The organism is Mesorhizobium sp. M7A.F.Ca.US.010.02.1.1 (assembly GCF_004023085.1).
GTDB lineage: Bacteria > Pseudomonadota > Alphaproteobacteria > Rhizobiales > Rhizobiaceae > Mesorhizobium.
The window spans coordinates 56,546-114,216 of sequence record NZ_RZRV01000015.1 but is presented as its reverse complement, the minus strand read 5'-3'; the positions used below and the strand labels follow the sequence as shown (position 1 = coordinate 114,216).

Annotated in this window: 49 protein-coding genes (1 of these 49 cut by a window edge); 21 read left to right on the top strand and 28 right to left on the bottom strand. The window is 62.9% G+C overall.

What is annotated here, in order from left to right; genetic code table 11:
* Nucleotides 1–32: 32 nt before the first annotated feature.
* The 3 genes from EOA19_RS17970 to EOA19_RS17960 form a co-directional block, all read right to left on the bottom strand.
* Complete coding sequence (locus EOA19_RS17970; protein WP_013533649.1) at nt 33–782, bottom strand: enoyl-CoA hydratase-related protein; 750 nt, start codon at nt 780–782, stop codon at nt 33–35.
* Nucleotides 783–796: 14 nt separating this feature from the next.
* Nucleotides 797–1,435, bottom strand: coding sequence for an acyl-homoserine-lactone synthase (locus EOA19_RS17965; protein WP_128304362.1), 639 nt, complete (start codon nt 1,433–1,435; stop codon nt 797–799).
* 96 nt (nt 1,436–1,531) lie between these two features.
* Nucleotides 1,532–2,263: a LuxR family transcriptional regulator gene (locus EOA19_RS17960; RefSeq protein ID WP_128304361.1), complete on the bottom strand. Its 732-nt coding sequence runs from the start codon at nt 2,261–2,263 to the stop codon at nt 1,532–1,534.
* Nucleotides 2,264–2,511: 248 nt separating this feature from the next.
* On the opposite strand from EOA19_RS17960, the gene EOA19_RS17955 reads away from it, so the two are divergent.
* Nucleotides 2,512–3,360, top strand: coding sequence for a transporter substrate-binding domain-containing protein (locus EOA19_RS17955; protein ID WP_128304360.1), 849 nt, complete (start codon nt 2,512–2,514; stop codon nt 3,358–3,360).
* A 61-nt stretch (nt 3,361–3,421) separates the two neighbouring features.
* On the opposite strand, the gene EOA19_RS17950 is transcribed toward EOA19_RS17955, so the two are convergent.
* Entirely contained in the window at nt 3,422–3,829 is a 408-nt protein-coding gene (locus EOA19_RS17950; RefSeq protein ID WP_281040482.1) for a tellurite resistance TerB family protein, read from the bottom strand.
* A gap of 165 nt (nt 3,830–3,994) precedes the next feature.
* On the opposite strand from EOA19_RS17950, the gene EOA19_RS17945 reads away from it, so the two are divergent.
* Entirely contained in the window at nt 3,995–5,641 is a 1,647-nt protein-coding gene (locus EOA19_RS17945) for a lysine--tRNA ligase (protein WP_128304358.1), read from the top strand.
* On the opposite strand, the gene EOA19_RS17940 is transcribed toward EOA19_RS17945, so the two are convergent.
* From EOA19_RS17940 to EOA19_RS17905, 8 genes are all read right to left on the bottom strand, one after another.
* The gene (locus tag EOA19_RS17940) at nt 5,607–6,458 is read right to left on the bottom strand and encodes a thermonuclease family protein (protein WP_348629843.1); all 852 of its coding nucleotides are present in this window, start codon (nt 6,456–6,458) and stop codon (nt 5,607–5,609) included. The two genes, EOA19_RS17945 and EOA19_RS17940, sit on opposite strands and share 35 nt — an antisense overlap.
* A gap of 9 nt (nt 6,459–6,467) precedes the next feature.
* Nucleotides 6,468–7,136, bottom strand: a complete 669-nt coding sequence (locus tag EOA19_RS17935) for a helix-turn-helix transcriptional regulator (protein WP_128304357.1) — start codon at nt 7,134–7,136, stop codon at nt 6,468–6,470.
* A 115-nt stretch (nt 7,137–7,251) separates the two neighbouring features.
* Nucleotides 7,252–7,806 (bottom strand): thioesterase family protein, encoded by a 555-nt coding sequence (locus tag EOA19_RS17930; protein WP_023811352.1) that lies wholly within the window; start codon nt 7,804–7,806, stop codon nt 7,252–7,254.
* A 65-nt stretch (nt 7,807–7,871) separates the two neighbouring features.
* The gene (locus EOA19_RS17925) at nt 7,872–10,091 is read right to left on the bottom strand and encodes a 3-hydroxyacyl-CoA dehydrogenase NAD-binding domain-containing protein (RefSeq protein ID WP_128304356.1); all 2,220 of its coding nucleotides are present in this window, start codon (nt 10,089–10,091) and stop codon (nt 7,872–7,874) included.
* 14 nt (nt 10,092–10,105) lie between these two features.
* Nucleotides 10,106–11,314, bottom strand: a complete 1,209-nt coding sequence (locus EOA19_RS17920; RefSeq protein ID WP_127295300.1) for an acetyl-CoA C-acetyltransferase — start codon at nt 11,312–11,314, stop codon at nt 10,106–10,108.
* A gap of 32 nt (nt 11,315–11,346) precedes the next feature.
* Nucleotides 11,347–12,516: an acyl-CoA dehydrogenase family protein gene (locus EOA19_RS17915; protein ID WP_128304355.1), complete on the bottom strand. Its 1,170-nt coding sequence runs from the start codon at nt 12,514–12,516 to the stop codon at nt 11,347–11,349.
* A 121-nt stretch (nt 12,517–12,637) separates the two neighbouring features.
* Nucleotides 12,638–14,449, bottom strand: coding sequence for an acyl-CoA dehydrogenase (locus EOA19_RS17910; RefSeq protein ID WP_128304354.1), 1,812 nt, complete (start codon nt 14,447–14,449; stop codon nt 12,638–12,640).
* A gap of 270 nt (nt 14,450–14,719) precedes the next feature.
* A complete protein-coding gene (locus EOA19_RS17905; protein WP_128304373.1) occupies nt 14,720–15,178 on the bottom strand; it encodes a MerR family DNA-binding transcriptional regulator in 459 nt (152 codons plus the stop codon).
* Nucleotides 15,179–15,632: 454 nt separating this feature from the next.
* On the opposite strand from EOA19_RS17905, the gene EOA19_RS17900 reads away from it, so the two are divergent.
* From EOA19_RS17900 to EOA19_RS17885, 4 genes are all read left to right on the top strand, one after another.
* Complete coding sequence (locus tag EOA19_RS17900; protein WP_128304353.1) at nt 15,633–19,694, top strand: peptidoglycan-binding protein; 4,062 nt, start codon at nt 15,633–15,635, stop codon at nt 19,692–19,694.
* 191 nt (nt 19,695–19,885) lie between these two features.
* Nucleotides 19,886–20,809, top strand: coding sequence for a sulfite exporter TauE/SafE family protein (locus tag EOA19_RS17895; RefSeq protein WP_023811359.1), 924 nt, complete (start codon nt 19,886–19,888; stop codon nt 20,807–20,809).
* Nucleotides 20,809–21,600, top strand: coding sequence for a TIGR02186 family protein (locus tag EOA19_RS17890; protein WP_027161734.1), 792 nt, complete (start codon nt 20,809–20,811; stop codon nt 21,598–21,600). Before EOA19_RS17895 ends, EOA19_RS17890 begins: the two co-directional genes overlap by 1 nt.
* 270 nt (nt 21,601–21,870) lie before the next feature.
* Nucleotides 21,871–23,127 (top strand): Hsp70 family protein, encoded by a 1,257-nt coding sequence (locus tag EOA19_RS17885; RefSeq protein ID WP_128304352.1) that lies wholly within the window; start codon nt 21,871–21,873, stop codon nt 23,125–23,127.
* Between the two features lie 144 nt (nt 23,128–23,271).
* Here the strand turns inward: EOA19_RS17885 and EOA19_RS17880 are convergent, their stop codons facing one another.
* Complete coding sequence (locus EOA19_RS17880; RefSeq protein ID WP_128304351.1) at nt 23,272–24,174, bottom strand: LysR family transcriptional regulator; 903 nt, start codon at nt 24,172–24,174, stop codon at nt 23,272–23,274.
* A 278-nt stretch (nt 24,175–24,452) separates the two neighbouring features.
* Here EOA19_RS17880 and EOA19_RS17875 point away from each other — a divergent pair, with 278 nt between their 5' ends.
* The 3 genes from EOA19_RS17875 to EOA19_RS17865 are packed head-to-tail and all read left to right on the top strand — an operon-like array spanning nt 24,453 to nt 29,053.
* Nucleotides 24,453–27,383, top strand: coding sequence for a molybdopterin oxidoreductase family protein (locus EOA19_RS17875; protein ID WP_164892953.1), 2,931 nt, complete (start codon nt 24,453–24,455; stop codon nt 27,381–27,383).
* Nucleotides 27,380–28,114, top strand: coding sequence for a 4Fe-4S dicluster domain-containing protein (locus EOA19_RS17870; RefSeq protein ID WP_023811364.1), 735 nt, complete (start codon nt 27,380–27,382; stop codon nt 28,112–28,114). The genes EOA19_RS17875 and EOA19_RS17870 overlap by 4 nt, the downstream gene beginning before the upstream one ends.
* A gap of 3 nt (nt 28,115–28,117) precedes the next feature.
* On the top strand, nt 28,118–29,053 hold the full coding sequence (locus tag EOA19_RS17865) for a DmsC/YnfH family molybdoenzyme membrane anchor subunit (RefSeq protein WP_128304350.1): 936 nt from the start codon (nt 28,118–28,120) through the stop codon (nt 29,051–29,053).
* Nucleotides 29,054–29,059: 6 nt separating this feature from the next.
* Here the strand turns inward: EOA19_RS17865 and pdeM are convergent, their stop codons facing one another.
* From pdeM to EOA19_RS17840, 5 genes are all read right to left on the bottom strand, one after another.
* Complete coding sequence (pdeM, locus tag EOA19_RS17860) at nt 29,060–29,776, bottom strand: ligase-associated DNA damage response endonuclease PdeM (RefSeq protein WP_128304349.1); 717 nt, start codon at nt 29,774–29,776, stop codon at nt 29,060–29,062.
* Complete coding sequence (locus tag EOA19_RS17855; RefSeq protein ID WP_128304348.1) at nt 29,773–32,322, bottom strand: ligase-associated DNA damage response DEXH box helicase; 2,550 nt, start codon at nt 32,320–32,322, stop codon at nt 29,773–29,775. Before EOA19_RS17855 ends, pdeM begins: the two co-directional genes overlap by 4 nt.
* A 67-nt stretch (nt 32,323–32,389) precedes the next feature.
* The gene (locus EOA19_RS17850; protein ID WP_128304347.1) at nt 32,390–33,250 is read right to left on the bottom strand and encodes an NlpC/P60 family protein; all 861 of its coding nucleotides are present in this window, start codon (nt 33,248–33,250) and stop codon (nt 32,390–32,392) included.
* A 31-nt stretch (nt 33,251–33,281) separates the two neighbouring features.
* The gene (locus EOA19_RS17845; protein WP_013533675.1) at nt 33,282–33,632 is read right to left on the bottom strand and encodes a MarR family winged helix-turn-helix transcriptional regulator; all 351 of its coding nucleotides are present in this window, start codon (nt 33,630–33,632) and stop codon (nt 33,282–33,284) included.
* A gap of 72 nt (nt 33,633–33,704) precedes the next feature.
* Complete coding sequence (locus EOA19_RS17840; protein WP_128304346.1) at nt 33,705–35,069, bottom strand: M17 family metallopeptidase; 1,365 nt, start codon at nt 35,067–35,069, stop codon at nt 33,705–33,707.
* Between the two features lie 116 nt (nt 35,070–35,185).
* Between EOA19_RS17840 and EOA19_RS17835 the strand changes: the two genes are divergently transcribed.
* Nucleotides 35,186–36,007 (top strand): tetratricopeptide repeat protein, encoded by an 822-nt coding sequence (locus EOA19_RS17835; RefSeq protein WP_128304371.1) that lies wholly within the window; start codon nt 35,186–35,188, stop codon nt 36,005–36,007.
* 84 nt (nt 36,008–36,091) lie between these two features.
* Here EOA19_RS17835 and EOA19_RS17830 read toward each other — a convergent pair whose 3' ends face one another.
* The 9 genes from EOA19_RS17830 to EOA19_RS17790 form a co-directional block, all read right to left on the bottom strand.
* Nucleotides 36,092–37,114 (bottom strand): type II secretion system F family protein, encoded by a 1,023-nt coding sequence (locus EOA19_RS17830; protein ID WP_023811371.1) that lies wholly within the window; start codon nt 37,112–37,114, stop codon nt 36,092–36,094.
* Between the two features lie 9 nt (nt 37,115–37,123).
* Nucleotides 37,124–38,137, bottom strand: coding sequence for a type II secretion system F family protein (locus tag EOA19_RS17825; protein WP_128304345.1), 1,014 nt, complete (start codon nt 38,135–38,137; stop codon nt 37,124–37,126).
* A 29-nt stretch (nt 38,138–38,166) separates the two neighbouring features.
* Nucleotides 38,167–39,669, bottom strand: coding sequence for a CpaF family protein (locus tag EOA19_RS17820; RefSeq protein ID WP_128304344.1), 1,503 nt, complete (start codon nt 39,667–39,669; stop codon nt 38,167–38,169).
* A 29-nt stretch (nt 39,670–39,698) separates the two neighbouring features.
* Entirely contained in the window at nt 39,699–40,988 is a 1,290-nt protein-coding gene (locus EOA19_RS17815; RefSeq protein ID WP_032909185.1) for a CpaE family protein, read from the bottom strand.
* A gap of 38 nt (nt 40,989–41,026) precedes the next feature.
* Nucleotides 41,027–41,764, bottom strand: coding sequence for a CpaD family pilus assembly protein (locus EOA19_RS17810; RefSeq protein WP_128304343.1), 738 nt, complete (start codon nt 41,762–41,764; stop codon nt 41,027–41,029).
* Nucleotides 41,765–41,778: 14 nt separating this feature from the next.
* Complete coding sequence (locus EOA19_RS17805) at nt 41,779–43,311, bottom strand: type II and III secretion system protein family protein (RefSeq protein WP_128304342.1); 1,533 nt, start codon at nt 43,309–43,311, stop codon at nt 41,779–41,781.
* A complete protein-coding gene (cpaB, locus tag EOA19_RS17800; RefSeq protein ID WP_128304341.1) occupies nt 43,308–44,120 on the bottom strand; it encodes a Flp pilus assembly protein CpaB in 813 nt (270 codons plus the stop codon). Before cpaB ends, EOA19_RS17805 begins: the two co-directional genes overlap by 4 nt.
* A 214-nt stretch (nt 44,121–44,334) precedes the next feature.
* Entirely contained in the window at nt 44,335–44,853 is a 519-nt protein-coding gene (locus EOA19_RS17795) for a prepilin peptidase (RefSeq protein WP_127327694.1), read from the bottom strand.
* 170 nt (nt 44,854–45,023) lie between these two features.
* On the bottom strand, nt 45,024–45,200 hold the full coding sequence (locus tag EOA19_RS17790; RefSeq protein ID WP_127327695.1) for a Flp family type IVb pilin: 177 nt from the start codon (nt 45,198–45,200) through the stop codon (nt 45,024–45,026).
* A 323-nt stretch (nt 45,201–45,523) separates the two neighbouring features.
* Here EOA19_RS17790 and EOA19_RS17785 point away from each other — a divergent pair, with 323 nt between their 5' ends.
* The 3 genes from EOA19_RS17785 (at nt 45,524) to EOA19_RS17775 (ending at nt 47,320) form a co-directional block, all read left to right on the top strand.
* Nucleotides 45,524–45,946, top strand: a complete 423-nt coding sequence (locus EOA19_RS17785) for a pilus assembly protein N-terminal domain-containing protein (protein ID WP_013533687.1) — start codon at nt 45,524–45,526, stop codon at nt 45,944–45,946.
* A 137-nt stretch (nt 45,947–46,083) separates the two neighbouring features.
* On the top strand, nt 46,084–46,665 hold the full coding sequence (locus EOA19_RS17780; protein WP_127295250.1) for a TadE/TadG family type IV pilus assembly protein: 582 nt from the start codon (nt 46,084–46,086) through the stop codon (nt 46,663–46,665).
* A 37-nt stretch (nt 46,666–46,702) separates the two neighbouring features.
* Entirely contained in the window at nt 46,703–47,320 is a 618-nt protein-coding gene (locus EOA19_RS17775) for a TadE/TadG family type IV pilus assembly protein (RefSeq protein WP_023811381.1), read from the top strand.
* 30 nt (nt 47,321–47,350) lie between these two features.
* On the opposite strand, the gene EOA19_RS17770 is transcribed toward EOA19_RS17775, so the two are convergent.
* Nucleotides 47,351–48,280: a PhnD/SsuA/transferrin family substrate-binding protein gene (locus tag EOA19_RS17770; protein ID WP_023811382.1), complete on the bottom strand. Its 930-nt coding sequence runs from the start codon at nt 48,278–48,280 to the stop codon at nt 47,351–47,353.
* A 232-nt stretch (nt 48,281–48,512) separates the two neighbouring features.
* Here EOA19_RS17770 and EOA19_RS17765 point away from each other — a divergent pair, with 232 nt between their 5' ends.
* The 8 genes from EOA19_RS17765 to EOA19_RS17730 all read left to right on the top strand — a co-directional run.
* Nucleotides 48,513–49,754, top strand: coding sequence for a phosphopentomutase (locus EOA19_RS17765; protein WP_023811383.1), 1,242 nt, complete (start codon nt 48,513–48,515; stop codon nt 49,752–49,754).
* A complete protein-coding gene (gene mutM, locus EOA19_RS17760) occupies nt 49,747–50,637 on the top strand; it encodes a bifunctional DNA-formamidopyrimidine glycosylase/DNA-(apurinic or apyrimidinic site) lyase (RefSeq protein ID WP_023811384.1) in 891 nt (296 codons plus the stop codon). Before EOA19_RS17765 ends, mutM begins: the two co-directional genes overlap by 8 nt.
* 134 nt (nt 50,638–50,771) lie before the next feature.
* Nucleotides 50,772–51,545, top strand: a complete 774-nt coding sequence (locus EOA19_RS17755) for an enoyl-CoA hydratase (RefSeq protein ID WP_023811385.1) — start codon at nt 50,772–50,774, stop codon at nt 51,543–51,545.
* Nucleotides 51,546–51,727: 182 nt separating this feature from the next.
* Nucleotides 51,728–51,994, top strand: a complete 267-nt coding sequence (gene rpsT / locus EOA19_RS17750) for a 30S ribosomal protein S20 (RefSeq protein WP_013533694.1) — start codon at nt 51,728–51,730, stop codon at nt 51,992–51,994.
* Between the two features lie 924 nt (nt 51,995–52,918).
* Nucleotides 52,919–54,394 (top strand): chromosomal replication initiator protein DnaA, encoded by a 1,476-nt coding sequence (gene dnaA, locus EOA19_RS17745; protein ID WP_023811386.1) that lies wholly within the window; start codon nt 52,919–52,921, stop codon nt 54,392–54,394.
* A 304-nt stretch (nt 54,395–54,698) separates the two neighbouring features.
* Nucleotides 54,699–55,817 (top strand): DNA polymerase III subunit beta, encoded by a 1,119-nt coding sequence (gene dnaN, locus EOA19_RS17740; protein ID WP_023811387.1) that lies wholly within the window; start codon nt 54,699–54,701, stop codon nt 55,815–55,817.
* Between the two features lie 184 nt (nt 55,818–56,001).
* Nucleotides 56,002–57,147 carry a DNA replication/repair protein RecF gene (gene recF / locus EOA19_RS17735; RefSeq protein ID WP_128304340.1) on the top strand — a complete coding sequence of 382 codons (1,146 nt, stop codon included), beginning with the start codon at nt 56,002–56,004 and terminating at the stop codon, nt 57,145–57,147.
* A 31-nt stretch (nt 57,148–57,178) separates the two neighbouring features.
* Nucleotides 57,179–57,671: the 5' portion of a molybdopterin-synthase adenylyltransferase MoeB gene (locus EOA19_RS17730; protein ID WP_128304339.1), read on the top strand. Its footprint extends 263 nt past the window's final position; 493 of the gene's 756 nt are visible here — the first part of the coding sequence; the start codon lies at nt 57,179–57,181; the stop codon falls past the right edge of the window.

Genomic DNA, 57,671 nt, shown 5'->3' with positions numbered 1-57,671 from the left:
TGGCCGCGCGGCGCGTTCCTTGATGCTTTCGCTCAGGCCGCGAGCCGGGCGATGCGCTGCAATCGCCGCAGCGTGGTGTCGTCCTGCAGCGCCTGCTGGAAAAGCGAAATCTCCTGATCGATGCGGTCGCAGAGGGCCTCGGTGTTCCCCTTCAGCAGGCCGCGCGTCTGCAGCAAGGCGGCGACCGGCTTCTTGACGAGTTGTCTTGCCCGGCCGAGAGCCGCCTCCTCGACGGTGCCTCCCGGCACGATCTCCGCGACAAGGCCGAGCGCCCTGGCATCTTCGGCGCGAAGCGTGTCGCCGAGGCAGAAGAAGCGGAAGGCACCGGCATAGCCGAGCTTCTGCGGCGCCAGGATGCTGGTCGCCGCATCCGGCACCAGGCCGAAATCGACGAACGGCACCCTGAACGTGCTCTCATCGGACGCGATCACCATGTCGCAATGGAACAGGATGGTGCAGCCGACACCGACGGCATCGCCATCGACGCAGGCAAGGATGGGCTTGGGAAACGTCGCCAGCGTGCGGAACAGGTCGGTGACGGCGGCAATCAGTTTCTGGTGCTTGGTGGCGTCGAGGAATTCGGAGAAGTCGCCGCCCAGGCAGAAACAGCCTGCCAGGCCGCGCAGCACGACGACGCGAACCTCCTCATTATCGGCGGCTTCATGGAAGGTCCTTGCCAGGCTTTCATAGGCCCTCCTGTCCAGCACCGGCCGGCCGTCACTCGACGACACGGTGACGACCAGCGTGTGGTTGCGAAGTTCAGGTTGCGGATGTGTGCTCATGGCTGTCTCCGATCTCATGACGCACGCCTTTGCCCGAGCATGTCAGGATATCCCCTGGCCAGCACGGGAGCAAAATGATTGCGGCGCGACCGCACCACATCGAGGGTGTGTTCGTTGAAGGTCAGCAAAGTGGCGACGACCTGCTGGTTGCCATAGGTGCGCTGATAGCCCAGCGGGGTCGCCAGGAAATGCAGTTGCAAGGCGCGCAGCACCCACATCGGCTCGAACTCGATGATCACCTTGTCAACGCCGCGCTTCAGCCCCCACTCGACGAAACCGGCAATCAGTTCGGTGCCGACGGTCGAAACGCCGCGACGGCCGTCACGAAAACCGGGAGCCACCGCGTAGCGGGTCAATTCCCAGATGTTTGGACCCGATGGCGGCGTTCCTTCGGAAAGATCGGTCAAGACCTCGGTCAGCAGATGTGGCCGCGTCGTCGGCAACATCCTCTGATAACCTGCCACTTCACCGCCCCTGATGACGATCTGATGGACCGCCTCGTCGTGATCGAACTGGTCGAGTTCGAGCCCGTCGGGGCGCCTGAGGTCATCCCACCCCATCTCTTCGACGAATATCTTGTAGCGCAACCGATGGACGGCCTCCCAAAGGTCGGGACGTTCCATCAATTCATGGGTTGTAAGGGAAAAAAGCATTCCGCCGTCTCCTGCGTTCAGAGGAAGATACGGCCGTGCTTTGATGAGAAAATTGCGTGATCGCGTAGGCAAAAATTCCAGGTCGGCACGGCCGACCTAACTAATGTAGCCGCGCCGTATCGCTTCCGCGACGGCCTGCACCCTGTTGACGGCACCTAGTTTGCTTTTGGCGTTAAGAAGATGTTTCTCCGAGGTGTGTTCGGAAATGCCGAGGATTTGCGAAATCTCCCATTCGGACTTGCCGACGGCGGCCCATTGCAGGCATTCGCGCTCGCGCGGCGTTAGCACGATATGATCGATGGTGTTGTTCGCCATGGTGTGGAGTTGCATGGCGCGGCCAACCGCGTAGGTCGAGACCAGCGACACCTGGCCGAATTCAGCGACGGACAATTCCACGGCCTCGCCGCCGAGCGACACCATGACGATCTGGCCGTCGAGCGTGATCAACGGAAAGGCCAATCCATCACGCAGTTTGAAGGCGCCGGCATCGCCCATCACTTCGCCGCTGCTCTTGTCGATGCGAATGCCTTGCGACGCCTCGTGCCATTGGAAGGGCGCCTGCAACTGTTTCATATGGCTGACGACGGGGTCATGATCGACATAGTTGCGCGCGACATAGCGTTCCAGCCACTCTCCCGGCCAATCGCAGAGAAGCACATGCTGCTTTTGCTGGCCAGCCGGCGTGCCTGGCTGCGGTACGGTTCCCGCCATCAACGCGGTGAGCCCGAAATCCGATGTTATGCCCAGCAGCCTTTCACAGACCGCCGCCGCCGTTGCGGCGTGCTGCAGTTGGTCTATGTATTCCAGCGTGCGATCGAACTGACCCATCGCAACATCAACCCCATGTTGCCTCGTGCATTGCGGCCAATGATGCGTGCCTGATTTACACTTCGCCACCGACCACGGATTGCAAATCGCATACTTATTTTGTGGCTTCCCTCACCGAGGCGGCCGGAGCTGATTTGCAAACCGGCTGAATCATATCCTGAAATCGGCGGGTTGAAATCAAAAACCATTGTGCCTGTACCATTTTCGTACCAAAACCGGTGCGAGCACGACTGTGGCGGAGTTTTATCTTGGCGTTCCGGTGGAGATCCTTCGCCTTTGCGATGCTGATCGGTTTGCTGTCGTTCGCCGACGGCGCGCGCGCCGCGGCGCCTCAGGTTCCGATGCTGTGGGATGCCAAGGAGCGGCTGCCCAAACCAGACCTTTCGACGCTGCCCCGGCTGAGGTTCCTGACCACCACGGACTTCCCGCCCTTCAACTTCCTCGACGGTGCGGGAAAGCTGTCCGGCTTCCATATCGATCTGGCACGTGCCATCTGCGCCGAGCTTGGCATCGTCGAAAAATGCCAGATCCAGGCCCTGCCCTGGGCCGAGTTGGAAGGCGCACTGCGGAAAGACGAAGGCGAGGCGATCATCGCCGGCATCGCCGCAACACCGCAATCGCGCACGACCTACGCCTTCTCGCGCTCCTATCTGCAGTTTCCGGCGCGCTTCATCATGCCGAAGAGCAAGGCACTGACCGAGCCCGTCTTTGACAAATTGCACGGCAAGCGTGTCGGCGTGATATCAGGCTCGGCGCATGAGCGCATGCTGCGCGACTATTTCAGCACGGTTCAGGTCATCCCTTTCGACAGGCCGGAAGACCTCTATGCCGATCTCAAGGCCGGCAAGGTCGACGCCACCTTCGGCGACGGCATGCGCCTGGCTTTCTGGCTGGGCGGCTCGGACGCGGCGGGCTGCTGCCGCTTTGCCGGCGGGCCCTATCTGGCGCCCGAATATTTGGGCACCGGCATGGCCATCGCCACCAAAGCGGACAATCCGGCGCTGGCCGCCGCGATCGATTACGCGCTGCAGGAAATTTCGATGAAAGGCACGTTCGCCGAATTTTATCTGCGCTATTTTCCGGTGAGCTTTTTCTGAACCGGTTCCGGTCAGCTTTGCCGGCCAGAGCCGAATCTCAACAACGCCCGGCCAAGGACTTTCAGGTCAGCGTGCGCAGCCGCGCCTTGGCCGCGCGGCCGATGGCAGCAACCGTCAGCGTGTCGAGGTCGAGCTGCCGCCGGATCAGCTGCAGCACCCGCACCTCTTCCATGCGCATTTCGAGGTCGACGGCGGCAACCTCGAAGGCGGCGGCATAGGCGGTGTCGCGCAGCCGCTCAGGCAAGACCTCGGCGACTTCAGCCAGCACGCCCTCCAGCCCATGCTTTTCGTGCAGGCGCTTCTGGCAGTCCTGGGCGACGCCGACAAGCCTGTCGTGGTTGAAGTCCTCGAACACCGGCCAGGAGCGGACGACCTCGCCGATCCGCGCCAGTTCGACATCGGTCATGTCGCGGTCGGAGGCCGAGGTGATGACCATCAGATAGATCAGGGCTTCATGAGGTGTCGGCAATTTTTTCTCCTTGAACCGGGCCTCGAAGTTAGGAACGCCCGTTCTGCACCGCAAGGAAAAAGCGCCGCACGCGTTGACGCTCCGGCGCTGCACGCCTAGAGACCGGATGAAAAACCCTTGCTGCGGCCCGCCTTCGGGCCGGCAAATGATTTGGAAAATTGTGACATGGCGGGATCAAACATCATCGATCTCAACCCCGAGCTGCTGGCGGCCGCGACCGAAAGCAAGGCATGGCCGTTCGAAGAAGCCAAAAAGATCATCGAGCGCTACAAAGGCGCCGACTTCCCGCAAACAATCCTGTTCGAGACCGGCTACGGGCCGTCCGGCCTGCCGCATATCGGCACGTTCGGCGAGGTGGCGCGCACCTCGATGGTGCGCCATGCCTTCCGCGTCCTGACGCAGGACAAGGTCGCGACCAAGCTGCTGTGCTTTTCCGACGATATGGACGGCATGCGCAAGATACCCGACAGCGTGCCGGATCGCGCCGCACTCGAGCCGCATCTGCACAAGCCGCTGTCGTCGGTCCCCAACCCCTTCGGCGGCGACTATGCGAGCTTCGCCGACCACAACAACGCGATGCTTTGCCGCTTCCTCGACACGTTCGGCTTCGACTACGAGTTCGCCAGCGCGACGCAATACTACAAGGCCGGCCGTTTCGACGCGATGCTGCTGCGCGCCGCCGAACGCTATGAGCAGATCATGGCGGTGATGCTGCCGACGCTCGGGCCCGAGCGGCAGGCGACCTACAGCCCGTTCCTGCCGATCTCGCCGAAGAGCGGCCGGGTGCTTTACGTGCCGATGAAGCATGTCGACGCCAAGGCCGGCACCATCACCTTCGACGACGAGGGCACCGAGACCACGCTTTCGATCACCGGCGGCCGCGTGAAGCTGCAGTGGAAGCCGGATTTCGGCATGCGCTGGGCAGCGCTTGGCGTCGATTTCGAAATGTTCGGCAAGGACCACCAGACCAATGCGGTGGTCTACGACCGCATCTGCAACATTCTGGGCGGACGGGCGCCGGAGCATTTCGTCTACGAACTGTTCCTCGACGAGAACGGCCAGAAGATCTCGAAGTCGAAAGGTAACGGGCTGACCATCGACGAGTGGCTGACCTATGCGCCGACCGAAAGCCTCGGGCTCTACATGTACCAGCGGCCGCGGCAGGCCAAGAAGCTGTATTTCGACGTCATCCCGCGGGCCGTGGACGAATACTATACGTTCCTCGCCGCCTATCCCCGCCAGGACTGGAAGGAACGGCTGGGCAATCCGGTCTGGCATATGCATGACGGCAACCCGCCCGCGATCGACATGCCGGTGCCGTTCTCGCTGCTGCTCAATCTGGTCAGCGCCTCCAACGCGCAGAACAAGGATGTGCTGTGGGGGTTCATCTTGCGCCATACGGTGGGGGTGACACCGAAGACGCATCCCGAGCTCGACCGGCTGGTCGGCCATGCGATCCGCTATTTCGACGATTTCGTGAAGCCTACGAAAACCTTCCGGCCCGCCGACGAGGTCGAGCGCGAGGCGCTGGCAGCCCTCGACGAAGCGCTTGGGGCGCTGCCGGCCGACGCCAGCGGCGAAGCGATCCAGAACGCCTCGCTCAATGTCGCACGCAGGATCGAGCGCTATCAGGATCATTCCAAGCAGAGCCCGGAAGGCGGCCCCGGCGTATCGGGCGCCTTCTTCCAGATGATCTACCAGGTGCTGATCGGCCAGGAGCGCGGCCCGCGCTTCGGCTCGTTCGCAGCACTCTATGGCGTTGCCGAGACACGTGCGCTCATTGAGCGGGCGCTGGCTGGTCAGCTGGCTTGAGCACGCCGTCGGCCTCTTCCAGGATCGAACTCGGCGCCTGAGGCGCCGGGCTCGGTGCGGCCGGCATCGCCGGCAGGCCGGAAAGGTTCGGCGCCGACCCAAAAATGCCCTTCTTCGCCGTGCGTGCCTTGTCGCCGGCCTCGACATAGGGCCCACCCTTGGCGGCGCGCGCCCAGCCATTTTCGACCAGCCACTGACCGACATCCTGCTTGCCGATCCGGCACTCGGCTGCGATCAGGTCGCGGCCACCCTGCGGCGGCACCGTGCAGACCACCGCGCGGCCGCGCAGGAAGGCGCGGAACGCCGTCCGCGCCCGGACGCCGCACGGCCAGGGCTTGCCGTCCTCGCTGCAGGTCTCGTCCTGCCTGACGATATCGATGCCGGAAACCGCGACCGAGTAACCCTTTGCCTCGATCAGGCCGGCGGCCGGCGCAACCGGCTGGAACAGCTTTGTGCCGTTCCAATCGTCAGGCATTTTCGGCTTGGGTGGCACAGCCAGCGCGAGCTTGCTCAACGGCTCGCGCGGCTCGACCCGTTCAAGCCCGTCGGCGGGCAGTTCCGGCGGCGCGACGATTTCGGGATCGATTGCCCTTGAATGCGGCCCCGGCTTCGGCGGCTGTGGAGCTGCGATGGCTGAGGTGGCCGGCTCCTGCGGCACCGTCCCGGCAGCCTGCTGCGCCATCGTATCGGCGCCCGGATCAAGCTGGTCCACGGCAATGACGCTTTCACTTCCTTTCAACGTGCGACCGCCGGTGACGACCATGGCCGCCATCACAGGGACCATCAGAACCGCCAGCGCATGATGGAGAAGCCGCACCAGCTTGACCTATTGGCTTGCCCAGACAATCCGCGCCACCCACTCGACATCGCGCATGGGAATGTCGCGGTCGGGATGATCGGGATTGAGCGAGACCAGCGCAATCGACTTGACGCTCTGGCGCTCGAGCACCTTGGCCATCACCTCGCCTGATGTGGTCTTGACAACGACGCGATCGCCCTTGCGGGTGACGGCGCCCGGTTCGACGATGAGGACGTCGCCATTGCGGTAGAGCGGCAGCATGGAATCGCCCTGCACCTGCAGCGCGTAGGAGCTCTCGGTCGATTGCGCCGGCAGTTCGACCAGATCCCAACCCTGCCCGACTGGAAAGCCGGCATCGTCGAAGAAGCCGCCTGCGCCGGCTTGGGCAAAGCCGAGCAACGGCACGGAGCTTCTGCGGGCGACCGAAGCGGCATTGCTGGTCGAGGCACCATTGCTGATCCCGGGCCGGCCTTCGATCAGACTGGTGAATTCGTCGAGTGAGGCGCCCGTCGCCTCGATGATCTTGGCCAGTGATTCGGTCGAGGGCCAGCGCGGCCGGCCATCCGACGACAAACGCTTCGACTTGTTGAAGGTAGTGGAATCGAGCCCCGCACGCTTGGCCAAACCCGAGGCCGAAAGCGAATAGCGCTTGGCAAGAGCATCGATGGCAGCCCAGACTCGGTCGTGCGAGAGCATGCTCGCTCTCCTTCGGTGCAGGAAAAAATACCTTTCCCTTCTAGTCTTGGAATGTCGTTTTGTCCACCGGTCGTGGAGTGGTTGCAAACGTTCCCGTCGATCGCGGAAAGTCCGATTACCGGGATCGATCGACGCCCTTGGCCAAGCTGCGCAGACCCTGGTGCGATGTCATGAAAATCCGCTCCGTTTGCGTCGGTGGCCGCGGGTTCACGGCACGACCAAGTGCCGCAACGACCTCGTCAATCTCAAGAAAGTTGCGAGCCTTGCGATCGTAGACGCCGGCTGTCGTCAGGATCAACGCGGCCGTCTCGCCATTGTCGAGGACGAAGCGGTGCTTGCCGACAACCTGGGTGCCTTCCCAGGTCTCGATCGAGGACACCACTTCGAAGCGGCGCCACAGCCTGATCTCGCGTGCATAGACCGCCTGCAGTCCGCCCATCATCGGCGCCCAGCCATTCTTCCTTGCCAGCGTGATGAGGCCTGCACGAACAAACAGGTCGATGCGGCCGAGATCGGCCAGCATCATGTATCGCGCATTGTTGAGATGGATGTTGAAATCGATGTCGGTCGGCAGGCAGCGGAAAGCCAGCCGGCCTTCGCCGCCCATCACGTAGGGGCCACGGCTGCGTGCCGTGGCCATCATGCGCACCATGCGCGCCCAGACATACATTACAGCGCCCCGTGTCCTCTTGGACGCGCAAAGGTCGCTGCAAGACGCTTGATTTTGCTCATGCGTCAGGCTGCCTGCTTCACGTCGCCTTTCGCATAGGGATCGAAACGCTGGTAGAAGCTCTCGCCCTTCTCGGCCATGTCGAGCAGCAGCTTGGGCGCCTTGAACTCGGCGCCGTATTTCTTCTGCAGGTTCTTGGCGATCTTGACGAACGCCTTGGCGCCGATGCCGTCGATGTAGGACAGCGCACCGCCGGTGTAGGGAGCGAAGCCGAAAGCGAGGATCGAGCCGACATCGGCCTCGCGCGGGTCGGTGACGATGCCTTCTTCCATCACCCGCGCCGCTTCCAGCGCGATGGTGACCAGCAGCCGCTGCTGCAGTTCCCCATAATCGACCTTCTCGGGTGCAAGCTGCGGATAGAGATCCCTAAGGCCCGGCCACAGCTTCTTCTTGGCGGGCTTTGCCGGGTAATCGTAAAAACCCTTGCCGTTCTTGCGGCCGAAGCGGCCGTGATCGTCGACCATGGTGTTGATCAGCGCCATCTGCTTGGGATCGACCGCCTTGTCGCCCAAATCCCTGATGGTCTGCTTCATGATCTTCTGGGCAAGGTCGATGGCGGTCTCGTCGGTCAGCGCCAGGGGGCCGACCGGCATGCCGGCTGCCTTCGCCGCGTTCTCGATCATCGGCGCGGGAACGCCTTCGATCAGCATCTTGTAGGCTTCCGACATGTAGCGCAGCACGCAGCGATTGACGTAGAAGCCGCGCGTGTCGTTGACGACGATCGGCGTCTTCTTGATGGCGCGAACGAAGTCGATCGCGGTGGCCAGCGCCTTGTCGCCGGTCTTCTTGCCCAAAATAATCTCGACCAGCATCATCTTGTCGACCGGCGAGAAGAAATGGATGCCGATGAAATTCTTCGGCCGCGCCGAATTCTTGGCCAGCGACGAGATCGGGATGGTGGAGGTGTTCGACGCGAAGATCGCCGATGGCTTCAGCACGGCTTCCGCCTGTTCGGTGGCGCTCTTCTTCACGCTCGAATCCTCGAAAACGGCCTCGACCACCAGATCGCAGCCGGCAAGGTCGGCATAGTCCGCCGTCGGCGTGATCAGCGACAGCAGTTTGTCCTTGTCCTCCGGCTTGGCGCGGCCCTTCTTAACCTGATCCGAGATCAGGCCGTCGGAATGCGCTTTGCCCTTGGTAGCCGACTCCAGATCACGGTCGAGCAGCACCACCGGGATGCCGGCCTTGGCGGTGACATAGGCGATGCCCGCGCCCATGAAGCCGGCCCCGAGAATGCCGACCTTCTTGAACTTGGTTTCGGGCACGCCGGCTGGGCGGCGGGCGCCCTTGTTCAGTTCCTGCAGCGACACAAACAACGAGCGGATCATCGCCGCCGCTTCCCTGGTCTGCATGATCTCGGTGAAATAGCGCTGCTCGATGCGCAAGGCGGTGTCGAACGGCACCAGCAGGCCTTCATAGACGCATTTGAGGATCGCGGCGGCGGCGGGATAGTTGCCGTAGGTCTCGCGACGCAGGATGGCGATGGCCGGTGGCCACAGATTGGCGCCCGCCACCGAGTAGATCGGGCCGCCGGGCAGCTTGAAACCCTTCTCGTCCCAAGGAGCGACCGGCTTCAGGCCGTTCCTGATCATCGCCTTGGCGGTCTCGACCAATCTGACCGGCTCGGCGATCTCATGGATCAGGCCCATAGACTTGGCCTTCTGCGGCGACAGTGTCTGGCCGGAGGTCAGCATCTGCAGCGCCTGCTGCTGATCGGTCAGCCGCGGCACGCGCTGGGTGCCGCCGGCGCCCGGGAAGATGCCGATCTTCACCTCCGGAAGCGCCATCTTCACCTTGTCGCTGTCGGCGGCGACACGGCCGTGGCAGGCGAGCGACAATTCGAAGGCGCCGCCCATGCAGGTGCCGTTGATCGCCGACACCCACGGCTTTCCGCAAGTTTCCAGCTTGCGAAACAGGCCGGTCATCATGCCGGCATTGTCGAACAGCGCCTTGGTCGCCTTTTCGGCGTCCTTGCCCTTTTCCGCGGCGAAGGTCGTCAGCATCTTCTGCAGCAGGGTGATGTCGGCACCGCCGGAGAAGGTGTCCTTGCCGGAGGTGATCACCGCACCCTTGATGGCGGCGTCACCAGCCACCTTGTCGACGATGGCGTTCAATTCCCGCATCGCTTCCTCGGTGAAGACGTTCATCGAACGGCCAGGCATGTCCCAGGTAACCAGCGCAATGCCGTCGGCGTCGATGTCGAGGGTGAAATTGGTGTAGCTCATCGTTTCTCTCCCCGTCAGACGCGTTCGATGATGGTTGCGGTTCCCATGCCGGCGCCGATGCACAGCGTCACCAGAGCGGTGTTGAGATCGCGGCGCTCGAGTTCGTCCAGCACCGTGCCGAAGATCATCGCGCCGGTGGCGCCGAGCGGATGACCCATAGCGATAGCGCCGCCATTGACGTTGATCTTGTCGTGATCGATGTCGAACGCCTGCATGTAGCGCAGCACCACCGAAGCGAAGGCTTCGTTGAGCTCGAACAGGTCGATGTCCGAGAGCTTCATCTTGGCGCGCTTCAACAGCTTCTCGGTGACGTCGACCGGGCCGGTCAGCATCAGCACCGGCTCGGAGCCGATGTTGGCGAAGGTACGAATGCGCGCGCGCGGCTTCAGCCCCATCGCCTTGCCCGCCTTCTTCGAACCGAGCAGCACGGCGGCGGCGCCGTCGACGATGCCGGACGAATTGCCGGCATGGTGGACGTGATTGACCTCTTCCACCTCGGGATGCTTCTGCACGGCGACGGCATCGAAGCCGCCCATTTCGCCTGGCATGACGAAGGACGGGTTGAGCGAGGCCAGCGACTGCATGTCGGTGGACGGGCGCATATGTTCGTCATGGTCGAGGATGGTCAGGCCGTTCTGGTCCTTGATCGGGACGACGGAATTCTTGAAGCGGCCATCGGCCCAGGATTTGGCGGCGCGCTTCTGGCTCTCGACCGCATAGGCGTCGACGTCGTCTCTGCTGAAGCCGTATTTGGTGGCGATCAGGTCGGCCGAGATGCCTTGCGGCACGAACCAGCCGGGCAGGCCGACCGAAGGATCCATGAACCAGGCGCCGCCCGAGGCGCCCATGCCGACACGCGACATCGATTCCACGCCGCCGGCAATGACGATCTCATCGGCGCCCTGCGCGATCTTGGCGGCGCCGAAATTGATGGCGTCGAGCCCGGAAGCGCAGAAGCGTGAGATCTGCATGCCGGGCGCCTTGGTGTCGTAGCCGGCCTCGAAGGCGGCGGCGCGCGGAATGACCGAGCCGGCTTCGCCGACCGGATCGACGCAGCCGAAGATGATGTCATCGACATTGCCGGTGTCGAGCCCATTGCGGTCGCGCAGCGCCTCGAGCGTCTTGGCGGCAAGCCGCACCGCCGGCACCTCGTGCAGCGATCCGTCCTTCTTGCCCTTGCCGCGCGGTGTGCGCACAGCGTCATAGACATAAGCTTCAGCCATTGCTTGCTCCTTGGGTTTGCCGGTCGTTGCCCTCAGAGAGAGCGGCCGATCAGCAATTTCATGATCTCATTGGTGCCGCCGTAGATGCGCTGGACGCGAGCGTCGCGGAACATGCGGGCGATCGGATATTCATTCATGTAGCCATAGCCGCCATGCAGTTGAAGGCATTCGTCGACGACTTTTCCCTGCAGGTCGCTGAGCCAGTACTTGGCCATCGACGCGGTCACAGGATCGAGGCCGCCGGCGATGTGGCGGGTGACGCAATCATTGTAGAAGACGCGGCCGATGGTGGCCTCGGTCTTGAGTTCGGCCAGCTTGAACTGGGTGTTCTGGAAATCGATGATCGCCTTGCCGAACGCCTTGCGCTCCTTGACGTAACGAATAGTCAGTGCCAGCGCCCGCTCGATCATCGCAATGGCGCCGGTGCCGATCTGCAGTCGCTCCTGCGGCAGTTGCTGCATCAACTGTACGAAGCCCTGCCCTTCCTCGTGGCCGAGCAGGTTGGAGGTCGGCACGCGCATGTCGTTGAAGAACAGCTCCGACGTGTCGTTGGCCTTGAGCCCGATCTTGTCGAGGTTACGGCCGCGCTGAAAACCTTCGACCTCGTCGGTCTCGACGACGATCAGCGAGGTGCCCTTGGCGCCCTTCTCCGGATCGGTCTTGGTGACGACGATGATGAAGTTCGCAAGCTGCCCATTGGTGATGAAGGTCTTGGAACCGTTGATCTTGTATTGATTGCCATCCTTCTGCGCCCGCGTCTGGACGCCCTGCAGGTCGGAGCCGGCGCCGGGCTCGGTCATGGCGATGGCGCCGATCAGCTCGCCGGTCGCCAGTTTCGGCAGCCATTTCTTTTTCTGCTCCTCGGAGCCGTAGTGGAGGATATAAGGGGCGACGATCGAATTGTGCAGGCCGATGCCGAACCCGTCGACACCGACATGGCCGATGGCCTCGATGATAGCGCTCTCATGCGCGAATGTGCCGCCGGAACCGCCATATTCCTCCGGCATCGAGGCGCAGAGCAGGCCGGCGGAACCTGCCTTCAGCCAGCTTTCGCGATCGACCATCTCGTTCTTTTCGAACTCGTCGTAACGCGGCGCGATCTCCTCCGACATGAAGCGGTGCGCCATGTCGTAGAGCATGCCGACTTCGTCCGCCGCCCAGGCGGGCTTCGGAAGGCCAAGGATTTCAGCTGGGTTGGTCATGCTGGTATGATACTCCTCCCGAGATGCATCATCGAAACTGAAGTCGGCGCACTGCCGCAACGACCCCTCCCGGCTCTTCGGGCCACCCTCCCCTCGAGGGGGAGGGGGACGCGGATCATCTTTAGAACGCTTCCGCCGGCAGTGCCATCAATGTGTCGGCGCCGCTCGAAATGCGGGCGAGATGCGCCGACGTCTCCGGCATGATCCGTTCCATGAAGAAGCGCCCCGTCACGACCTTGTTGTCGTAGAAAGCCACGTTGTTTTCATAAGAGGATTGAGCGCCATTGGCGTCAGTCTTGCCAAGCGCCACCTTGGCCATCTGCGCCCACATATAGCCCAGAGCGACCAGGCCGAAGAGATGCATGTAGTCGGTCGAGGCCGCACCGGCATTGTCGGGCCTGGCCATACCGTTCTGCACCAGCCACATGGTCGCCGCCTGCAAATCGTTGAGACCTTTCTTCAACGCCTTGGTGAACGGCGCCATCTTCTCGTTAGCGCGGTTCTCCTCGCAGAATTCGCCGACCTCCTTGAAGAAGGCCTGCACGGCGCGGCCGCCATTCAGGCCGAGCTTGCGGCCGACGAGGTCGAGCGCCTGGATACCGTTGGCGCCTTCATAGATCATGGCGATGCGGGCATCGCGCACGAACTGGCTCATGCCATGCTCTTCTATGTAGCCGTGACCGCCGAACACCTGCTGCGCCATGACGGCGTGGTCGAACCCTTTGTCCGTGAGCACGCCCTTGACCACCGGTGTCATCAGGCCGGTGTAATCGTCAGCGGCCTGGCGGTCCTTGTCGTCGCCGGAGCGGTGGGCAATATCGGACTTGATCGCCGTCCACAGCGCCAGCGCGCGGCCGGCCTCGTTGAAGGCTTTCATGGTCATCAGGCTGCGGCGGATGTCGGGATGGACGATGATCGGGTCGGCCTTCTTGTCCGGCGCCTTCGGCCCCGACAACGAGCGGCCCTGCAGGCGGTCCTTGGCGTAGGCAACTGCGTTCTGATAGGCGATCTCCGACAGCGACAGCCCCTGCAGGCCCACACCAAGGCGCGCCTCGTTCATCATCGTGAACATCGCCTTCAGGCCGCCATTGGCCTCGCCGAGCAGCGTGCCCTCAGCCTCGTCATAGTTCATGACGCAGGTCGAATTGCCATGGATGCCCATCTTCTCCTCGATGGAGCCGCAGGAGACGGTGTTCCTGGTGCCCGGATTGCCCGACGGGTCGAGCTTGAGCTTCGGCACGATGAACAGCGAGATGCCCTTGACGCCTTCCGGCGCGCCCTCGATGCGGGCCAGAACCAGATGGACGATGTTGTCCGACATGTCGTGTTCGCCGGCCGAGATGAAGATCTTCTGGCCTGAAATTTTATAGGTGCCATCGCCGTTCGGCACCGCCTTTGTCCGCAACAGGCCGAGATCCGTGCCACAATGCGGCTCTGTCAGGTTCATGGTGCCGGTCCAGGCACCCTCGATCATCCTCGGCAACCATGTCGCCTTCTGCTCGTCGGTGCCGTGGGTGATGATCGCGGCGATCGCACCCTGCGTCAGGCCCGGATACATCATCAAGGACATATTGGCCGAGACCATATATTCGGCGACAGCGGTGTGCACGGCATAGGGCAGGCCCTGGCCGCCGAACTCGACGGGTGCGGCCAATCCCATCCAGCCGCCCTCACGATACTGGTCGAAGGCCTCCTTGAAGCCTTTCGGCGTGGTCACCGAGCCATCGTCGTGACGCACACAGCCTTCCATGTCGCCGACACGGTTCAGCGGATGCATGACGTTTTCGGCGAGCTTGGCGCCTTCGGCGAGGATCGCCTCGAGCACATCGGGCGTGGCATCGGCAAATCCGGGAAGGTTCGAATAACGCTGATAACCCAGAACCTCGTTGAGCACGAACAGCGTATCCTGGACCGGAGCCCTGTATGTCGGCATGCTTTTCTCCACCCTGCAAACCCGGTCCGAATACCCCCAAGACAGGCCAGGGCGGCATGCGGACCCATATTGGGAGCGGATAGCAAAAATTGACGTGTGCGTAAACGTCAATTTTTTCGATGCGACAAGATTCCCCGCCCACTGGAGCAATGAGCGTAGCGGCGCGACGTTGCGCAAGCCAGCGCCGAAAGGCCATAAGAGTGGGCCAGGACAACGAAAAGCCGCGTGGCAGGCCACGCGGCTTTGATCGTCAGACAATTGGCGGAGGACTTAGCTGGCGGCGCTCGCCTGCGGTGCCGAACGCTCGCTCAGCATCTGTCGCACCGCCGACATCGAGCCGCTCAGCTCGTTGATGGCGTCGTCGATCAGCGCCTTTTGCTTCTGCAGGCGGGCAAGCTGCTTTTCCGACTTGTCCAGCGCAAGCTTGAGCTGCTTGGTGTTTGAACCGGTCGGATCGTAGAGATCCATCATCTGCTTGACGTCGCGCAACGAGAACCCGACCTTGCGGCCAAGCAGGATCAGCTTGAGGCGGGCCTTGTCGCGGCGCGTGTAGAGACGGGTCGAACCGTCGCGCTGCGGGTTGAGCAGGCCTTTGTCTTCGTAGAAACGCAGCGTGCGCAGCGTCACTCCATATTTCTTCGCCATCTCGCCGATGCGGACGAGGTCCTCGCCGGCTTCGGCAGACATATTGGTATTGGCCGCGGTCTCGCCGGCCGAGATAAGCTTCATGGTCACTGGCTTCCCCGTCTGGTGGCGTCGCGGTCCCGGACCGTGCGTCGCCTGACTGGAAGCGGGGGCCTGCTTCCAGTCGTGGTTTCAACAAACAAATCGCAAACATGCGCTCAATGCGCCTTTTACGTTTACGTCAATTCTATACCGATTGCCGCATGATGACGCAAGGGCGTTCTGCGCGCCGCCCTTTATGCCGCACCGTCAGGCCAGCAGCCGACATCCTTTCAATTTCTTAAGTTTGGTTAACGCGTTGTTTACCACGTTGGGGGAAATGTGGGCGCGTCGGCTACCCGTGTTTATCCTGTATCGAATTTTTCACGGTTTTTCGGAGCGCGGGCGAGAGCCCGGGAAGCTCGTCTTCCGCCGCGGCATCGCCGCCGGTCGCCTTCGTTCCGATAGGGACCTGGGGGAACTGGCCGCGAGCCAGCCATTCTGAAAGACGGACGCACCGATGAACAGCAAGCGGTCCTATCTCGATACACTCAATGCCGGCAGGCAGCGCAGGCCGCAGACCACGCTCGAGCAGTTGAACCAGTCGCTGGAGACGCTGGAGCAGCGGCTGGAGCGGACGCGCGAGGATCCGATGGCACGTCCCGATCCCCGCCAACCAGATCTGCGCCAAACCGATCCCCGCCAATATGCTGCCGACGCGCGCTATCCCGCCGCCCGGCCCTCTGGCCAGCAGCGCTGGTATGAGGACCCGCAGCCCGCGCCGCGTCCGAAGAGCCCGCTGCAGGGAGCCGCCGCTTTCGAGCAGAATTACCAGGCCATTGCCCGCGATATCGATCGCGTGCGCGGCCAGGAGGATGGCGTTGCCATGGTCGGCAAGATCGCCGGCGAATTGCGCGGCATGCGCGAGGAACTGCGCCACCAGATGACCGCAGGTCTGCAGCGGGAATTCGAAGCGCTGCGCAAGGACATCGAGCGGGCTTTCCAGTCAGGCGCAAGGCCCGGTGCTTTGGCCAAGGGCAGTGCTGAACTCGGCCTTGAGTTCGAGCGGCTTTCGGGCGCCATCCAGACCCTGGCCGAGAAGAGCGACGACAGAAGCGTCAACATGCTGCGGCTCGAACTCGAACAGGTCAAAGCCGCACTCGACACGCTGGCACGCGAAGAGAGCGTGCAGAAGGTCGACCGCCGCTGGGACGATTTCGATCGCCGCTGGACGGCGTTCGAAGACCGCGTCGACGCCGACCAGCGCAAGCGCTCGGACGACCCGGGCCTGTCTGCTCTGACGGCCCGGCTGGAGCAAATCAGCAATGCCGTCAACAATTTGCCGGAATCGTTGTCGCTGCGCTCGCTGGAGGAGAAGGTGCGCACGCTTGCCGGCGCTGTCGACCATTTCGCCAGCCAGCAGGACAATCGCGGCAGCGACACACTTGGCATGATCGACGAGCGGCTGGACGAGATCTCCCGCGCCATCGTCGCATCCACGGTCGCGGCGCAAGCCAATTCATTCGACCACGAGGCTTTCGAGCGCATCGAGAGGCGGATCGACTCGCTTGCCAGCCAGATCGAGGAAGTGGCGCAGGATCGTCCAGGCAACGCGGTCATGGACCGGCTGAGCACGCTGTCCGGTCGGGTCGACGAGCTCGGCGGTCGCGCCAATCTGCCCGAGCAGGCGATGGAGCGCCTGGCCAAGCAGATCGCACTCATCGCCGACAAGATCGACCAGGCGCCCGCCATGCCTGACGCCGACTACATCTTCCATGGGCTGGAGCAGCGCTTCGACGTGCTGTCGAGCATGATGGAACGCCGCCAGGGTGACGCCATCGAACAGGGCAACATGCTGTTCCGCGATCTCGAGCGCAGACTGGACGAGGTTGCCGACAGGCTCGACCAGCGCATGCCGCAGGTCGACAGCGCCGGCATCATGGAAGCCATCGATGCCCGCTTTACGGCGCTCGCCAAGCGTATGGAAACGCGTGTGCCCGATCCCGCGGGCGAAGCCGCGATCCGCGGCCTGGAGAGCCGGCTCGAAGACATTTCAAGCCGGCTGGACGCCTCGGCCGCACAAGTCGCCGGCATCGATCCGGCGCTGATCCGCAGCCTGGAAGCACAGGTTGCCGGCCTGTCCGCTCATCTTTCCAAGCCCAGCACCCCGCTGCCGGAATTCGAGGACATCAGCCCGCGTCTCAACGAAATTGAAAAGTCGCTCGCAGGAACCCGCGATTCCATCCTTGGCGCGGCGCGCGAAGCGGCCGAGAACGCAGTGCAATCGCTGGCCGGTTCGAGCGCCAATACGACCGCGGTTTCCGGCCTCGCCCAGGATTTGAAGACGCTTGAAACGCTGACGCGGCGCTCCGACGAGCGCAATTCGAGAACGTTCGAAGCCATTCATGACACGTTGCTCAAGATCGTCGACCGGCTGGGTTCGCTCGAACCCGGCGAGCCGGTCGAGGCGATGAGCGAATTGCTGGATGCGGCACCGGCCGAGCCGAGCAACTGGCGCGGCGCACGGCGGCCCAAAATGGCCGTCGACGCGCCGTCGATGGACATCGATCAGCCCCTGCCGCTGACTGGGGACATGGCCGATCTCGATGGCCGCGCCGCCGCCATCCTGCGCAACGAGCCGGGTGCGCGTGGCGACCTGGGTACGCGTGGCGACCTGGGTACGCGTGGCGACCTGGGTATTGGTATCGGCACGCGCACGCCGGCCGAGGCTGCCGCAGCGGCGGCCATGGCCGCGCTCGGTTCGGACACGATCGCCGAGAAAGGCGAACAGGCCGGCGGCCGCAAGTCGTTGTTCGGCGGCCTGGCCCGCGCCTTCAAGGGCAAGAAAGAGGCGGACATGCCGCCACTGGCCGGCTCGGCGCCGAGTGCCCCGATCCCGAGCGTCGATCTCGACGAGCCGCTCGATCCGAAAATGGCCAACCGGCCGCTGGAGCCCGGCTCCGGCGCACCTGACCTCAATGCCATCATGAAGCGCGTGCGTGACGAGCGCGGCCAGCCGGCCAAGCCCAGCGACACCGACGCCGCGAAATCGGATTTCATCGCCGCGGCCCGGCGCGCGGCGCAGGCCGCGGCCGCCGAGGCCGATGCGCTGAAGCGCCAGTCGACGGTGACCGGACCGGTGAAGGCGCTGCGGATCGGCGACCTGCTCAAGGCACGGCGCAAGCCAATCCTGATGGGGACAACCGCGATCCTGCTGGCGCTGGGCGCTCTGCAACTGGGCAAGGCCTTCTTCGCCGATCCGGCCCAGGTGGCGAGCAACGATGTCGCGCCGATCGTCGCCTCGCAGCCGGTGCAGACCGCCTCGCTCGATGCCGCGAGCCAGCCAAAGACGGACGCGCAGCCCGCGGCAGTGGAAAGCGCGCCGGACCATGCCGTCAGACAGGCCGAGCCGTCCGCACCGGCAACCAAGGACGACATGGCCGCGCAAAGCATGATTGCCACGCCGTCAGGCGCCGAGCCGTCGATGGGTGCCGCGCCGACCGCCGAGCCGGTTCCGGCGCCCGTCGCCTTGGCCACATCGGCCGATGCGAACCCAGCGGTGTCCGAGACAACAGCCCCGGCTGCGCCGCCCTCGACCGTTCCGGTCGCCCCGGAAGCTGCCGATACCGACACCGGCATCCAGCCTATGGCGGCAGAGCCGACCATCGCCAAGGACACCACGGGCGCGGTTCCGCCGGTGGACGCTTCGCCGGCGACGACGGCAAAGTTCGACATTCCCGCTGACGCCGGCCCGCCCGCCTTGCGTGATGCCGCCGCCGGCGGCGACGCCAAGGCGCTGTTCGAAATCGGCTCGCGCTATGCCGAGTCGCGCGGCGTCAAGGAAGACATGGCGGCAGCGGCCAAGTGGTACGAGAAATCGGCGGAACTCGGCTTCGCGCCGGCCGAATACCGCATCGGAAATTTCTACGAAAAGGGCGTCGGCGTCGCGCGCGACATCAAGAAGGCGAAGACCTGGTACCAGCTTGCCGCAGCACAGGGCAACGCCAGCGGCATGCACAATCTAGCCGTCCTGTTCGCCATGGCGGCAGACGGCGTGACCGACAATGAATCGGCCGCGCACTGGTTCCAGGCGGCGGCCGATGTCGGCGTCAAGGACAGCCAGTTCAACCTCGGCATCCTCGCCGCTAAGGGCGTCGGCATGAAACAGAACCTCGAGGAATCCTACAAATGGTTCGCGCTTGTCGCCAAGACCGGCGACAAGGATGCGGCGGCCAAGCGTGACGAGATCGCCAATGCGCTGCGGCCCGAGCAGCTCGAACGCGCCCGCGCCGCGACTGAGCTGTGGAAGGCCAAGCCGTTGGATGCGGCGGCCAATTCGGCCGACATTCCTGAATCCTGGCAGGACGGCACACCGCAGACGACAGCCAGCATCGACATGAAGAAGGCCGTCCAGAACATCCAGCGCATTCTCAACAAGAACGGCTACGACGCCGGCGGCGCCGACGGCAAGATGGGCCAGAAGACGAAGACCGCGATCATGGCTTTCCAGACCGACAACAAGATGCCGGCGACCGGCGAAGTCGATGAAAAACTGGTCAAGGCGCTGCTGGCGCGCAAATAACGGCGGAGGCGTCGTTTCCACGACGCCTCTGCCACACATTCGCCTGTTAACTGATTGAGATGTTTTTTGTTTCGGCGGCGTAGCGCGGTTTGACTTCGCAGCACCTCCGGCGCAAGAACGAATTGGCTTGTCGGTCCAAGATGCCCGCAACGGTTGCATTCGCCGACGGCAGAACTGATCGAGACTGACGGGTGGGCATCTATCTCCCGATCGCGGAAATTTCCGTCAATATCTTCGTCCTGCTGGCCATGGGCGCGGCGGTGGGTTTCCTGTCGGGCATGTTCGGCGTCGGCGGCGGCTTCCTCATCACGCCGCTGTTGATCTTCTACAACATACCCCCGGCGATCGCTGTCGCCACCGGCGCCAACCAGGTCATCGCCTCCTCCGTCTCCGGCGTCCTTTCGCACATGAAGCGGGGTACGCTCGATTTCAAGCTCGGCGGGGTGTTGCTGGCCGGCGGCATTGTCGGCTCCACCGGCGGCATCTACGTCTTCGCCTTCCTGCGCCGCCTCGGCCAGCTCGACCTGTTCATCTCGCTGCTCTACGTCGTGCTGCTCGGCACCGTCGGCGGGCTGATGTTGGTCGAAAGCGTCAATGCGCTGCGCGCCACGCGCAGCGGTGCGGCGCCGGTGCTGAAGAAATCCGGCCAGCACAACTGGATCCACCGCTTGCCGCTGAAGATGCGGTTCAGGGCGTCAAAACTGTTCGTCAGCGTCATCCCCGTACTTGGCCTTGGCGCCGGTATCGGCTTCCTGTCGTCGATCATGGGCGTCGGCGGCGGCTTCATCATGGTGCCGGCACTGATCTATCTGCTGAAAGTGCCGACCAACGTCGTCATCGGCACCTCGCTGTTCCAGATCATCTTCACCTCCGCCTATACGACGCTGGTCCACGCCACCACCAACCAGACGGTCGATGTCGTGCTGGCCTTCCTGCTGATGGCGGGCGGCGTCGCCGGTGCGCAGTACGGCGCCAAGGCCGGCCAGAGGCTGCGCGGCGAGCAGCTCAGGGCGTTGCTGGCGCTGCTCGTGCTGGCGGTGGCGATACGATTGGCGATCGATCTGTTCGTCACCCCGCCCAACCTCTATTCGCTGTCTGCCGCGGGCCTCAACTGATGAGGGCTCGCAACACATTCGCAACCGCCATTGTCCTGTCGCTGCTTGCGGCCGCCGTGCCGGCGAAGGCACAGGTCCCGCTGACCGAAGGCATCCAGATCGGGCTCTCCACCGACAACGTCTCGATCACCGCCGGCTTTTCCGGGGCCGACCTGACCATCTTCGGTTCGCTGGAAAACCCGGATCCACTCGTCGCGCGCCAAGGCCGTTACGACGTCATCGTCGTGCTCGAAGGTCCGCCCAAGCCGGTGGTGGTGCGCCGCAAGGACAGGGTGCTCGGCGTCTGGGTCAATCTGGACTCCGAGACCTTCGAAAACGTGCCCGTCTCCTATTCGGTGGCGACGACGCGGCCGCTGCAGGACATCACCGAACCCAACAGCTACAAGCAGCTGTCGCTCGGCGCCTCCAACCTCTATATGCAGCCCGCCGATGCCGGCGACAGCCCGGCGACGATCGAGGAGTTCACGGCGGCACTGCGGGAGCGCAAGTCGGCGACCGGCCTCTACAGCGAGAATGTCGGCGGCGTGCAATTTTTGTCGCAGAACCTTTTCCGCGCCACCGTCAGGCTGGCACCGAATGTGCCAGTTGGAACCCATAAAGCCCGCGCGTTCCTGTTCAAGAGCGGCCTGTTCATCAAGGAAAGCTCGGCCCAGCTCGAAATCCGCAAATCCGGTTTCGAGCAGTCGATCTTCCGTGTCGCGCACAATTATTCGTTCCTCTATGGCGTCTTCGCGATATCGCTGGCCATGCTGACTGGCTGGCTTGGAAGGCTGATCTTCCGGCGGGACTAATGCATGTCGCCCAAAAGTGGCCCCGGTTTTGGGAGAACGACATGCATCGAATCAAGACCTGAAGTGCGTCGCGTGAATCCGCTCAAACGCGACGCACTTCAGAACTTTCCCGAAAAGTGGTTTCCCTTTGCCGAGGCATGCGGTAGACCGCGCTCCCCGGCCAAATGGCACACACAAACAATTCGGTTTGGCAGAGCAGCCCGTCCCCGGACAGCGCGCGATTTCTCATGGCGCCTCTTGGCTCGCCGACGACAAATACAGGAACTTGTCATGCGACCAGCCTTCGGCGGCATCGACTTCGGGACTTCGAACTCCACCGTTGGCGTGGTCCGCAACGGGCAGCCGCGGCTCGTCGTGCTTGAGGACGGCCAGGTGACGCTACCCAGTGCCGTATTCTTCAACTTCGAGGACAACCGCACCTGCTTTGGCCGCCACGCCATCGCCAACTACACCGACAGCGTCGAAGGCCGGCTGATGCGTTCTCTGAAGAGCGTGCTCGGCAGTTCGCTGGCCCATGAAAAGACCCGCATCAAATCGCGGTCGATCGGCTTCATGGAGATCGTCGGCATGTTCCTCGGCCATCTCAAGAAGAGGCTGGAAGCAGATGCCGGCGATACGGTCGAGACCGTCGTGCTTGGCCGGCCGGTGCAATTCGTCGATGACGATGCCGAGGCCGACGCGAAGGCGCAAAGCGAACTCGAGAACGCCGCGTGTGCCCAGGGCTTCAAGCACATCGCTTTCCAGTTCGAGCCGATCGCGGCGGCGCTCGACTACGAGCAGAAGGTGACGCGCGAGGAACTGGCGCTGATCATCGATATGGGCGGCGGCACGTCGGACTTCTCGATCGTGCGCGTTTCACCGCAGCGCTCCCGGTCGCTCGACCGCAAGGACGACATCCTGGCCAGCCGGGGCGTCCACATCGGCGGCACGGATTTCGATCGGCAGCTGAGCATCGCCCATGTGATGCCGCAGCTCGGCTATTTGACGCCAACCAAGGACGGCAAGCGCAATCTGCCGGCAAGCTACTTCATCGATCTGGCGACATGGCAGCGCATCAATCTGGTCTACACCGCCAGGGCGATGACGCATCTGCGCCAGATCCGCTACGAGGCCGAGCGCGCCGACCTGGTCGGCCGTTTCATCCACATCGTCGAACACCGCTATGGACACGCGCTGGCGGCACTCGTCGAGAAGGCCAAGATACAGCTGACCGACAGATCGTCCGCAGATGTCGTGGTGAAGCTGCCGGGTGCGGAGTTCGCCGCCGAAATCACGCGCAACGGGCTGGATGCCACGATCGCCAGGGATATCGAGCGTGTCACAGCAACGGTGGCGCAGACCATCCGTGACGCCCAGGTGAAGCCATCCGACATCACCGCGGTGTTCCTGACTGGCGGATCGACCGCGATCCCGCTGGCCAGACGAGAAATCCTGTCGCTGGTGCCGCAGGCGTCCGTCATCGAAGGCGACATGTTCGGCTCGGTCGGACTTGGGCTGGCGCTAGATGCCCAACGGAAGTTCGGCTGATCAGGGTCCATTGATATTCAGGTGATGCCGGCCTGCAAATGGCTGGTACCTGCGCTTCCGGTGCTCACGTACTTTAAGTACGCTCCGCTCCGGTTCTCGGCGTCAGCCATTTTCGACTCGGCCTGACCTGAATCTCAACGGACCCTATCTTGGCGCGGACCCGTTCATCTCCGTACCCAGATGTGCCTTGAGCGCCATCTGGGCCAGGCTTGCCTGGCGATCGCGATGAGTGATCATGGCGAAGTCGCGTTTCGGCAGTTCGAGCGGCACCGATCTCAGACCGCCTTCGGCCACGGCGCGGGCCACGACAAGCTCCGAAATGATGGTGGCGCCGGCTCCTGCCTCGACCGCCTGGCGGATAGCCTCATTACTCGGCAGCACCAGGAATATCTGGAGGTCGGCGAGCGAAATCCCTTCGTGGCGCGCCAGATCCTCCAGCACCTCGCGCGTACCCGAACCACCCTCGCGGATGATCCAGCGCAGGCCCTTGATGTCAGGGCGGCCGGGCGCGACTTCGGGGATCTCCGGATGCGCGCTGGCAACCACCAGCATCAGCCTGTCGACGTCGACCTTGGCGCGGCGCAATATGTCGGACTCGGTGCGGCCTTCGACCAGGCCGAGATCCGCGGCGCCATCGAGGACATTGGCCTCGACCTGCCTGGTGTTGCCGATGGAGACGCTTAGCCTGACGGCCGGATAGGCTTCGTGGAAGGAAGCCAGCCGGCGCGGCAGCCAATAGCTGGCGATGGTCTGGCTGGCGGCGATCGAGAGGCTGCCGGTGACGGTCTGTGAGACATGCTCCAGCACATTGCGCGCGGCGGCGGCCCGCTCGAGCACGGCCTTGGCCTCCGGCAGGAACCGGTGGCCGGTCTGGGCAAGCTCGATGTTGCGGCCGACGCGGTTGAACAGATGGACGCCGTGCTGTTCTTCAAGCGCCCGGATGGCGGCCGATGCGGCCGACTGCGAAATGCCCAGCAGTTCCGCCGCCTTGGTCATATGGCCGCGCTCTGCGACGGCGACGAAAATCCGCAACTGGTCCAGGGTCATGTCTGCATTAAGAACCAATATCGATCGAATTTACAAGAACAACTGATTAGACGGATCGATAGCTTTATTCTAAGTTTTTGGGTGAAGTTAGAAAAAATTCGCCGAGAGATCGCAGAGAGCAGAATGGTCGGGCGGTTCAGATCCCTGCTTGCGCATTGGACCCGCGGCATAAGACGGCGGCTGGCCGGCGATCGCTACCACCCGGAAGAGCATTACATGCGCGGCCCCGGACCGAAGACGCGGGCCAAATCCATGGGCCGTACAGGCGCCACCGGATCATGATGCAGGGACCGCCGCGCGGCGCGAATTCGGCACCATCGCAACGCCCGCTTGCCGACACGCGAGCGCCTGACGAAGGCGACGGCGTCGACACCTCGCCTGATGTTTCCGACAGCATCGCCAAGACGACCTGCTACATGTGCGCCTGCCGCTGCGGCATCGATGTGCACATCAAGGATGGCAAGGTCCGCTACATCAACGGCAACAAGGACCACCCGGTCAATCGCGGCGTGATCTGCGGCAAGGGCAGCTCCGGCATCATGCAGCACTACAGTCCGGCAAGGCTGAAGAAGCCGCTGCTGCGCACCGGCCTGCGCGGCTCTGGCGAGTTCCGCGAGATCGAATGGGAAGAGGCGTTTTCGATCGCCACCGAACGGCTCTCGGCGATCCGCCGGACCGACCCCAAGAAACTGGCCTTCTTCACCGGCCGCGATCAGTCGCAGTCGCTGACCGGCTGGTGGGCGAGCCAGTTCGGCACGCCGAACTTTGCCGCCCATGGCGGCTTCTGCTCGGTCAACATGGCGGCCGGCGGTCTCTACACGATCGGCGGTTCGTTCTGGGAATTCGGTGAGCCCGACTGGGACAACACCCGGTATTTCATGCTGTTCGGCGTCGCCGAGGATCACGATTCCAACCCGATCAAGATCGGCCTCGGCAAACTCAAGGCGCGCGGCGCCAAGGTCGTCTCGATCAACCCGTGCCGCACCGGCTACAATGCCATCGCAGACGACTGGATCGGCATTCGGCCCGGCACCGATGGGCTGTTCGTATTCGCCCTCATCCACGAATTGCTCAAGGCGGGCCGCGTCGATCTCGATTATCTGCTGCGCTACACCAATGCCCATGTTCTCGTCGTGCAGGAGTCGGGTGCCGCCGATGACGGGCTGTTCGTGCGCGACGCCGACGGAAATCCCCTGGCGTGGGACAGGGTTGCGAAGACGCCTGTCGGCGCCACTGATGCCAGTGCGAAGCCGGCACTGACGGGCAGCTTCACGATCGGCGGGCGCCACTGCGTCCCGGTGTTTCAGCTCATCGCCGACCGCTACCTCGATGAGAGCTATGCGCCGGACGCGGTCGCCGAGCGTTGCGGCATTGCCGCCGATACGATCCGCAGGATCGCCGCCGAACTTGCGCATGTCGCCTTCGAACAGACGATCGAACTGCCGATCGCCTGGACCGACTGGGCCGGGCGCCGGCACGAGACCATCAAAGGGCGGCCTGTCTCGATGCACGCCATGCGCGGCATCTCGGCCCATTCGAACGGCTTTCACACCTGCCGCGCCATCCATCTCCTCCAAGTGTTGCTGGGCACGGTGGATGTTCCCGGCGGTTTCCGTTTCAAGCCGCCCTACCCCCGCTCCGCTCCGCCAGGACCGAAGCCGGCCGGCAAAACCGTCAAGCCGATGACGCCGCTTGACGGCATGCCACTCGGTTTCGTCTGCGGGCCGGACGATTTGCTTGTCGATGAGGCCGGCACACCGCTTCGTATCGACAAGGCTTATTCCTGGGACGCGCCGCTGGCCGCGCACGGCCTGATGCACACCGTCATCCGCAATGCCTGGGCCGGCGACCCGTACCCGATCGATACGCTGATGATGTATATGTCGAACATGGCGTGGAATTCCTCGATGAACACCGTTGAGACCATTGCCATGCTGACCGACAGCGACGAAGCGGGCAACTACAAGATTCCCTTCATCATCTATTCCGATGCCTATTATTCCGAGACCGTGCCGTTCGCCGACCTGGTGCTGCCGGATACCACCTATCTCGAGCGGCATGATTGCATCAGCCTGCTCGACCGGCCCATCAGCCATGCCGACGGACCGGGCGACGCCATCCGCTATCCCGTCGTCGAGCCGGACCGCGACGTCAGGCCGTTCCAGTCGGTGCTGATCGAACTCGGCGCCCGGCTCGGCATGCCCGGTTTCGTCGATGAGGACGGCACGGCCAAATACCGCGACTACGCCGACTACATCGTCAATCATGAGCGCACGCCCGGCATCGGCCCGCTCGCCGGCTGGCGCGGCAAGGATGGGACCTCGACCGGCAGGGGCGAGGCCAACCCGGATCAGTTGCAGCGCTACATCGACAATGGCGGCTTCTGGCATCACGATTTCGCCGACGACCAGCGCTACTATAAGATGGCCAACCGCTCCTATCTCGACTTCGCGGTGCAGATGGGCTTCATCCCCAAGGCGGAGCCAATCGTCTTCCAGCTCTATTGCGAGCCGATGCAGCGCTTCCGCCTCGCCGCGCGTGGGTATGGCCCCGTATTGCCGCCAAAGGGCGATCGCCAGCGCATCGAGACCTACATGGACCCGCTGCCCTTCTGGTACATGCCCTTCGAGGAAGCGGTCGTCGACCTCGAAAAATATCCGCTGCATGCGCTGACGCAGAGGCCCATGCACATGTACCATTCCTGGGGATCGCAGAATGCGTGGCTGCGGCAGATCACCAGCCAGAACCGGCTGTTCGTGCATCACCGGACGGCAGCCGGCCTTGGCCTTGTCGATGACGACTGGGTGTGGATCGAAAGCATCAACGGCAGGGTGAAGGGGCAGATCAAGCTGATCGACGGGGTCAACGAAAGCACGGTCTGGACCTGGAACGCCATCGGCAAGCGGCGCGGCAGCTGGGGGCTGAAGGACGACGCGGCCGAGAGCAACCGTGGCTTCCTGCTCAACCATATCATCGGCGACCAGACCTCGGCCGATGCACAGGGCAAACGCTATTCGAATTCCGATCCGGTCACAGGCCAGGCCGCATGGTTCGACCTGCGCGTGCGCATCGTCAAATGCGCTGTCGAGGAAGCCGGCTTCACCGAGCCGCAATTCGAGCGTTTCCGGCAGCCGCCGCATTTCGAACCCTCACCCGACATCCTTCGCTTCGGTGCCGAATTCCGCAGGGCAAGAGAGGCGACCGAATGACCTGTCTGCCAAGCCAAAGCGGCAAGAAGCTCGGCCTCGTCATCGATCTCGACACCTGCGTCGGCTGCCAGGCCTGCGTCACCGCCTGCAAGGAATGGAACACCGGCGGCCACATGGCACCGCTGACCGACATCGACCCCTATGGCGGCCATGTCGACGGCGTCTGGTTCAACCGCGTGCACGCTTACGAGCACACGACCGAGATGGGCGGGCGCACCGTCAATTTTCCGCGTTCCTGCCTGCATTGCGAGACACCGGCCTGCGTCACCGTCTGCCCGACCGGCGCCTCCTACAAGCGGGCCTCGGACGGCATCGTGCTGATCGACGAGGACAAGTGCATCGGCTGCAAATTGTGCAGCTGGGCCTGTCCCTATGGCGCGCGAGAATTCGATACGGACGTCGGGGTGATGAAGAAGTGCACGCTGTGCGTCGACCGCATCTACAATGACAATCTGGCCGAAGAGGACCGCGTACCGGCCTGCGTCGCCGCCTGCCCGACCAGCGCCCGGCATTTCGGCGATCTCGGCGATCCCCTATCGGCGGTTTCGCAACTGGTGGCGGAGCGTGGCGGCGTCGACCTGATGCCTGAGCTCGGCTATCGCCCGACCAACAAATACCTGCCGCCGCGCGCCCACACCACGCGCGCCGCATCGGTGGCAGCACCCGCACTCGAACCGGTGCGGGCCGAAGGCGGTTTCCTCGGCTGGGTCGACCGCATGCTTTCGAACTGACCCATGCATCCAGCCTTCTCCGTCGTCTTCTTCACCACCGCCACCGGGGCGGGCTACGGCCTGCTCGCGCTGCTGGGCGTGCTCGGAGGATTCCAGATCATCCCACCCGATTTCTGGCTGGGCTTCATCGGCATGGGGCTGGCGCTCGGCCTGATCGTAGCCGGACTGTTGTCCTCGACTGGCCACCTCGGCAGACCCGAACGCGCCTGGCGGGCGTTCTCGCAATGGCGCAGTTCATGGCTGTCGCGCGAAGGCGTCGCCTCGGTCATCACCTTCATTCCGGCGGGACTGTTTGGCATCGGTTGGGTATTTTTTGGCCGCACCAGTGGCTGGGTGGCCATTGCCGGATTGCTGGCGGCCTGCGGCGCGATCGTCACCGTCTGCACCACAGGCATGATCTATGCGTCGCTGAAGCCGATCGCCCAGTGGCACAGCCGCTACACTCTACCGGCCTACCTCATCTTCTCGGCGATGACCGGCAGCGTGCTGCTGAACGCGCTGCTGCAGGGATTTGCTCTCGGCTCGAAGATGCTTCTGGCGGCTTGCTTGCTGCTCACCTTGCTCGGCTGGGGCTGGAAGCTCGCGACCTGGCGCTACAACGACCGATTGGAGATCGCGACCACCGCCAACACCGCGACCGGGTTGGCCGGAGGCACGGTGCGGTCGCTGGAATGGCCGCATACCGAGGAAAACTACCTGCTCAAGGAAATGGGTTTCCGCATCGCGCGCAAGCACAGCGCGCGGCTGCGCCACATCACGCAGCTTCTGGCCTTCGTGTTGCCCTTGGGGCTGCTCGCCATTGTGTTCGCCCTGCCATGGCCGCTGGCAGCGTTGCTGACGGTACTTGCTGCTGCAATCCAGTTCGCCGGCATGCTGGTCGAACGTTGGCTGTTCTTCGCCGAGGCGAAGCACACGGTTACGCTCTACTATGGCAGGTAAGGTTGTTTAGCCCGGCCGCAGCATCGAGCCGGAAATGGCAAAGATGCGTTGGGCGCCCAGCATATAAGCCATCAGCGTGTCCAGCCGGAACAGCCCGGCATAGGCGCGGTCGAGCACGTTGAGCGAGCCGGTATAGGCGCCGAAGGCCGGCATGATCATGCGGCCGCCGTCGCCGGCAAAGCAGCGGCGCCGCACCGAGCGGCCCTGCTGGACTATACGGGCGCAGGGGTGCAGATGGCCCGCTATTTCGCCTTCGACACGCTGCTTCGACGGCTCATGCCGGAACAGCAGCGAGCCTGTAGCAAGTTCACGCACCGTTTCGCCGGGCAGATCGGCTGGCGCTTCCGGGTCGTGATTGCCGGTGACCCAGAACCATTGCCGGCCGGCCATCAGTGCTTCCAGCCGCTCGCGGAAACTTGCGTGCATACGTTGGGCGCCGCCGCCATCGTGAAAGCTGTCGCCCAGGCTGATGACGATCGACGGCTGGTAGTCCGATATCACGGCCTGAAGCCGCAGCAAGGTCGCACCGGTGTCGTAGGGCGGAATCAGCGTGCCGCGGCGTGCCAGCGACGAACCCTTTTCCAGATGCAGATCGGACACGGCCAGAAGCCGCAGATCCGGAAAATAGAGCACGCCGCGCGGGTCGCAGACAGCGCGCTCGCCGGCGATGCCGACGAGATCGGCCTCGGCGATCAGCGATGTGCGCGCCAGCGAAAAATTCATTCCTCAGCCATTCCCGGCCCCATGGCCTCCTCGACCAATGTCGCCGCATCCATCAAAAGCGTTTCATCGGCTTCGCCATGGACCGGCATCTTGCCGATCTCGAGCATGATCGGCACAGCGAGCGGCGATATCTGTTCGAGTGCCTTATGCACGATTCGACCCTGGATGCGCGAGAGCATGTCGGCAAGTCTGCTGACATCGAGCAGGCCGGTCGCTGCGTCGGCGCGTGTTGCCTGCAGCAGAATGTGGTCCGGTTCATGGCTGCGCAGCACATCGTAGATCAGGTCGGTCGAGACCGTGACCTGGCGGCCGCTCTTTTCCTGGCCGGGGTGGCGTTTCTCGATCAATCCCGAAATCAGCGCGCAATTGCGGAAAGTGCGCTTGAGAAGCCAGCTGTCGGCCAGCCAGGCTTCGAGGTCGTCTCCAAGCATGTCCTGGTCGAAAAGCGCGCCAAGCGAAGGCTTCCTGGCTTTGAACATCGCGCCCATGTCGCCCAGTGACCATATCGCCAAGGCATAATCGGTGGCGACGAAGCCGAGCGGCCTGGCTCCTGCTCTGTCAAGGCGGCGGGTGAGCAGCATGCCGAGCGTCTGGTGCGCCAGCCTGCCCTCGAACGGGTAAGCCACCAGATAGTGGCGGTTGCCGCGCGGAAAGGTCTCGATCAGCAGGTCATCGCGTTTGGGCAGCACCGATTTGTCGGCCTGGAATCGCAGCCAGTCGGCGACCTGCTCGGGCAGCTTCTTCCATCGCTGCGGGTCGTCCAGCATGATGCGGACCTGTTCGGCGAGATAGGTCGAAAGCGGGAACTTGCCGCCGCCATAGTAAGGCACCTTGGCATCGCTGCCGGGCGCGTTCGACACGAAGCATTCATTCTCGCGGATGCCTTCGAAGCGCAGCACCTTGCCGGCGAACATGAAGGTGTCGCCATGCGTCAACGTTTCGAGGAAGGCCTCCTCGATCTTGCCGAGAACCCGGCCGCCGCGCGAAGCCGCACCTTTGCCGCCGGCCTTGATATAGCGCACATTCAGCGCCGGAACCTCGATGATGGTGCCGACATTCAGCCTGTATTGCTGGGCGACGCGCGGATTGGACACCCGCCAGAATCCATCCTTGTTCAGGCGTATGCGGGCGTAGCGCTCGTAATTCTTGAGCGCATAGCCGCCGGTGGCGACAAAATCGATGACGCGGTCGAAAGTCGGCCGGTCGAGGCTGACATAGGGTGCTGCCGTTCGCACTTCCTCGAACAGATCATCGGCACGGAACGGCGCGCCGCAGGCGCAGCCGAGTACATGTTGCGCCAGCACGTCGAGACCGCCATCGATCAAGGGAGGCGTGTCCTGCGCGCCGAGATAGTTGGCGTCGAGGGCGGCCCGGCATTCCAGCACCTCAAAGCGGTTGGCCGGGATGAGGATCGCCTTGGACGGCTCGTCCATGCGGTGGTTGGCGCGGCCGATGCGTTGCGCCAGCCGGCTCGCCCCCTTCGGCGCACCGACATGCACAACCAGATCGACATCGCCCCAGTCGATGCCGAGGTCGAGCGTCGAGGTGGCGACGATGGCGCGCAGTGCGTTTTCCCCCATCGCCTTTTCGACGCGCCGACGCTGGGCGACGTCGAGCGAACCGTGATGCAGCGCGATCGGCAACGTATCCTCGTTGACCCGCCACAATTCCTGGAACAGCAGCTCCGCCTGGCTGCGCGTGTTGACGAACAACAGGGTCGTCTTGTGGCGCTTGATCTCGCGATAGATTTCCGGCGTGGCGTAGCGCGCCGAATGTCCCGCCCATGGCACCCGCTCTTCGGAATCGAGGATGGAAATCTCCGGTTTCGCGCCCCCGGTGACGACGATCAGTTCCGCCATGTCATGGCCTGTCGAACCCTTGGGCGGATTCTGGCTGACCAGCCAGCGCCGCAACTCGTCCGGCTCGGCCACCGTCGCCGACAGCCCGATGGTTTGCAGACCAGGGACAAAGCTGCGCAACCGCGCCAGACCGAGCGCCAGCAGATGTCCGCGTTTCGACGTCACCAGCGAGTGCAGTTCGTCGAGCACGACGTAGCGCAGATCTTCGAAGAAACGTTTTGCATCGCCTGCCGCTATCAGCAGCGCCAGTTGCTCGGGCGTGGTCAGCAGGATGTCGGGCGGCACCAGCTTCTGGCGCTGGCGCTTGTGCGCCGGCGTGTCGCCGGTGCGCGTTTCGATGGTGACGGGCAGGCCGATCTCTTCCACCGGCTTGCCGAGATTGCGCTCAATATCGACGGCAAGCGCCTTCAGCGGTGAGATGTAGAGCGTGTGGATACCGCGACGCGCCTGGCCCGGCTTTCTCTTGGGCCGGTTGGCCAGTTCGGTCAGCGAAGGCAGGAACCCGGCCAGCGTCTTGCCGGCACCGGTCGGCGCAATCAGCAGGACTGATTGCCCGGCCTGGGCTTTCGCCAGAAGTTCGATCTGATGGGCGCGCGGCGACCAGCCTTTCTCGCCAAACCATCTGATGAATGGTTCGGGCAGGGCCACGGCGGCATTCTGTTCGGCAAGGCGCGGCTGCTCTGTCACCTGCCAGAGGTAGCGCGACGGCAGTCAATCGCCAAGAAGAATCGGAACAAAAGGGGATCGTTCTTCCCTAAGGCCGCCGAAACCCTGTCGGGCTGCCATAGAGATAGCCGATGCGCGCGACGGCGTCTTTCAATCCCTCGTGCGACACCAGCATGGTGTGGCCATTGGCGTGGATCATCGTGTCGGCATCTTTCATGACGGCGACATGGCCCTTCCAGAACACCAGATCGCCGCGTCGCAAGCCTGAGAAATCAGGTCCCGGTTCGAGCGGCTCGCCAAGTGTCGCCGCCTGCATGTCCGAATCGCGCAGCACGTCGCTGCCGGCCATGCGCATCGCCAGTTGCACTAGGCCCGAACAGTCGATGCCGAACCCGGAAGTGCCACCCCAGAGATAGGGCGTGCCGAGAAACGCCTCGGCAACCGCGACATAGTCGGAGGCAGCTTCACTGAGCGGCCGCAGGTGACCTGCGATCAGCGCCTCGCCGGAAGGCAGGACCGCATAATGCGTACCGCGCGTCTCGGCGGCCTCCGTCACTGCCACCGTCGATCCTATCGACAATTGTCCGGCGATCGGAAAGCGCAGATCCGGCCCGGGGTAAAGGAAGGTGCGCGGCACGCAGACGATGTGAGTGGCCGCGTGATCCCGGCCCCCGAGCATCGTGTCGGCGACATAGCCGACATAGCCGTCGCGTTCGGCCTGGACCCAGGCCCAGCCTTCAGCGACATCGAAGACCAGGACATCATCGCCGAACAGCGCCTGCGTGTTGATGCCGGCATCCGGCCGCGGCGCCTTGCGCATATCGGCCACTGACGCGATGACCCGCGCCGGCCGGCCGGCGACGAAGCGGTCGGCGGCGACCTCGCCCTTCAGCCTTGCATCGGCGAGGTCGGAACGAAAAGCGTGAAGGCGGGCATCCCTGGCAGTCAAATCGAGCACCTATGCTGAAAAGGTAATCCGCTCACATCGGCAGTTCGAGCGCCTTGGCGATGATACCATCGCCGAAGCGCTCGACAAAGAGCGCGCCCTCGACCGTGCGCCTGATCAGAACATTGCGCTTGTCGAGTTCGTCGCGATGGCGCGAGACGAGTTTCAAAGCGCCCATCGTGTCGAGCGCGCGGGTGATCACGGGCTTGGTGACATTGAGGCGCGCGGCGAGCCCGCGCACGGTGTGCGGCGGCGGGTCGAGATAGATGGTGAACAGGATTGCCGTCTGGCGCATGGTCAGATCGGGCGCGTCGTCGCGCACCTGCGACAGCATCACCTGCTGCCACAGTCGCAAGGCCTGGCTCGGGCGCATCGCAATCGACATCGCGCCAGCATGACGGCAAATTGTTTCGGTTCCGTTTCAGTCAAAGCGATTGCCGTCTCTCGCCTGCAACCGTCAGCCGTAGCGTTTCGCGATGATCCGCTCCAGCGCGCGGATGCCTTGTGCCTCACCGCCGGCGGGGCCATGCGGACGGTCAGCCGGGTTCCAGGCGAAGATGTCGAAATGCGCCCAGCCCGCGGTTTTTTCGACGAAGCGCTTGAGGAACAGCGCCGCGGTGATCGAGCCGGCGAAACCATCCGGGGTGACATTGTTGATGTCGGCGATCTTCGACGACAGTTTTGCATCGTAGGGCTGCCACAGCGGCATGCGCCACAGCGGATCCTCGACCGCGACGGAAGCCGCCGCAAGATCGGATGCCAGCATTTCGTCGCCGGTGTAGAACGGCGGCAGATCGGGGCCGAGCGCGACACGGGCAGCCCCGGTCAGCGTCGCCATGTCGACCAGAAGCTGCGGCTCCTCCTCGTCGGCCAGCGCCAGCGCATCGGCCAGCACCAGCCGTCCCTCGGCATCCGTGTTGCCGATCTCGACAGTGATGCCCTTGCGGCTCACCAGCACGTCGCCAGGCCGGAAGGCGTTGCCGGCAATCGAATTTTCGACCGCGGGAATGAGCACGCGCAGCCGCACATTCAGCCCGGCAGCCATGATCATCGAGGCAAGGCCAAGGACATTGGCGGCACCGCCCATGTCCTTTTTCATCAGCAGCATGCCGGACGATGGCTTGATGTCGAGACCGCCCGTGTCGAAGCAGACGCCCTTGCCGACCAGCGTTACCTTCGGCGCCCCTTGCTGCCCCCACTGCATATCGATAAGGCGCGGCGCGCCGGCCGACGCACGGCCGACAGCATGGATCATCGGGAAATTCCGGTCGAGGAGATCGTCACCCTTGACCACCGAGACTTCGGCCTTGTGCCTGGCAGCCAGGGTCCGCACCGCCTCCTCCAAATCTTCCGGGCCCATATCGCTGGTCGGCGTGTTGACCAGATCGCGTGTCAGGAAGACGCCATCGGCAATGCGGCGAACGCGCCCGGCATCGACGCCTGCCGGCAGGCCGAAGCGCAGCGCCCTGCCTGACTTCTTGCCGTAACGGGTGAAGACATAGCCGCCGAGCAGCAGCGCGATCGCCGCGAGATCCGGCTCGGCCGGCGTCGAGGCGAAATGCCAGTCGCCTTCCGGCAAGGCTTTCGACAGTGCGCCGAGGGCGAGCGCGCCTTCGCCATCGCCGACGCCGAACAAGGCGCCGCCGAGCGCCCCGTTTTCGCCGGGCACGACCAGCGTCCTGCCTGCCTCGCCGGAAAAGCCGTTGGCCCTGGCCCAGGCGACAGCGGCCGGCGCAAGGCCGGCCGCGTCCAGACCGTCCCTGGCGATCAGATGGACCGGCAGCGCGCCCGGCAATGTCTTCCCGACGAGTTCGACAGGCATGCGATGTTCTCCGTGTGAGTCGCCGTTCTTAACCATCCGTTAGGGTTAACAGAATATTTCTGCGGGAGGGAAGACGGCCACGCAATGGCCGCGCATGAATGGAGGCTTAGGTGGCCATGCCGACCAACCGCAGGATCGATGCCAGGGGAAAACGGCTCATCATCACGGCCCTTGTGCTGGCGCTGGCGGCGGGCGTCGCCGGTTGCGGAACCGACAAGCTCTCCACCGGCTCTATCGCACGCACCGGCGGCAAACCGCTGGAAAGCATGTCGGCCGGGGAACTGCACAATGCCACCGGCGCACTCGGCCAATCCTACGCGAAGAACCCCAACGACAAGCGGATCGCGACGAATTATGCGGCGGCATTGCAGATGGATGGCGACGCCGATCAGTCGCTCGCCGTGATGCGCAAGCTCGCCATCGCTTTCCCCAAGGATCGTGACGTGCTTGCCTCCTATGGCAAGGCGCTGGCCGCCAATGGCCAGTTCGAGGCGGCGCTCGACGCCGTGCGCCGCGCTCAAACACCGGAATATCCCGACTGGAAGCTGGTGTCGGCCGAAGCGGCCATTCTCGACCAGACTGGCCAGAAGGACGATGCACGCCAGCTTTACCGCAAGGCGCTCGACCTCAAGCCGAACGAGCCTTCCGTGCTCTCCAATCTTGGCATGTCGTATGTGCTACAAGGTGACCTGCGCACCGCCGAAACCTATATGCGCTCGGCCGCGCAGCAGCCGAATGCGGACAGCCGCGTCCGCCAGAACCTGGCACTGGTCGTCGGCCTGCAAGGCCGGTTCGACGAGGCCGAGAAGATCGCCTCGCAGGAGCTCTCGCCCGAACAGGCGCAGGCAAACGTCGCCTATCTCAGGCAGATGTTGGCCCAGCAGAATGCCTGGAGCCAGCTCAAGGACCAGGAAAAGCCGAAATCCGCGACCAACTGAGACCACAATCCCGATGCCCAACGAAGAAGCCGCGCTGCATGCGCGGCTTCTTCGTTTGAGGGAATGCAGGAATTTACCTCGCCGCTACTGGGCGTTTGTTGCCGGCGCCGCATGATCGCCGAAGATACCGCGTTGGCTGACCTGAATGCCGGCGGGACCCAAAATGATGGCGAAGAGCACCGGCAGGAAAAACAGGATCATCGGCACGGTAAGTTTTGGCGGCAGGGCGGCCGCCTTCTTCTCGGCCGCATTCATGCGCATGTCGCGGCTTTCGGCGGCAAGCACGCGCAGTGCATGCGCCACCGGCGTGCCGTAACGCTCGGCCTGGACGAGCGCCTGCGACACCGACTTGACCGAATCCAGGCCGGTGCGGCTTGCCAGGTTCTCGTAGGCCTGCTTGCGCTCCGGCAGATAGGAAAGCTCGGCGTTGGTGAGGATGAATTCTTCCGCCAGCGCCACCGATTGCGCACCGATCTCGTCGGCGACCTTGCGCAGTGCCGCTTCCACCGACATGCCCGATTCGACGCAGATCAGCATCAGATCGAGCCCATCCGGCCATGCCATCTGGATCGACTGCTTGCGCTTGGTGGCGCGGTTGTTGACGTAGATGACCGGTGCGTAGAAGCCGCCGTAAGCAACGAGGACGCAGACGAACAGCCTGATGACCAGTGGCTTGTCGGGCAGCCCTCCGAGCACGAAGATGTAGATTGCGGCCAGCGCGAAACCGACAAAAGGAAGCACGAGACGGAAGAAAAGGAACCGCGTCAGCGGATTCTGTCCACGAAAACCGGCCACCTTGAGTTTCTGCAATGTGCTCTCATCGGCGAGCGCGCGTCTCAGATCCAGCCGGTCGACAATGTTGCGCATGCCGATCGACTGTTCCTCGCGCAAGCCCTTGCGACGGCGGTCGGCCTCGACCGCAAGCCGGGCGCGCTGTTGCGCACGCAGTTCGTCGCGTTCCAGCGCAACGGATTTCATGCGTGACTTGAGCTGGTTTCCGCCAAACGCCGGCAGCAAGGTGAGGACGGTCGCAAACACCGCTATCGCGACCAGCATCGCGATCAGGAAGCTCGGATCCGTCAGGGTCTTGATGACTTGCTCGGTCATGCCAGCATCCTAGACTTCGAAGTTCATCATCTTGCGCATCACCAGGATGCCGATCGACATCCAGACCGCAGAGCAACCAAGGATCAGGTTTCCGACGCTGGTGTTGAACAGCGGCATCAGGTAGGCCGGGCTCGACAGGTAGACGAGAAAGGCGACGATGAAGGGCAGCGCACCGATGATCGCGGCGGACGCCTTCGCTTCCATCGACAGCGCCGCGACCTTGGCTTTCATCTTCTTGCGATCGCGAAGCACGCGCGAAAGATTGCCCAGCGCCTCGGAGAGATTGCCGCCGGCCTGCGATTGAATCTGGATAACGATGCCGAAGAAGCTTGCCTCGGTGCAAGGCATGGTTTCGGGCATGCGCAAGGTCGCGTCGGGGATAGAGAGGCCCATCTGCTGTGAATCGACGATGCGGCGAAACTCGGTCTTCACGGGTTCGGGCGATTCGTTGGCGATCAGGCGCACGGCGTCGTTCAGCGGCAGGCCGGATTTGACCGCACGCACGATGATGTCGAGCGCATTTGGAAATTCGTTGAGGAATGCCTTGACCCGGCGGGCGCGACGAAACGTGACGAACCAGCGCGGCAGGCCCAGCCCCCCGGCCAGCAGCACGCCCGGCAAGGCGATCAGCGGGGCTCCGGCCACAAAGGCGACCATCGTCAAAACGATGCCGCATATTGCGGAATATATATAGAAACGCTCGATGGTGGTCTTGAGGTCGGCCTGACGAAGCTGGGCTTTCAGCGGCGGTTTCTTGACGCGGCTGTCCTTGGTTTTCTGCTTGGCGTCGAGTTCGTTGAGAGAATCCTGAACCGATTTGCGCCGCTTGGTGGCTTCCGCCACGCGGTCGCGCGAGGCCTTGACCACGGAGCGATCCGTCTCGGCGGTCCTGATCGTTTCGAGCCGCTTGCCGACCTGTTTCTCGTTGCTGATCCGGGTGAACAGAAATGCATAGGCGACGGCGCCGGCGCTGAAGCCGGCGAGCACGACAAACGCCAGTACTGTGCCGTCAATTCCAAACATTGGCCCGAACCCTTACACCCCAGCACACGTCAGTCAGCGCGTTTCTCCATCGCCTCGAGCGCAATGGCGAGACGCTGCTCCTCGCCGTAATAGCGTGCACGCTCCCAGAAATGCGGACGGCCGATGCCGGTCGATACGTGCTCACCCAACAGCCGGCCGTTGGCGTCCTCACCCTTGATGTTGTAGAGGACGATATCCTGCGTGATGATGACGTCGCCCTCCATTCCGATCACCTCGGTGATGTGGGTGATGCGGCGCGATCCGTCGCGCAGGCGCGCCGCCTGGATGATCACGTCGATGGAGCCGACGACGATTTCGCGCACTGTCTTCTGCGGCAGCGAATAACCGCCCATGGCAATCATGGATTCTATGCGGTTCAGGCATTCGCGCGGGCTGTTCGAGTGGATCGTGCCCATCGAGCCGTCATGGCCGGTGTTCATCGCCTGCAGAAGATCGAACACCTCGGGTCCGCGCACTTCGCCGACGATGATGCGCTCGGGCCGCATGCGCAGGCAGTTCTTGACCAGGTCGCGCATCGTCACCTCACCCTCGCCCTCCAGATTGGGCGGGCGGGTTTCGAGGCGCACCACATGCGGCTGCTGCAATTGCAGCTCGGCCGAGTCTTCGCAGGTGATGACGCGCTCCTCGCGGTCGATATAGTTGGTCAGGCAATTGAGCAGCGTGGTCTTGCCCGAACCGGTACCGCCCGAGATCACGATGTTGCAGCGAACACGGCTGATGATCTTGAGAACTTCGGCGCCCTGCGGCGAGATGGCGCCGAACTTGACCAGTTGATCGAGCGTCAGCTTGTCCTTCTTGAATTTACGGATGGTGAGCGTGGCGCCGTCGATGGAGAGCGGCGGCGCGATGACGTTGACGCGGGAGCCGTCGGGAAGGCGCGCATCGCAGATCGGGCTGGATTCGTCGACGCGGCGGCCAACCTGGCTGACGATGCGCTGGCAGATGTTGAGGAGCTGCTGGTTGTCACGAAAGCGGATGCCGGTCTGTTCGACCTTGCCGTTGACTTCGATGTAGACGTTCCTGGAGCCGTTGACCATGATGTCGGCGATGTCGTCGCGGGCGAGCAGCGGCTCGAGCGGCCCATAACCGAGCACGTCGTTGCAGATATCCTCGAGCAGCTCTTCCTGCTCGGCGATCGTCATTGCGAAGTTCTTGATCGCGATGATGTCGTTGACGATGTCGCGGATTTCCTCGCGCGCACTTTCAGGATCAAGCTTGGAAAGCTGCGACAGGTCGATGGTGTCGATGAGCGCGGAGAAGACCTGGCTCTTGGTATCGTAATAAGTTTCGCTCTTTTCGCGCTGTGCCCGCTTCGGCTCAGGCGCCAATGGCGGTGCCTCGACCGCACGGCGCGCCTGCGGCGCGACAGCTGCGCTTGGCGCAGCCGCGGGCCGGGTCAGAACCGCCGTGTCCATGGAACCTGCAGCCGGCGGCGCAACAGGCGCCGGTGCTGGCTGGCGAAATTCCGGGGTGAACCGGTTGCCGTCGTCGCTGCCTCTTTTACCAAACATGATCGACTACCGATTCCACTGCTGAAGCGTCACTTCTTGTTGCGTGAGAGCTTGCCGAGCAGGCTGCCGAGCCCGGCCTTCTTCTTGATCTTGATTTCGCTGCGCCCGGTCAGCACATGCGCCATTTCGTTGATCATTGCGACGACCGGGTTCTTGGCATCCATTTCGCCAAGCATGCGTCCGTTGTTGGCGGCATTGCCGAACAGCAACGGATCAAAAGCAATGACCGACATCGGCGACAAGCCGAGCGGCTCGGCGAAGTCGGACGGCGAAATCTCCGGGCGCTTCGGCACGCCTGCCTGGTTGATGATCAGCTTGGGCGGCGGATCATTGGGACGAAGCCGCTTGAGCATATCGACGAGGTTCTTGGTGTTGCGCAGATTGGCAAGTTCCGGTGTCGCGGTGATGACGATCTCGTCGGCCTTGACCAGGGTGTTCTTGGTCCAGCCCGTCCAGGCATGGGGGACGTCTAGCACCAGAAGCGGCACACTGCGCTGGGCGGTGTCGATGAGCTGAACGAAGGCCTCGGGATCGAAATCATAGACCCGTTCGAGCGTCGAAGGTGCTGCCAGCAGCGACAGATGCTCGGCGCACTGGGTCAGCAGCCGGTCAAGATAGACTTCATCGATGCGCTCCGGCGAAAACACCGCTTCGGCGATGCCTTGCGCCGGATCCTGGTCGAAATTCATGTTGGCGGTGCCGAAAGCCAGATCGAGATCAGCGACGACCACTTCGGATTTGAACAGGGAGGACATCGCCCAAGCCACATTGTGGGCGATCGTCGAAGAGCCGACACCGCCCTTGGCGCCGACGAAGGCGATCGAGCGGCCGAGCGGCTCGGCTTCCGGATCGATAAAAATCGACGACACCACGCTGACGATGTCGGCCATCGAGACCGGCGCGATCACATATTCGGAAATGCCGTTGCGGATGAGCTCGCGGTAGAGGCCGACATCATTGTAGTGGCCGATCACCACCACCTTCGACGTCGGATCGCAATATTCCGAAAGCTGGGCGAGTTGTTCCAGCAATTGCTTGGGCTCGCTGCGCGATTCCAGCAGGATCAGGTTGGGCGTCGGCGCCGATTGGTAGAATTCGATGGCGGTGGGGACGCCGCCCATATGCACCTTGAGATGCGCCTTCGTCATGCGGCGGTCCTCGCCGGCGCGCTCGACCGGATTGGCAACACCCTCGGTCTCGCAGAATGCCTGGATCGAGATGCGCGGGATCGGCCGCAACGCCTGCATCGCGGCGATGTCCTGCTGCGAGGTATCGCTGCCGTCCACCGGGGCGTCGTAGGCAAGGTTGCTCATCGTCATGCTCTTTCCCGTGGCCTGTTCTATCCGAGACTGGCGGCTTAGTAGTCTACTTCCGAATTGCCCAGGAACTCATCCGAAATGCCTCTTGCACGGTAGACATCGATCACCGCGCCGCGATTTTCAGCATCGATTGTGGACGGCTTGCGCGGGCCGAGCAGATCGGCCGGGTTGGCCATCTGGGCGGCAAGATTGTTCTGATAGGAGCAGCCGAAGTCGGCATAGTGCTTATTCTCCGACGTATCGACGAGGTCGGCTGGCCAGCGTCCGCATTTGTCGGTCCGCGCCCTCACCGCAACATAAGCGACGCGGACCGGCGAGGATATTTCGCTCGAGGCGGCCTGGTAAGAGGTGACGACAAGCCGGTTGCGCTTGACGCCGCTGGCGATCGCGAGCCGGGCGAAATCACGGGCCGCCGCGGTCGCGGCGACCTCATTGGCCGATCCGCTCGGGACCTGGATCGTCAGCGTCGGGGCGGCACTTCTGTCATAGCCATCGAGGAAGCCAAGAAGTGTATCGCGCTGAGAGCCGGTCATGCCGCGGTCACCGGCACCAACCGGGAGGTCGATCTTTTGATTCTTCTCGGCGATCACGATCGGATGGTTGGTGCGGTAATCGTCCGGAATGGCGCCGACCGTGATGCTGTCGCGCTGGGCGCAGCCGGCCAGCAGAGCCGCCACCGCAACCGCCAGGACAGGAACGGCTCCCCGGCAGACCCGCGAGCGGCCAAAGCGCATCGCTGCCGCGATGGTGCTTGCCTTCAATGCTGACTGAGACATGTCCGCTTCCCCGCTCACTTGTAGATGAAGCCGACAACGCCGTGGTAGCGGCCGTTGGGCTTGTCTGTCTGCATGGTGCCGTAGACGCGATTGACGCGGCCAAGGAACATGCCGGCGCCATCGCTGGCGGCGTTGAAATTGTCATCCGGCTTGGCAAGGTCGTTGCGGGCCACCGGCTTCACCAGATAGGGCGTTATGATGATGACGAGCTCGGTCTCGTTGCGGACGAAGTCCCTGCTGCGGAAGAGCGAGCCGAGCACCGGGATCTTGGCTAGGCCAGGCAGGCCCGAGATAGCCTGGCGAACGTCGTCGCGAACGAGACCCGCGATCATCATCGACCCGCCCGAAGGCAATTCGACAGTGGTATCGGCAAGCCTTTTGCGGATGGACAATATCGTCATACCGGGTTGAGTGCCCGAACCTTCGAGGGTCGGCGCACCATCCGTGGTCGGCTCCGATACGGAGGTTCTGACCTTGAGGCTTATGCGCCCCGCCGACAACACGACCGGCTGGAACTCGAGGCCAATGCCGTATTCGATCTTTTCAAATGAATATGTCGTCAGGCCGGTCTGATTGTCGGTCGAGACATTGCTCGAGCGACCGGTGGCCAGATTGTACTCGCCGCCGACCTTGAACGTTGCCTTCTCGCCCGACACGGCGGTGAGGGTCGGCTCGGCCAGCGTCTTCATCACGCCGCTTTGCTCCATGGCATTGATGTAGGCCTGGAGGCCGTTTCCGATCCCGTCTCCCAGCAACAAACCGGAACTAGCCGCAATCGGCTTGCCCAACCCGAAAGCAGGCGAACTTGCCGCGCTGTAAGAAATGCCGTTGGAGCTGCCGCTGCCGACCATGTTGACGCCGAGCTGCTTCATCACGGAGCGGCTGACTTCGGCGACCGTGACCTTCAGCGTAACCTGGTCGTCGCCAATGATCTGCAGCAGGTTGACGATCTTGCTGGTGCGGCGTTCCTGGTCCGGATTGTTGATGTCGACACCGCTTTGAGCTGAACCGCCGGCGGCGGTCTGCGAATACTGTCCCGTCGTCGCTTCACCACCCGAAACGAAGATCGTCGCCAGGTCGACCGCGCGCTTTGCGTCCAGCGGCGTGTCGACCGTTCCGGTCAGAACGACGTTGTCGTTGAGCAGTTCCACCTTGATGGCCGACGTCGGCAGGAAGCGCCTGATATAATCCTCAAGGCCGGCAACGTCGCGTTCGACGGCCAGGTCAAGACTGACGATCTGCTCGCCATTCGGACCGAAGACAAAGATGTTCGTCTCGCCGACCGCCTTGCCGAACAGATAGATGCGCCTTGCGGTGCGGGTCACCGCATCGGCCACCGCCGGGTTGGCGACGAGAATGTCGTAGGCATCGCTCGGCAGGTCGATGACCACCGACTTGTTGAGGCCGAGTTTGACGCGCTGGGTGGCCGTCGATGCCGTGACCTGCGCGTTCTTTGCCTCGACAACGCTGCCTTGCACATTCGTTCCGACGAGCAGCAGGCCGAATGCCGCGGCTACGATTGCCGGCAGTTTACCGCTTAGCCTCATTTCCTTGCCCCTACTTCGGAAACTTCGCCCGACTTGATCAGCCTCACCGTTCCCCTGCGGCCATTGCCGGAAACGAGATAGTCGGCCTCACCCAGATTCTTTTCCTGCGCGTCCGCGACTGCCCGTAGCGCCAGGGTCAGGCGATCCGCCATCTGTTGGGCGACGGTGATGATCTCCGCCTGCTTGGGCGTCAGTTCCAGCGTGGCGGTCTGACCCACCCTGGTCTTCTTGCCTTCCTCGTCCTCCTGAATGGTCTGATCGATGGCCAGGACGCGGATGTTCTTGAGGATGGTCTCGGTGTTGAAGCCGGCGGCGCCGCTGGCGGCATCGGCCCTGCGGGTCATGATGACGTCGACGAAATCGTTGGGAAGAATGAAGCCGCCGGCCGACGTATCGGCCGAGATGGCCGTGGCGACCGCCCGCATGCCGGAAGGCAGGATCGACGACATGAAGCTCTGCCCCTCGCCGATCAGCTTGGAGCGCCGCAGGGGTTCTCCGGCATACATTGCCACACGGGCAACGGAACTCTTCAGCTTGTCCAGCGCCTCGGGCTCGGCGGTGCGGGTGATGAAATTCGCGTTGACGCCGTCGGCGGGCCAGGATTGCCAGGCGATGTTGCTTTGGATCGGGCTGCCCATCGGAACGTCGCCTGAAAGCACAAGCACATCCTGGAGTGCCACTGCCGGGGCTTGGGGGCCGGAATCGACGACGACCTGGGGCGGCGGTGCCACCATGTTCTTCGCGACATAGCCAGCGCCACCCGCCGCGGCCACCGCCACGCTCAGAATTATCAATCGCGATGCTGGCATCTGTCCGAACCCTTGCCCTGGCAAACCACGTAGCCAAGCCGGACTTTGCAGCGGCAATCGTCAAAACAAGGTTAATGTAATGCTTACGATCGTGATTAATTTAAGGTTTACATAAATTAGCCGGAATGTGGTCTGAACGGCCAAAATGGCCGGGCCGGCCCTGTTGAGAACGGGGTTTCGGCAATGCTGACAGACAATAAAAATAAGATCGTGCTCAAGTCGCCAGCCTGGCAAGCGCCCATACCATCAAAGGCGAATCCGGATAGGTCAGCAACCCGCCAAGGCCGAGGGCGACGCCGTAGGGAACACCTTTTGCCTCGTCGGCGAAATGGCGCAGAAACGGATTTTGGCCGGTAACGGCCGCAAGCAGCGACTTCCGGTAGAGGATGATCGCCAGCGTCAGCAGGCCGCCGATGATTGTCGAGGCGACAAGATACTCCACGAGATTGATATTGAGGCCCATCCACATCGCGGTGGCGGCCAGAAGCTTGGCGTCGCCGCCGCCCATGCCGCCCATTGCAAACAGGCCGAACGTCACGGCCAGGACCAGGGCGCCGGCGGCGAAATGTCCGCCATAGACCGCCCAGTCCATACCCGTCAGCGGCGCGACCAGCGCGAAAACAACGACGAGCAGCACCGGCACGCGATTGGCGATCGTCATCGACAGCATGTCGGAAATCGCGGCAAACAGCATGCAGAACGGAAAGACGACGAAGATCAGGGCTTCAAGCATCGGCGCTGTGCCTATTGTTCAATTCCAATGCGGCCAGTCTAGACATGTTCGATTAACGATTGATGAGGCCCGCTGCTAAAACGTCTTGGTACCCTAAGGTCTCACAAACAAAGCAAGGGCCGCCAGTGAGGCGGCCCTTGCTGCAAGTTGATTGCTTCAGCGATAGCGAATCAGTTGCCAGCGCCGTTCAACGTGGATCCGATGTTGGTGAACTTGGCGTTGAGCGCAGTACCGAGCTGGCCCGCGCCAGTGATGATGGCGAGCGCAATGAGAGCGGCGATCAGACCATATTCGATAGCGGTCGCGCCGGATTCGTCCTTCACAAAACGTGCGATGAGATTAGACATTCGAGAGCTCCTACTCCACGTGTTACAGCACTTCCGTCAACTTCTGTGATGGTTGATCGGATGCTGCCAATCTAGGCAGAAGCTCTTTCGATCGGCTTAAGAAACAGCCTTACCGATTCCTTTCCCGGTTCGAACACATTGCGTGGTTAACCTGGGGCTAATATACCACTGAGCCTTCTCGCCCCGGGTTTGTGGACTTCCGGACAGTGCCCGGCGAGCGTCCTTGTCTGCCATCGCATCATTGGCGACACCGCATGCTTAACCGTTGGTTCACCAATCTCGTTCATGTTCCGTTGATCAGTCCGCCTGCGTGGAGCGCCTCAATGGCCCAGCCGAGATCGTCAATCCTGATTGCCGCGCTTCTTGCCGTCTCGAGCTTCGTCGCGCCCGCCATGGCCGGCGCCGGTATCGAGGTCACGATGAACCAGGCCAAGATCGTCAAACTGTCGCGTCCCGCCGACACCATCGTGGTCGGCAACCCGGCAATCGCCGACGCTTCGGTGCAGGACGCTTCAACGATCGTGCTCACCGGCAAAGGCTTCGGGGTCACCAATCTGGTCGTGCTCGATACGGACGGCAGCCCCATCGTCGACGAGCAGGTTACCGTGGTGCGGCAAGCCGCCTCGTCCGTGCGCATCTATCGGCGCGCCGAAATCCAGACGATGTCGTGCACACCCTATTGCGAAAGCTCGTACAAGAGCGAAGCGGAGAAGTCTTCGGAAGCGGAGATGAGCGTCAGCCGATAGGTGGCGTTGCCGACTGCCGTTCCGGTTATTGTCTGGTTAAGAGGCCTGCGCCGACTTTAACGATCATCCAAACCGGACCTCAATCGGTTTGCGCTAATGCTCCTTCCGAGACCGCATAGAGATCGGCAGGATCGGACATGAGCAAGGAATTCGGTCGCGCAGGCGACCACAAAGTGAGACGCCCAAGGTTTTTCGCCCGCTTCCTTCGTGACCGGCGCGGCGCCACGGCAATCGAATTCGCGATCCTTTCAGTCCCCTTCGCGCTGCTTGTCTTTGCCATTCTGGAAAGCTGCATCTCGTTTGCCGGCCAGGAGGTGATGGCCAACGTCACCGACGATGTCGCGCGCAAGCTGCGCACCGGCCAGTTGAGAGCGGCTGACGTTGCCGGAACCAATTTGCGGGACATGATCTGCACGAAACTGCAGATCATCGTCTCCCAGGATTGTCCCAATCAACTGCTGGTGGATCTTCGCCAATATACGTCGTTCGCCGATGCGGCCACGGCAGGCTTCAAGATCCAGAACGGCGACGTCGTACTGACGAAAGGCACCGCAACCCAATCGTTCTCAGTGACAGCGGGTGCGGCGGAGTCGAGGAACATGCTTCGGGTCTTCTACAAGTGGCCGATCATGACCGATCTGCTGGCGCAGTCGATGGGCGGCAACAAGACCCTGCATTTCGCATCGGTGACCTGGCAGAACGAGCCGTTCGACAACTGAGCGGAATGCACGAGCAGTATAAGAAAAGGGCAAGGGCATGATGCGTGCGGGGGCACATCTTATGATTACGGGAGTTTGGCGGAAAGCAAGCCGATTCTGGTCCGATCGCCGCGGCATCGCGGCGGTTGAATTCGCGTTGATCATGCCAATTCTGCTGATCATGTATTTCCTGACAATGGAAGCGTCGCAAGCCATCGAGACCAGCAAGAAGGTCAGTCGTATCGGCAGCATGGTGGCCGATCTCGTCACCCAGCAGACAAGCGTCCTCAAAGCGGATGTCGACGCCATCATGCAGATCGGCAGCGTCACCCTTCAGCCCTACAACCGCTCGCCCCCTAGCATCACCATCACGGCGATACAGGTTACGCCCGATGCGACGAGGGCACTGGTGGTTTGGTCACGCAAATTGGTCGCCGGCGTCGCCAGCCGTGGCGCCGGCGCCACCACCGAGACAACGATCCCGACGTCGCTCAGAGTCGCCAACACGTTTCTCATTCGCGTCGAAAGCAACCTCGGCTATACGCCGGCCATCGCGTGGAGCGCGAGCAGTCAACAGAAGCTTGGACTGACCTCGGCTTTCAGCAACATAACCATGGGCGAAACCTATTATCTGCGCCCCCGCAGAAGCGTGACGATCCCTTGCAGCGACTGTTGAACAGAACCAGCTAGGCCCTGCGCAGGGCCGCTACTGCTGCGGCTCACGGTCCGAAACGAAGCGCACGATAGCAGCGGCCATCTCGTAGTCTTTTGGCGCCACGCGAGCGAAGCCGCCGGAATGTCCCGATTCCAGGAGGGCGTAGATATCGGGCGTCGTCGACTTGAGGTTGGTGAGGAACACGGCAAGTCGACGCTTGGCTTCCGGGTCGAGATCGCTGCGGACCGCGTGCGGGCCGTATCTCAGCAGACCCGACGTCCACACGACACGAAGCGCCGTCACCGAGAGCCCTGCCGCCTCCAACCTGGCCTGCGTGCCCGACGGTTCTCGCGGGCCGTCGGCAGCGGCCGTCACCCAGCCAAACAGGCCATCAGCCTTGCCGTCGACCAGCATCGTCTCGGCCGCCGCGGCCGAATCGGCACGGGCCAGAAACGGTGCATCTTCCGCGATCTTGCGGCCTTCCGCGGCCAACGCCGCCAATGGCAGGAGAGAACCGCCGACGCTGTCCGAAGGCGCCATGGCGATACGATGGCGGTCCATCGCCGCAAGGTCGGGCAGCTTGCCGTCCCGCGTCAGCAGAACGGAGCGGATGCCGATCGCGCCGTCTGAATCGACCGGAGCGACAAGCGGTTCGATACATAAGCAGCGCTGCGAGGCCGTTGCATAGGCGGTGGCCGAATAGATCGCATATTCGATGCGGGAATCGGCCTGCGCCTCGATCAGCGCGGCATAATTGCGGGCAACGACAAACTCGACCTTCATGCCCAATGCTTTGGTGTAGGCGTCGGTCAACACAGCCAGCCCCGGAACGGCGTTGCCGGCACCTGGCTCGGCAACGATGCCTATGCGAAACGTGCCGATATCATCGCGCCAGTCGGCATGCGCCGGGTTGGACCAGAGCCCGACGAGCGCGCCCGGCCCCAGCAACAGAGCGGCATATGTCTTTAACGCAACCCTCATGACAGAACCGCCGTCTGTTTTCCCGGATCGATGCTCAGATCGTCATTCCCAAACCGCTGCGCACTTTTGGGCGACGCACTGCTTGCTTTGGGCAAGTCGTTGCCCCCAAAACCGCTGCGCACTTTTGGGCGATATGCACTGATTGTCACGCCTGCCCGTTGCCGTTTGGTTTCCGAATTGCCAATGAAGTCGCGGAACCCTATGTCTGGTCGGTCAAACTGGCAACAACTTGATGGCGCGCGCTTTCCTCTTCGTCCTGGATTCCTTCGGCATCGGCGGCGCGGCCGACGCCGACCGCTACGGTGACGCCGGCGCCAACACATTCGCGCACATCGCAGAGGCCTGTGCGGAGGGCCGTGCGGATCGCGAAGGGTCTCGTAGTGGACCGCTGTTTGTCCCTCATATGGCCTCACTCGGGCTTGGCAAGGCTGCCGAAACCGCGACGGGACTGGGATTTGCCAACAGCGGGGCGGATATGCTCCCAACTGCCTTTCACGGCGCCGCACAGGAGGTTTCGAGCGGCAAGGATACGCCATCCGGCCATTGGGAAATCGCCGGCCTGCCGGTGCGCCTCGACTGGGGCTATTTCCCGGATACGGTTCCGGCCTTTCCGGCCGAACTGACCGAGGCGATCATCCGTGAAGGCAAGGTGCCGGGCATTCTCGGCAATTGCCATGCGCCGGGCACCGAGATCATCGAGCGCTTCGGTGAGGAGCACATCCGGACCGGCAAGCCGATCTGCTACACGTCGGTCGACTCGGTCCTGCAAATCGCCGCGCATGAAGTCCATTTCGGCCTCGACCGGCTTTATGAATTCTGCCAGGTGGTGCGCAGGCTGGTTGACCCGCTGAGGATTGGACGGGTGATCGCGCGGCCGTTCGTCGGCGAAACCACCGCCACTTTCGAGCGGACATACAACCGTCATGACTACGCCGTGCCTCCGCCGGAACCGACCCTGCTCGACCGGCTGACGGCGCGTGGCAGCCGTGTCATCGCCGTCGGCAAGATCGGCGACATCTTCGCCCATCGCGGAATTTCGCAAGTGCGCAAGGCGGCAGGCAACATGGCGATGTTCGACGAGGCGCTGGGTGCGATCGATGATGCCGGCGACGGTGACCTCGTCTTCGCCAATTTCGTCGACTTCGACACCGAATTCGGTCACCGCCGCGATGTCGCAGGCTATGCTGCCGCGCTCGAGGCCTTCGACCTGCGGCTGCCGGAAGCATTTGCGAGGCTGCGGCAGGGCGATCTTCTCATCCTGACGGCCGACCACGGCAACGACCCGACCTGGGGCGGGACCGATCACACGCGCGAGCGCATTCCGGTGATCGGCACTGGACCGGGTCTCAAGGGCGGCGACATCGGACTGAGAACGACATTCGCCGACATTGGCGAGACCCTGGCCGAGCATCTCGGGCTGGCGCCCGGACGCTACGGCACTTCTTTCTATACGGCGATCGGCGGTCATGCCTGAATTGCCGGAAGTCGAAACCGTCCGGCGCGGACTTCAGCCGGTTCTGGAAGGCGCCACCATCGCCCGCGTCGAGGCGCGCCGACCGGATCTGCGCTTTCCATTTCCCGAGAAATTCGCGCAGCGGCTGACCGGCAAGACGATCACGGCACTCGGCCGCCGGGCCAAGTATCTGACGATGGACCTGGAAGGCGGGCCCGTGCTGATCTGCCATCTCGGCATGTCGGGCTCATTCCGCGTCGAGACGGCCGATGGCAGCGACATGCCCGGCATCTTCCGGCACGACCGCTCGAAAAGCTCCAATCACGACCACGTCGTCTTCCATGTCGAGTCTCCAACCGGTGCCCGGTCCCGCGTGATCTTCAATGATCCGCGCCGCTTCGGCTTCATGTTGTTTGCGGAGGGACTGCCGGACGTTCACCCGATGCTGGCTGGACTTGGCGTCGAGCCTACGGGCAACACATTGGACGGTGCGCTGCTCGCCTCATTGATGAAGGGGCGGCGATCACCACTGAAGGCAGCGCTTCTCGACCAGAGGCTGATCGCCGGGCTCGGCAACATCTATGTGTCGGAGGCGTTGTGGCGTGCCGGCCTGTCGCCGCTGCGCGAGGCGGGCACGATCGCCAGGCCCGGAAAGAAAGCCCAAGCCCAAAGCGAACACCTCGCGCAAGCCATTCGTTCGGTGATATCGGATGCGATCGCAGCCGGCGGCTCCTCACTGCGGGACTATATGCAGACCGATGGGTCGCTGGGCTATTTCCAGCACGCCTTCGCCGTCTACGACCGCGAAGGCGAGGCCTGCTCCAAGCCCGGCTGCGGCGGCCACATCGAACGGATCGTGCAGAGCGGCCGATCGACCTTTTATTGCCGGACATGTCAGCGGTGAGTTTGAGCAATTCCAGGAAAAGTGTGAAACGGTTTTCCGTCGAGAATTGCGTCGAGACAAGGAGATGGGAGCGGTTCTGCGTTTCCGTGAAACGATGAACCGCTCTAGACGAGCGTGAGCAAGGAGAAGCAGCCATGGCCTATGAGACGATCATCACCGAGACGCACGGCAAGGTTGGGCTGATCACGCTGAACAGGCCGCAGGCGCTCAACGCGCTGAATTCGCAGATTCTGACCGAAGTGGTGGCAGCCGTGAACGGGTTCAGCGCCGATCCAGATATCGGCGCCATGGTCATCACGGGTTCCGAAAAGGCTTTCGCCGCCGGCGCCGATATCAAGGAGATGCAGTCCATCTCCTACGCGGACGCCTACGCTCAAGACTTCTTCGTCGGCTGGGAGGAACTGACGCGGGCGCGAAAGCCTATTATCGCGGCGGTGGCGGGCTATGCACTCGGCGGCGGCTGCGAGCTGGCGATGATGTGCGATTTCATTATCGCCGCCGACACGGCCAAATTCGGCCAGCCCGAGATCACCCTCGGCGTCATTCCAGGCATGGGCGGGTCACAAAGGCTGACCCGCTTCGTCGGCAAGTCGAAAGCGATGGACATGTGCCTGACCGGGCGGATGATGGATGCCGCCGAGGCCGAGCGTTCTGGTCTGGTGTCGCGGGTCGTGCCTGCCGGCGAGCTTGTCGAGGAGGCGCTGAAGGCCGCAGCCAAGATCGCCGCTTTCTCACTACCATCGGTGATGATGGCGAAGGAGGCTGTCAACCGCGCCTTCGAGACGACGCTTGCCGAGGGATTGCGGTTCGAGCGCCGGCTGTTTCACTCGCTGTTTGCACTGGACGATCAGAAGGAAGGCATGGCGGCCTTTGCCGAGAAGCGGAAGCCGAATTTCACCAACCGCTGACGCCAATCCCTTGGCCGCGAAGAAGATGGCTGTTGGCCGCCAAAAAGAAGACCGGGCAGCGTTGACGCGCCGGAAAAGCTGAACTATAAGCCGCACCAACCGAGGCGGCCCCGTGGCTGCCCGTTTGTTTTTTGCGCCCTGCGGCATTCCGCATGCGCCGACCAGATCAGAAGAGAGGCATCATGGCCAATACATCCTCGGCCAAAAAGGCAACGCGCAAGATCGTCCGCCGCGCAGCGATCAACAAGAACCGCCGCTCGCGCGTCCGCACCTATATCCGCCAGGTCGAAGAGGCGCTTGCCTCCGGCGACAAGGCTGCCGCACAGGCTGCCTTCAAGATCGCGGAGCCGGAATTGATGCGCGCCGCGACCAAGGGCGTGATTCACAAGAACACGGCGTCCCGCAAGGTGTCGCGACTGGCTCAGCGGGTCAAGGTACTGTCGGCCTGACATTACTTGCCTAGACTGACGTTCTTCGAACCCGGCCGTTTGTGCCGGGTTTTTTCGTTTGCCGGCAAGCACTTAAAAAGAATGTCCGGAAACGGCGTCTTAGGCGGATTTCACAATTGGGAATAGTTTGCCGGCATATGCATGCCTGCTGTTGATCGGCATGCTTGAAAAGGGCCAGCTTAATGATTCTTAACTGTCAGAAATAGCTTATAATTTTCAGACACTTACTGATGGTGATCCACAGCTTGTCCACACCGGGCCGACCCGATCGGGGACAAGTCGCTGTCAAGCGAATTATTTCAGAATATTTCTCTCAGCGTCCGGTTTTTCATATTCGCCGGAAAAGGGTTTGAATCACAATGGCTTTGTTAAAATGTGCCGTCACGGCACGCCACTCGAACCCGCCTCCAGTAACCAGATTCCTTAAAAATCCGTTAGACGTGGCCTTGCCCTATCCACAGCGATTTCGGTAGTGTCGATCTATCGAAAGGGACGGGCTCTGGCTCTTAACCCAAGCCTGAATCGGCCAGCTTAAATTGGCGGGATTTGCAACGCGGATCAAGTCCGCGGACGGGTTTGGTTTGTCTTTTTCGATACGGTAGGGGACTGGCGTAACTAGACATGGCAGGTAGACGGCGCGCCGGCGCTCCTTTCGCCGGACGGTGTTGTATTGCCCTGACATACCCAACGCGGACTGGCTTCCATGGGCCGGCACCGGTTCCCGCAGATAATGGGCGACGTTCATCTGCCGGCGGCGGCAGCGGACATCGTAGCAAAGACTTAGGTCGCCGGAACCGGATGCAGGAGGCGCATCCCCGGTGGAAACAGGTACGGAAGAACAAGGAAAAGATCATGCAGAGCGGCATCGAAAGGGAGCTTACGGGCGACCTCCCATTTCCTGGAACTTTGATCGGAGCAAACGACATGGCGGTGTCCAGCGACGCGGAACAGAAATTCGACCGGGTCAAAGCCCAGTTGAAGGCGCGCCTGGGAACCGAAGTCTATTCGAGCTGGTTTGGCCGCATGAAGGTCGCCGAGGCTTCCAAGGGCATCGTCCGCATCTCGGTGCCTACTGCCTTCCTGCGCTCATGGATCAACGGCCACTATCTCGACCTCATCTCCGAGTTGTGGAAGCAGGAGGATCCCGATCTCCTCAAGATCGACATCGTCGTGCGCACGGCAACCCGTCAGGGACGCAGCCAGGCCGAGCCAGAGGTAACGCCAGCACGCAGCAAGGTGACACGGCAGACGCAGACGGCGCTTGCCGCCGGCACAGTCAGCCCCAGCCGGGTGGAGCGCGCACCGGCTCCGCGTCCGGGCACACCGATCGAGAGCGAATTCCGCCACAACGTTTTGGGATCACCGCTCGATCCGCGCTACACGTTCGGCTCCTTCATCGAGGGACCGTCGAACCGGGTGGCCTTCGCCGCCGCCAAGGCAGTGGCGGAATCGCAATCGAGCGCGGTGCGCTTCAATCCGCTTTTCCTTCACGCAACCGTCGGGCTCGGCAAGACACATTTGCTGCAGGCCATCGCCGCGGAATCGCTGAAGCAGAACCCCAAGTCGCGCGTCGTCTATCTCACGGCCGAGTATTTCATGTGGCGCTTTGCCACCGCGATCCGCGACAACAACGCGCTGACGCTCAAGGAACAGCTGCGCGACATCGACCTGCTCATCATCGACGACATGCAGTTTCTGCAGGGCAAGTCGATCCAGCACGAATTCTGCCACCTCATCAACATGCTGCTCGACAGCGCCAAGCAGGTCGTCGTCGCCGCCGACCGGCCGCCATCGGAACTGGAATCGCTCGAACCGCGGGTCCGTTCGCGCCTCAATGGCGGTGTCGCGCTTGAAATGTCGGCGCCCGATTTCGCCATGCGCCTCGGCATGCTCAAATTGCGCCTTGCCACGGCCAGGAGCGACGACGCGTCGCTCGACATTTCGGAGGAGATCCTCAATCACGTCGCCCGCACCGTGACCGGCAGCGGACGCGAGCTGGAAGGCGCCTTCAATCAGCTTTTGTTCCGTCAATCCTTCGAGCCGCAGATCACCATCGACCGGATCGACGAAATCCTCGGCCACATCTATCGCACCGGCGAGCCGAAGCGTGTCCGTATTGAGGACATCCAGCGCATCGTGGCGCGTCACTACAATGTGTCGAAGACCGAATTGCTGTCCAACCGGCGCACGCGCACCATCGTCAAGCCGCGGCAGGTCGCCATGTACCTGTCGAAGGTGATGACGCCGCGCTCGCTGCCTGAGATCGGACGGCGTTTCGGCGGCCGCGATCACACCACGGTGCTGCATGCCGTGCGCAAGATCGAGGACCTTTCCGGCAACGACAACACGCTGGCGCAGGAACTTGAGCTTCTGAGGCGGTTGATCAACGACCAGGCCTGATCCTCCGGGGATGGCAGAGCCGGAACAATACCGGAATTCAATGGCTTGCCAGTGCGGCGCTGGGCCTGGATCGGGCTCGTGGCGCCGCCTGGGAGCGATCTGGATTTCGGTTTTACGACACTGGCTCGCGGACTTCGGGCGCGTTATCCCCAGAAAGCCCGCCTAGCCGGCCTGAACCGGTGGCGCGGGCTTGCGTTTGCTGGTTTTTTCCTGTCAGTTTACGCAGATTCTGAGCCTGTTCAGACCTTTCGCGGGACGCCGCCCACTGGTGACCCGTCATTCATTCAAGCGAGCCTGTTTCGTCATGCGTGTTATCCTGGAACGGTCAAATCTCCTGAAGTCGCTCAACCACGTCCATCGTGTGGTCGAGCGGCGAAACACCATACCGATCCTGTCCAACGTGCTGCTCAGCGCCGAAGGCGCCAGCCTTGAAATGAAGGCGACCGATCTCGACCTCGAGGTGACCGAAGCGACGCCCGCTAAGGTGGAGCGCGGCGGGGCGACGACAGTCCCGGCACATCTGCTCTACGACATCGTGCGCAAGCTTGCCGATGGCGCCGAGGTGATGCTGAAGACGGACGAGGACGGCAACGCCATGACGGTGACGTCTGGCCGCTCGAGCTTCCGCCTTCAGTGTCTGCCGCAATCCGACTTCCCGGAGCTCTCGGCCGGATCCTTCTCGCATATCTTCCGTCTCGACTCGGTTGCCCTGAAAGGCCTGATCGAGAAGACCCAATTCGCCATCTCCACCGAGGAGACGCGCTATTACCTGAACGGCATCTACCTGCACACGCATGAGGTCGGCGGCAAGCTGAAGCTGCGCTCGGTGGCGACCGACGGCCACCGCCTGGCGCGCGCCGAGATCGATGCGCCAGCGGGTTCCGAAGGCATGCCGGGCATCATCATTCCGCGCAAGACGGTGAGCGAGCTGCAGAAGCTCGTCGACGATCCGGATGTCGCGGTCACCACCGAACTGTCGGACACCAAAATCCGCTTCACCATCGGCAGCGTGGTTTTGACCTCGAAGCTGATCGACGGCACCTTCCCCGACTATCAGCGGGTCATTCCGACCGGCAACGACAAGAAGCTCATCATCGACCGCCAGAGTTTTGCCGCCGCCGTCGATCGCGTCTCGACCATCTCTTCCGAACGCGGCCGCGCGGTGAAGCTGTCGATCAGCGAGGGTCAGGTGACGCTTGCGGTCAACAATCCCGATTCAGGCAGCGCCACCGAAGAGCTGTCCGCCGACTATTCATCCGATCCGATCGAGATCGGCTTCAACGCCAAGTACCTGCTCGACGTTGCCGCGCAACTGACCGGCACGGAAGCCAAGTTCATGCTGGCCGACGCCGGTTCGCCGACGCTGATCCACGACATGGCCGACGAGACCGCACTCTATGTGCTGATGCCGATGCGGGTGTAGCGGCGCGGTGTCAGCACTTCGGTCCTGTTGTGGACCGGCGGCAAGCGCGATATTTACGGCAACTCCTAGAGCAATTCCAGGAAAAGTGTGAAGCGGTTTTCCGTCCGGAATTGCGTCAAAACAAAGAGATAGAGCGGTTCTGCGTTTCTGTGAAACGATGGAGCGCTCTATAGGCGGATAGCGGTTGCCGGGACAGAACCACATAAGTAAGCTAACACTTACCAATTTCCGCAACTATGCGGCGCTGACGATCGATCTGGCGCCAGGTGCCGTGGTTTTTTCCGGCGACAACGGCGCCGGCAAGACCAATCTCCTCGAAGCGATCTCCTTTTTGACACCAGGGCGTGGCTTGCGCCGCGCCCCTTACGCGGATGTCGCACGCGAGGGCGGCGACGGCGGCTTTGCATTGCATGCCCGGCTCGACGGACCTGACGGCCAAGTCGAGATCGGAACAGGCATTTCCGGCGGCGACACCGCCGGCGAAGGCGGCAGGCGGGTGCGCATCAATGGAGCTCCGGCGCGTTCGGCCGAGGACATGCTGGAATGGCTGCGCGTGGTGTGGCTGACGCCGGCCATGGACGCGTTGTTCACCGGGCCGGCCGCGGATCGCCGGCGCTTTCTCGACCGGCTGGTGCTGGCGATCGATCCCGGCCACGGGCAACGTGCGATCGATTACGAGAAGGCGATGCGTGGCCGTAACCGCTTGCTTACTGAAGGCTCTCGAGACGACCGCTGGTTCGACGCAATCGAGACGCAGATGGCCGAAACCGGTGTGGCGATCGCCGCCGCGCGAGCCGAGATGGTACGCCTTCTGACCGCCATGATCGACAGGCTGCCCGACACGGGGCCATTTCCGCAGGCCGATATCGGCCTTTCGGGAGACCTGGAAGCCGAAATTGCGACCGCGCCGGCAGTCGATGTCGAGGAGCGCTTCCGCCGGACGCTTGCCGACGGCCGTGAGCGCGACCGCGCTGCCGGGCGCACGCTCGAGGGCCCGCATCGTTCGGACCTGATGGTTCGGCACCGCCCCAAGGCGATGCCGGCCGAGCTTTGCTCGACAGGCGAGCAAAAGGCGCTGCTGGTCGGCATCGTGCTGTCGCATGCAAGGCTGACCGGCGAAATGTCGGGCATGACGCCGATCCTGCTGCTCGACGAGATCGCCGCGCATCTCGACAGCCGGCGCCGCACGGCGCTGTTTTCCATCCTGGAGGAACTGAACTGCCAGGCGTTCATGACAGGAACCGATGCTGCGCTGTTTTCCAGTCTCCAGGGACGCGCGCAATTCCTGACTGTCGACCATGGGACGGTTGGGCCAACCGAAGACCACTGACAAGGTTTTTCAGTCCCTGTATGATCAGGCAATGACCACTGCCGCCCTGACCGCAGACGAGATCGAACGCTATGCCCGCCACATCGTGCTGCCGGAGATCGGCGGAGCCGGACAGCAAAGGCTGAAACAGGCCCGGGTGCTGGTTATCGGCGCTGGCGGGCTGGGCGCGCCGGTGCTTGAATATCTCGCCGCCGCCGGCGTCGGCACACTAGGCGTGATCGATGACGACACCGTTTCGCTGTCCAATCTGCAGCGTCAGGTCATTCACGGCACCGACACTGTCGGCCTGCTGAAAACCGATAGCGCCAAGGCGGCAATCGCTCGCATCAATCCCAACACAATTGTTGAAGCGCACGCAATCCGGCTGACCACGGACAATGCGCCCGCCCTCGTCGCCCGCTATGACATCGTCGTCGACGGTTCCGACAATTTCGAAACGCGCTATGCCGTGGCCGATGCCTGCGCGAGCGAAGGCAAGCCGCTGGTGCATGCCGCCGTCGGACGCTTCGATGGTTCGGTAACGG

What these genes read in the sequence shown, in the direction of transcription:
- EOA19_RS17970 (WP_013533649.1), bottom strand. Translation starts at nt 782, where the DNA reads ATGAGCACACATCCGCAACCTGAACTTCGCAACCACACGCTGGTCGTC.
- EOA19_RS17965 (WP_128304362.1), bottom strand. Translation starts at nt 1,435, where the DNA reads ATGCTTTTTTCCCTTACAACCCATGAATTGATGGAACGTCCCGACCTT.
- EOA19_RS17960 (WP_128304361.1), bottom strand. Translation starts at nt 2,263, where the DNA reads ATGGGTCAGTTCGATCGCACGCTGGAATACATAGACCAACTGCAGCAC.
- EOA19_RS17945 (WP_128304358.1), top strand. Translation starts at nt 3,995, where the DNA reads ATGGCGGGATCAAACATCATCGATCTCAACCCCGAGCTGCTGGCGGCC.
- EOA19_RS17935 (WP_128304357.1), bottom strand. Translation starts at nt 7,136, where the DNA reads ATGCTCTCGCACGACCGAGTCTGGGCTGCCATCGATGCTCTTGCCAAG.
- EOA19_RS17930 (WP_023811352.1), bottom strand. Translation starts at nt 7,806, where the DNA reads ATGTATGTCTGGGCGCGCATGGTGCGCATGATGGCCACGGCACGCAGC.
- EOA19_RS17925 (WP_128304356.1), bottom strand. Translation starts at nt 10,091, where the DNA reads ATGAGCTACACCAATTTCACCCTCGACATCGACGCCGACGGCATTGCG.
- EOA19_RS17920 (WP_127295300.1), bottom strand. Translation starts at nt 11,314, where the DNA reads ATGGCTGAAGCTTATGTCTATGACGCTGTGCGCACACCGCGCGGCAAG.
- EOA19_RS17915 (WP_128304355.1), bottom strand. Translation starts at nt 12,516, where the DNA reads ATGACCAACCCAGCTGAAATCCTTGGCCTTCCGAAGCCCGCCTGGGCG.
- EOA19_RS17910 (WP_128304354.1), bottom strand. Translation starts at nt 14,449, where the DNA reads ATGCCGACATACAGGGCTCCGGTCCAGGATACGCTGTTCGTGCTCAAC.
- EOA19_RS17905 (WP_128304373.1), bottom strand. Translation starts at nt 15,178, where the DNA reads ATGAAGCTTATCTCGGCCGGCGAGACCGCGGCCAATACCAATATGTCT.
- EOA19_RS17900 (WP_128304353.1), top strand. Translation starts at nt 15,633, where the DNA reads ATGAACAGCAAGCGGTCCTATCTCGATACACTCAATGCCGGCAGGCAG.
- EOA19_RS17890 (WP_027161734.1), top strand. Translation starts at nt 20,809, where the DNA reads ATGAGGGCTCGCAACACATTCGCAACCGCCATTGTCCTGTCGCTGCTT.
- EOA19_RS17885 (WP_128304352.1), top strand. Translation starts at nt 21,871, where the DNA reads ATGCGACCAGCCTTCGGCGGCATCGACTTCGGGACTTCGAACTCCACC.
- EOA19_RS17880 (WP_128304351.1), bottom strand. Translation starts at nt 24,174, where the DNA reads ATGACCCTGGACCAGTTGCGGATTTTCGTCGCCGTCGCAGAGCGCGGC.
- EOA19_RS17875 (WP_164892953.1), top strand. Translation starts at nt 24,453, where the DNA reads ATGATGCAGGGACCGCCGCGCGGCGCGAATTCGGCACCATCGCAACGC.
- EOA19_RS17870 (WP_023811364.1), top strand. Translation starts at nt 27,380, where the DNA reads ATGACCTGTCTGCCAAGCCAAAGCGGCAAGAAGCTCGGCCTCGTCATC.
- EOA19_RS17865 (WP_128304350.1), top strand. Translation starts at nt 28,118, where the DNA reads ATGCATCCAGCCTTCTCCGTCGTCTTCTTCACCACCGCCACCGGGGCG.
- pdeM (WP_128304349.1), bottom strand. Translation starts at nt 29,776, where the DNA reads ATGAATTTTTCGCTGGCGCGCACATCGCTGATCGCCGAGGCCGATCTC.
- EOA19_RS17845 (WP_013533675.1), bottom strand. Translation starts at nt 33,632, where the DNA reads ATGTCGATTGCGATGCGCCCGAGCCAGGCCTTGCGACTGTGGCAGCAG.
- EOA19_RS17840 (WP_128304346.1), bottom strand. Translation starts at nt 35,069, where the DNA reads ATGCCTGTCGAACTCGTCGGGAAGACATTGCCGGGCGCGCTGCCGGTC.
- EOA19_RS17835 (WP_128304371.1), top strand. Translation starts at nt 35,186, where the DNA reads ATGCCGACCAACCGCAGGATCGATGCCAGGGGAAAACGGCTCATCATC.
- EOA19_RS17830 (WP_023811371.1), bottom strand. Translation starts at nt 37,114, where the DNA reads ATGACCGAGCAAGTCATCAAGACCCTGACGGATCCGAGCTTCCTGATC.
- EOA19_RS17825 (WP_128304345.1), bottom strand. Translation starts at nt 38,137, where the DNA reads ATGTTTGGAATTGACGGCACAGTACTGGCGTTTGTCGTGCTCGCCGGC.
- EOA19_RS17820 (WP_128304344.1), bottom strand. Translation starts at nt 39,669, where the DNA reads ATGTTTGGTAAAAGAGGCAGCGACGACGGCAACCGGTTCACCCCGGAA.
- EOA19_RS17815 (WP_032909185.1), bottom strand. Translation starts at nt 40,988, where the DNA reads ATGACGATGAGCAACCTTGCCTACGACGCCCCGGTGGACGGCAGCGAT.
- EOA19_RS17810 (WP_128304343.1), bottom strand. Translation starts at nt 41,764, where the DNA reads ATGTCTCAGTCAGCATTGAAGGCAAGCACCATCGCGGCAGCGATGCGC.
- EOA19_RS17805 (WP_128304342.1), bottom strand. Translation starts at nt 43,311, where the DNA reads ATGAGGCTAAGCGGTAAACTGCCGGCAATCGTAGCCGCGGCATTCGGC.
- cpaB (WP_128304341.1), bottom strand. Translation starts at nt 44,120, where the DNA reads ATGCCAGCATCGCGATTGATAATTCTGAGCGTGGCGGTGGCCGCGGCG.
- EOA19_RS17795 (WP_127327694.1), bottom strand. Translation starts at nt 44,853, where the DNA reads ATGCTTGAAGCCCTGATCTTCGTCGTCTTTCCGTTCTGCATGCTGTTT.
- EOA19_RS17790 (WP_127327695.1), bottom strand. Translation starts at nt 45,200, where the DNA reads ATGTCTAATCTCATCGCACGTTTTGTGAAGGACGAATCCGGCGCGACC.
- EOA19_RS17785 (WP_013533687.1), top strand. Translation starts at nt 45,524, where the DNA reads ATGGCCCAGCCGAGATCGTCAATCCTGATTGCCGCGCTTCTTGCCGTC.
- EOA19_RS17780 (WP_127295250.1), top strand. Translation starts at nt 46,084, where the DNA reads ATGAGCAAGGAATTCGGTCGCGCAGGCGACCACAAAGTGAGACGCCCA.
- EOA19_RS17775 (WP_023811381.1), top strand. Translation starts at nt 46,703, where the DNA reads ATGATGCGTGCGGGGGCACATCTTATGATTACGGGAGTTTGGCGGAAA.
- EOA19_RS17770 (WP_023811382.1), bottom strand. Translation starts at nt 48,280, where the DNA reads ATGAGGGTTGCGTTAAAGACATATGCCGCTCTGTTGCTGGGGCCGGGC.
- EOA19_RS17765 (WP_023811383.1), top strand. Translation starts at nt 48,513, where the DNA reads ATGGCGCGCGCTTTCCTCTTCGTCCTGGATTCCTTCGGCATCGGCGGC.
- mutM (WP_023811384.1), top strand. Translation starts at nt 49,747, where the DNA reads ATGCCTGAATTGCCGGAAGTCGAAACCGTCCGGCGCGGACTTCAGCCG.
- EOA19_RS17755 (WP_023811385.1), top strand. Translation starts at nt 50,772, where the DNA reads ATGGCCTATGAGACGATCATCACCGAGACGCACGGCAAGGTTGGGCTG.
- rpsT (WP_013533694.1), top strand. Translation starts at nt 51,728, where the DNA reads ATGGCCAATACATCCTCGGCCAAAAAGGCAACGCGCAAGATCGTCCGC.
- dnaA (WP_023811386.1), top strand. Translation starts at nt 52,919, where the DNA reads ATGGCGGTGTCCAGCGACGCGGAACAGAAATTCGACCGGGTCAAAGCC.
- dnaN (WP_023811387.1), top strand. Translation starts at nt 54,699, where the DNA reads ATGCGTGTTATCCTGGAACGGTCAAATCTCCTGAAGTCGCTCAACCAC.